Raw genomic sequence first — 49966 nt, 5'->3', positions numbered from 1 at the left:
TCCATAAGTAGTTCATCACTTACTTTACGAACTCGACCGCCCTCACTACGAAAAGTGCTGATCTTTTTCTTTAATACTTCTAAATCCATAACATACCTCCATGTATTGTTGTGATATCAATTTACTAAATTTAATTTACTTTTAAAATGTGGGGAGGTTTGTTGATGTACTAAATAATTATCAGGGGCTGACTTTGTTTTTAGAAGATGCGGAAGTGCCTATAGATAATAATGCTCAAGAAAGACTTTTAAGAAGTCATGTTGTTGGAAGAAAGACCTGGTACGGTACTCATTCTGAACGAGGAGCCAAGACAGCTGCCATTTTATTTTCATTAGTGGAGAGCTGTAAATTAAATCAAGTCAATCCTCGAGAGTATTTTGAGCAACTAACCAAAGATTTACTTCAAGGTAAAAAGGCTTACACACCTGATGACTTTAAGAAGCTAAGTATTCCAGGGCCTGAAGGGCCTGTTTAAAAATGTCTGGTTCAAGCTTAAAAAGCTCATGAACTTTGAATTTTCCTTGATCACACCAAAGATCTAAACAAAGCTTTACCAATAAATAATCTGTAGAAGAAAATCCCCTGGCTTCTTTTAAAAGCTCGTCAGCAGAGACCCAACACTTCATATGAAAACCTCCTACAGTTATGGACTGAAGTCAGGCTAACAATTTTTACCAAATACCAAAGTGTGGGGAGGTTTGTTGGTTTACATTGCAATGGCAGCGATTCATACCATTTGAATCCATGGACTTTAATTCGGCTCAATTCCTTAAAAACTTGAGGGTGTAAGCATAAGTACTTGCTACGCCTTCAATTTCTGAAATTAATCTTTGGTAAAAGTGGCTTGAAAATTCTCTTGGATCTGATTGTAGGTGGCCGCCATTTCAACATGAGCTTTAGAGATATCCATCTTACCAAGACATTCAAAATCAAAATTCTGCTCGCCGGGCTCCAAAATTCCGGAGTCCCCAGCGCAGATTGATTTTCCGGTATCATCCGTAATGGAAACGTTGTAAGATATCTCGCCGTTACTGCCATTGGCAGGAACCAGCATGCCTTGTATTCTGAACACAGCAAAATTTCCAATTTCGTTTTCTGAAGGGAAGATGAGTGCCAGGTTGGAGTAGAGGTTCGGTTTTTTTGTATATTTGTATTGAAAGAAATCAATAAGCCCTGAATCACTCGGAGACTTCAACGACTCTGAATTCATAATTTGCGAGCAATTCTGAAAAAATACAAGGGCGACGAGCGTGCCTAGAATGACGGAAATTACTCCTAGGGTATGTTTAGTTTGTTTGTTCATAAGTTGTCCTCTTCCCTATCAAGGGGCTTGCAAGTAAGAAGAAATTTGATCGATCTGAGACTTAGTCAAAGAAGAAGCCAGATAGGTCATAGCTGGAATGGCCACTCCTTGAACAGGGCTATTGATCGCAGCATCAATGGCCGTGCTGGATGAGGGGTATCGACTCAGAAAGCTAGATTTGTTGGTATGGCAGCTGATACAGTAAGTAGTGAAAAGTTGCCCGCCTGCCAATACGTCAGGGTTCCCACCTCCTCCTCCACCTGGATTGTCAGATCCTCCACCAGAAGAGGAATCGGGAGTTTTGAGACCATCGAGTTTTACAATGTTCAAAGGACCATAGTTAAGAATCATTCCAGAACCTGAGGCGGAACTGACCGTGAACCTCAACGAAACACTTCCTTCCTTAAGGCAGCGTAATAGAAAGTTTTCCGGAATAAATGGGTCTCTAAGGACTTTGCAATCACGAGAACTGAGAGTGCCAGGAACGACCTCAGCAAAGACACTAGGTTTGGCTGAAAAATCAATTCCGCTAACACGCAATGGAATATTAAGTCCTGCAATCCAGTTTGAACTTTTCAAGAGCGAAACAATACCCCTGAAATCTTCGGCCAAAGAGATTGATACTGTCATAAAGAAAAAGAGCGAGCTCCAGAACCATAGGGCGAATCCCTTAGATTTAAGACTTGTCGTTTCAATTTTCATATTAAAGCACCTGCCATTGAGAAGAAATGCAATAGCTATAAATAGCAGAGCGCCATTCTTCCTTTGTTGGACGCTCTTCTTGGAATAAGACTCTCAGTGCGTCTAAAACAGACCGCGGAGGCAATGGTCGCTCGCGATAGAATAATTTATGCAGACTCAAAAGATTGGCATCGTTTGGCTCAGGTAGGTTAGAGTCGCTGGATCCGTATTTAATTTTTCCAAGAGCATAGTTCAATTCAGATGTTGTATCCCCAGAGGTTCCAACTAAAGCAGCGCAGGCCTGAATTAACCATCCCTGACGGACTGCTTGGGCTGGGGCGACAAGGGGCTTGATGGATCGGTTGATGTTGCAAACCAGGTTGGGGTCTTTGTCCAAATAGGCTGTTCCTCTTTTGTACTTATAATGAGCATATTCAGAACAAGGACCTCCGAACTCATCTGGCTTCGAGTAAACCATTTCTGTCAGTTTAGTTTTCGCAGAAGGACCGAAAACATCTTCTAGAACTCCCGCGACGTAGTTCCTATCGGAAAGTTGTAAATCAAAGGTCGTCGACAATTTTTTAGTCTGGATGGAGTGTTCTTCTACCTGTTTCTCCATTGTCGACATCATTTCATAAGGAGAAGTCTCGAACCCCTGAGAACAATTCTGAAACAAGGCTCCTAGTCCCCAGAAGGCAACAAAGGCAATCAAAACTCGAAAAATTGATTTGGGTAAAGCAGCTCTAAACATTTTCGCCCCCAGAAGTTTTTGGAGTCCATTTTCCATTGGCAGCAGGCCTAACCAGCGAATACCCATTGGCAACAATCTCCGCCGAGTTAGTCATGCCAGTGATGGTCCTAGCAATGTCATTGACCTTAATTGGTCTCCTTGTTCCATCTTCGAAGGTCCAATCAGCTGCAAGGCCCCATGTCCCAGGAGAACCACTGAATCCGTTTTTTTGGATATTCCCAATATAGGAAACCTCATCAAACATTCCCGAAATAATAGTGCTGTTCCCGCCCCTAACTCCATGATCAGATCCGGAACCATCCACTCTTGGATTGCGATTAAACTCAGAAGAAATATGCAAAACAGTTTTATCAAATAGCTGCTGAGACTTAAGCGATGAAACAAGTTCTGTGAGGGATCCCAGGAGGGCACGATAGTACAGGGTGGTTGCAACGATACTGGTCACTGCTCCCACACCATGTTGATCTGCAATGATGGGGACACTGAGTCCGGTTCTAACTAAGGCTTTATCCAAGACATTTGTTCCTGCGGCCAAATCCACACAGGAGCTCATCCCTGTCGTTAAAAGAAATTCCGTTAAAGCAAATTGGCGAGACATCTGAGCGTGTGTGCTATCACTTTGAATCATGTCCCTAGCGTCGGAATGATCCATTAGGTTTGAATCTTGAATTCTAAACCGCAAGCGTAAATCTCCAGAAACACAAGGAATAATTTTGTCGTACACTCCAGGCAACTCTCCCTTTGAAGGTCGGATTCCCCTATTTACAATGTCGGTGTATTTGTTCAATAGACCGGGCCAAAGCGCGGCCAGGGAATCAATATTCAATCTAATCAACTGATCTGCCGAATCGAGCGCATTTCGAAGGGTTGAGCCCGGCATCTTATTTATCTTTGCGTACCTGTCGATACGATCCAAAAACTGAGTCACCACCGGCTTAGCTAATTCCTGTCTAAAAGGAATTGAGTTGGGCATATTTCTAAAGGGGGCAATGATAGCATCAATGGGATTCCCACTGGGATTGGCCGGTGTTGATCCCAGACCCTTTGCCGATTTGAATGCTGCTCCGGAAGGAAGAGTGGTCACAACGGCGGCGATGGGGCTTCCCATTTGGTCGGCGACAACGCCATGAAGTGAGTGGCCACCGGAAATCGGGGCCACTTGACGAGCGTTTGAAACAGGATGGCTGTTAATTTCCATATCTATCCCTCGAACAAAAAGGGCATGGGGCAAAATCGATGTGAAGTCTAAACCCGTCGGACTCATTCCCCAAACTGGGGGAAGAAAAAGGGATTTCCCCGATCCATAGTTGTAAGTAAAAGTTCGGTTTTGCAATTGGATCGTCTGACCAGAAATTTCAAAGGAGTTGCCAAATCCTCCACTAACGTAGTTGCTTGGACTTGAACCCATCGGTGTTGGCGGCATGTCAAACATCCAACGCGGCGGAGCCCCATATAGGTTCACAAAAACATAACGGAAACCCTTTTCATTTAATTTCAATTTTTGAGCCTCGGTTGCCAAAGCTCTTGAATAGATGGCCCCCATCAGTGAAGCAATTGTACCCTGTGAGAGTCCTATAGCGCCCAGTGATTGAATAGAACGCATCATAAAGTCACGTCGATTAGTCGTTGGCTTCATTGGGCATCTCCCTCTGTCTTATAGTTGCGACTTTGAAAGGTTTCGGACTTAAATATACTTTCGATAACCTTGCGTAGGCTTTTGTCCTCTTTCAATTGAAAGCCTAACTTCTTTACGAATTCCAAATGTTCCCGTTCCAATTCGTTGGCAGGTTCTGCCTCTAGAACAACATCGACTCCAGTAAAGTAACTGTAATATCTCTTAGCAGCGCAGGAGTAGAAGTCATCTTGGCTTGCCAAGGCATTACCCACTTCGGCAAAATTAGTGATCGGAAGATCAACAAGGGTTCCCGAGCGCGTGCGAAAATGGAGGCGACCCCTTGGCTCTTGCAGAGCAAAAGGGGCTCCGGCATCAGTACTTATGGGAAGTTGAAAACGCGTAAGAACTTGGGCACCTTTGGGCTCACGTGCAGGGTCTGGAGGACTTAGAATTTTGAAGTTTCCTGGAAGGGCACTGGACGTGGCCCAAATAAAATTCCTTTGAATCAGAGCCAATTCGTCCATGGTTGCATGGCATTGCATACAGCTTTTGCTTTGCTGAAATGGGAAGTTGGAATTAGGAACCACATCGACGTCGCTTGCATTCAAAACTGGCAATTGGTAGCACAAGAAGTCCTGAAAGACCCTCGAGGCAAATCGACGGTCAATGATGGTATAGTCCCTGGGAATATCATTTCGGACTAAGTTGGTATTCTTAAGACCATACATAACACTTCCCAAAACTCCACCGCCAAAGTGTCGATGAAGATCCACATTGAGGTTAGGCCCCTGGGTGGGATCGCGCAAAAGAGTGTTAGTGGGTGTATGTCCGACCGAGGGAATCACCAAGCGCCCAATCCTTAGTGGGGTCTGATCAGAAATTCCTATCATTTCTCCAAATTGTGAGAGCTGTGGATCTGGAATATCGAGAAAGGAATAATTGGCTCCATCGTCTGCAGCGAGTTTTATATCGTTCATAAATGCGACACGAAAGAGGAGATTCCGATTATCAACACCGGTGATTCTGCTATCATAAGAAAAAAATGAACGAGCCTGAAAATGCGTCAATGAAACATCTTCACTGTCGCGACGACGGACTGACTTCAAGCCATTTCCGTACTTCAATACGGAATCGGCAGTCTCCCCGGTCTTAAAAAGAGCCCGTGTCCAATACAAGCCCGGCTCATCCAGATCCGAAACCAATTTATTTTCAGAAACCGCCTCTAAAAGGATAATGGATTGGGACGTAAACCATGAGTTGTGTACCATTTGCATAGTCGTAAGGATATCTCTGGCCACATTGTCCCTGGGGTTTGCAAGGACTCCATTTGCACCCAGATTAGCCCTGTTTAGTAATAAAGAGCAGGCAGATTCGGCATCGCTATAGGACCCAGAACGAAGAGCAATGAGGGTTTCATCGTTACTCATCACCGGTTTGCGGACGAGCTTGGCATAGCATCGGGCGAAGATTTCAGCGGGACTCAGTTGGTCCTTAGGATTGTTGATTGTCATAGAGTGCTGGGAATAGCCTACAGCCCCCAGCACCAAGGCTTTGGCAACAATTGAAAATAGTTTGGACTTCATCATTCCCCCCAGAACGAATTACTGTTCTAATTGTAGAACTATTTTCGAGACATATTCCATAATAATTCGAGTTTCAGGGCTTTTTGATCTTATTGACGAAATTAAAGGCATTTAAATCTTTGGACCTGTTCCATAATAAGACGGGGTTGAACCATGGTCTATTCGGGACAGGTGTCACCTGCCAAGGGCAATTGATTGATCCCAGCGGTAATCCTGTCGTTGCCAGTAGCGTTCAGTTTAAAGTGCAGATTCGTAGTTCTTGCAGCGAAGAATGTCTGCTCTACGAAGAGCTTCAGACCAAGAACCTGTCTGAAACAAGCGGAATGTTTTCTTTGAGCCTTTTTGATGGTTCTGGATCCCGCGTGGATTCCAGCGGCTACACTCTTGAGCAAATCTTTGCTAACAAGGAAAGCTATATTTTTGGCGGCGGGCAATGCGCGAGTGGTAGCTCGTGGACTCCCAATTCTTCGGATGGTCGTCGCATTCAGCTTTCCTTCAATGATGGAACCTTTGCCTCAGGAACCTGGGAAGCCGCTCCGGCGCTCCCGATCAACTATGTCCCTATGGCCGTCGAGGTACTTCAAGTTGGTGGCTACAAGGCAAACCTAATCCTCAAGCTTGCCGACGGCGTATCGACAACGGGAACAGAACTCAATAATGCTCGCAGCAGGTCTTCCCAATGTGGGGACGGCGGGCACCTATACAAAAGTGACTACGGATAGCAAGGGCCGCGTGACAAGTGGAACTACCCTGGCTGAGAGCGATATCCCAACTCTTTCGACCGCGGGCAAGGTCAGTGGCGGTGCCCTTAACCCCCTGTTAACGCTGGGGACCATCGGTGGAAGTACTTCGATCAATTCAACGGGAAATCTGGTGACCACTGGAACAGGACAAGGAGCTGTTGTCGGAGCTACCAATCTTCGTATTTTTAATGGCGCTAATTATGTCGAACTCGCGGCCCCCGCACTGGGTGGCTATTATCAAGTCTCTATGAACTATTCCTACCTTCAGCAAAGGGTTAAAGTGAACGAATTAATCAACCAGCTTTGGAATAAAATTAGCCTTGAAAAAGTACGCCATCTTCGGTGGTTAGCGGTACAAACACAAGCTGGACTAATATATGGTTAACGGTGGCGGGCTGCGGTTTTAATCATCGAGAAGTTCAACAAACCAAGATCATAAACTCAAGCACAATAAATTGGTCCCCGGGACTGGACTTGAACCAGCACGCCCTTTCGAGCGCTACCACCTCAAGCTAGTGCGTGTACCAGTTTTTAGTATGGATATATTGAGGAGTCTAAAAAAGACAACTAAATGATTGAAATCACGCGAAATTTAATTAGGGTGTGACTTACCTAAACAAGTTTTATCGAGTTTTGAGTGTTAGGTAAACAAAGGGGGAAAAGAAAGTTGGATTTTGATTTAAACCGTTTTAAGCAGGGTACGAGTGGTATTTTAATAAATGTATTTACATTGTTGTAACAATGAATTAGGATGGATTCTGTGGATTTTGAATGGGACGACCTAAAGGCCGATAGCAATTACAAGAAGCACGGGGTTCGCTTTACTGAGGCGGCTACGGTGTGGAGTGATGATTCAGCCGTCGAGATGACGGACCCTGATCATAGTGAAAAGGAAGAGCGCTGGATTCGTTTAGGGCTATCGCAAAATATACGAGTTCTGGTTGTCGTCTACGTTGAAAAAGTCGAAGGCGAAAGAGTCAGGATTATTTCGGCCAGAAAAGCCAAACCACGGGAAATTGAACAATATAATTCGAGGTGATTTATGAGAGATGAATATGATTTTTCAAAAGCAAAGAAAGCAAAAAAATCTAAAGATTTAAAAGTCATTAAGACATTCCGGTTGGATCCGGAAATATTGAATTGGCTTGAGGTCGAGGGCGAAAAGCAAGGGATGGGTTATCAAACATTCTTGAACTGGTTTCTTCGTAAGTCTATGGATACTCATGACTCTGTTGAAGAGCGTTTGGAAAAGCTGGAGCAGACGGTTTTTAGAAAGAAGGCATAACATTGAGTCGTTTAACTTATTTATAAAAGCCTAAGCAACTCGGAGTCGAGTGACCCCAGGCAGTTTGAAGATCGGAGCCAGTCCAATGAAGCGAGGGTTCTGAAGAATAAACTAGATTAAGTTTTTTTAAAATTTCCACGGGAGTTATGGTTTCATAAATCGGAATGTCTTTATATTTTTCCATATTCGCTATTGATTTAACTCTTGATTGTATTTTTATTCTTTCAGATGGATCAAATTTAAGTGTAACTCCCAGCTCAGATAACGATTTAAGTACAAAATCAGTACATGACTTAAAGCTTTGATTTGAAAAATCGGCAGCATTAGCAAGGAACATTTTTATCCGTTCCAAATCTTTTTCACCAAGGTCTTTTTTGCCATAAGCTAAGGCGAAGTGGACTTGTCCATTCGAGTCTCTATAGTAATTCCAGCGATCGGATAGCTTAGATTTAACAATACCCTTTCCTAAAATAAATTCATAAATAAAAAGTAAGTCCTGCTCCCAGCTTAAAACTCCGACATGGTCAAACGGACTATCAGAGATAGCTTGAACGATTTTTGGGGTCATTCCGCGGCGTAAAGAAAACGAAATTATATCTCCCGTTTTAAAATAGGTACCGCCATTTGAATAAGCATTACTAAATAGAATTCTATCTAAGACGTTTTGGTGAATATTTAATTTAGCTGATTGAGAAGAATCTCTATCAGAAATAGCTAGAAGTTGTTTTTTTATGTGGCTTGACGACTCAGGATTGGAAAACTCAATTGGTTCAATTGGCCGGCCTAAATAATACTTTGGAATTTGGTCCCTGAAGTTTCTAGTAAAAACTAACCATTTTTTTAAATCACTCAATAAAAATCTGGTAGTAGTCAGCTTAAATGTGGACGACAAAATGTCATCCCCAAACGCACCCACAAATGAACAGTTTCTACAATTTTTTTTAATACCTCTAATTTGTGAAATAGACATGGGGACAGGAAAAGACTCCCTATATTCTTTAGGGACATATACTTTTTGATGTTGACCATAAATTAGTCGAAGATCATTGAGCCTAGTTTCATAAGCCGTTGCACCTGGTTTATGAAGTGGGCGATCATTTGGTATGACGACTACTCCATCGTATTTACCAGATCGAACAAGCCAATCTATAATCTCTTGGTGTCCTTCGTGTATTGGGTCAAAAGTTCCAATATAAACAACTAAACTTAAATTGCGTCCAGAAATGTCTTCAATCCAAGCGGAGAAAGCATTAGTTGATAACAATAAAAGAGTAATGCCAATTAGATTTTTAAGAGATTTCATGGTGTAAAAACCTCGTAGGATTGTACATCCAAATTAGAATCAGACGTCTTCAGTTTTTGAGCTATGATTTTCTTAAATGGAGTAAGAAGTCCAACTAAGTTTTTTTTAGTCCATGATGTGAGATCTTTTTTATTGTTTCCGACCAAGATATCTGACACCACCAGTACAGCATCAAAATCAGTCTCGTGATTATTCGAGAAAAATTTTAACAAGTGGCCGACTTCGACTTCAATCAAGTCAATTCGGTCAAGAATTTGCTTTCTCAACCAATCTTTTGTTTCAACATTTGGTGTTGAAACTCTCGTGTATCGACCTACTCTATCTACGCCTGAGAGTTTACTGTTCCACGTTATTGGATGTAAGATTTTGTTTTCATCTAGCCATTCTGTCGGTTGAACTATTCGTCCGACGGGAAAATTTTCATTAACTGAACCCGCAGTGCCAGCATAAAGAATATTTTTAACTCCAAATTGGTCAAGCGCTTTTGCGATATCCAGGACTAGGTCACCATAAACATTTTGGAAAAACCAAATTCTCTGCCCGTTCTTTAGTTTAACCACCTGTACTGGCAGTGTAGAAATGTCAGAGGTTCCACCTGTTCGTTTTTTCTGTCTAAGTGCGTTCAGGCGCTGCCATGCAAGTCTAGGATTTAGCAGAAATGAACTAATTGGGAGAAGACTTTGTGTAAAAGTATTAGAAAATCCAATGACAGCTAAATCGGGAGGAGGTCCTATTTTAGTAAATAGATTAAGATATTCCGCCTTCCATGATCGGTGCTGGCCTATAAATTCTATTTTTGGTTGTACATTTAGTAGATCAAAAAAAGAGACTATATGTTCAACTCTATCGACACCATTTACTCTGGTAACAACTAATACGGCCTCACCATTTTTTATAGCAGTCCAGGTCTGATGAAAGCCCACTCGCTTCTCAATGGATTGAATATTTGTGAATCCTTCAGATTGAAGTTTTTCACGAGCTTCAAACCCGTCTCCAAGAATAATAAAAACCTTTTTTCCTTGAGAGATATTTTTTATAAATAAAGCGCCCAAATTATCTTCCACATATATGGGTAAATTTTCAATTGTATGGTCAATCTGTGCATCAAAAGATTTCTTTAGATAAAATTGCCTACAAATGTCATTTGCGCTGACAAACGATATAAAGACAAATATAAATGTTAAAATTTTCTTAATCACCAGATGCTCCACTCAATGATCTTTGCAACGGTTCGATGGATTCTGAAAAAAGTAAATTTTGATATTCAAATAAATTGATTGAACTTTTAGGGAAGCGGCTTAAGTCCCTTTTCATGGAGGCCATCATTTCAAGGACTTGCGAGTCTTTATTCTGTGACCTATCTATAAATGCATAGATTTCAATGTCTCTTTGGGAAATTTTTGTTAGCATAGCGTGGGCATTCATTTTTTGTTTTGAGTCGTATCCTGGTGTCTCTATGACTTGGAGACTACGCTCTATAATTTTCTGTCTCTGATCAAATAAGGCTTTCAGTCCCATTTTGATTCCAATGACCTCGGCTCTGCTATTAAAGACCATAAAGTCCATCGACTCATCGAGCTCGCCGTAAAGTCCTTTAGTTCTAAATCTACCATCCTTTACCAATTCAGGGTTTGATTTCGCAGCGTCACCGACGGGGCTCCCTTCAAATGGCTTTAATTGAATAATATTTCGTTCCCTTGCGTCTACTGAGAATAAAGGGTTGGATGCCCAGAGTAATGTAAGATTGTAATAAGAATCAAGTCTGTCGAGATCGCTTACAAACGGATTATTGGTTAGAAGAAACCCGCGTGTTTTCATATTGCGGGTATTCATTTCATGAACCGCATTAAAAATTTCTTGATAACTATATATTGGGCGAAGATTAATACCTTTTTTGGCTAACACCTTACGATTTGATTTTAATGTGACTGATGAATTGTTATCATACGTATCTATTCCCATCATAACTTCGGTAATTCCTAATTTGCGGTAGGCATCAATTAGTTCGATATTTACTTTTTTATGGCCTTCCACCTGACCTGACAAAAACCCATTTAATGTGTTATGACGTACAAAAAATCTAAAGCGTCCACGCAGCTCGCCATTTTCTAAAAGGTTGGCAATTTCAATAATTCGATTTGGGTTATTGTTAAAGTTACTATCTACAAAGAAAATGTCAATTTGACGTTGATCGCGATGAAGATCTGCAATTTTTTTCAAATCTTGCAACACGCGGTCACCCGTAAAGAATTGAAAAGGGGAAAGTCCTCCAGAACAGCAAATTGCGCATCCCTGGGTGCATCCTCGAGACGTTGCTAATAGATAGCTAATTTTATTTCTTTTTACTTTTCCATCTTCAAAGAGTGTCGATAGAAACTGGTCATACTCTGTAGAGATTATTTTACGATAATCAACGGGATTAGTGACTAAATCACTGAAACCTGATTTAGTCAGCGACCAAGTATAATTCAGACCGTTTAAAATAACGTCATTTGCATTTGGTCTAAGTGCAATACCTTTAAGGTCATTAAGTGCTTTAAGATCTAATTTGTCGGTTTTTAAAATTTGCAATGCTTTTGCAAGCACTCCTTTCTGTTCATCACCGGAAATCATCATATCTGATTCCCGAAACCCACTAGAGGTTGGAGCGCTTTCTGGGCCAATGCCCGCAACAACTAAAAATTTATCATTGTATGCAAGATCAAATTCTCTTCCCTCGGCAGCAAAACTATATTTGAAAACTGTTTCGCTTCGTGAGTCAGGAGCTCGCACCACCCAAGTAGATGCTAGATTTGAGTGTGTGTTTTTGAAACCAAATTCTTTCATTTCCGTACGTGTTGACGAAGCAAAAAATGCTTCTGGAGGCTCCGCCGAGATCGAAATTAGACCGCTAACATAAATACTATCATCCACTTTTTTTGAAACCTTAAATTTTAAGTTTGGATTTGGTGTATTCGCAATCGTCAGAATTTTTGGAAATTTAATAGCGTTTCCCACTATTGGAATGTTTATCGAAATGATGACCGTCCGATTTTCTCCATCGTTAATAATTACATTGTTGGCTATTTTCGATGTCTGTGAGTCAAACAAGTTTATTACGGTCAGGGTATTGTCTGAAACGGTATTTTCGGGAAGAGATTTAATAACAATTTGGGCGATTTCAACGGATTCAGGTATTGATAAGACGCCAGCAAATTGCCTTCTGATTACAATCTGGCCTTTCAATTTGGTAGTAACCGGGTTCACACTTAATTTAGAGCTTGCCGGAAGTATCGAAATTACCCTAGTCCCTGGTTTTCCACTGTAAAATGTTAAACATTCAGGCGCGGCAAACGCAGGAACGCCCAGAGCTAAACTCAATACTAACAATAGATCGAAAAATGCAATATCAATATGATTCATTTTTTGTTTCCAGGTGTCTAGTTTATGGACAGCCCGAGCCCTTTCGTCAAAATAGAACTAAGTTAAGCTAAAAATGCTGTTCACAAAAGATATTTGCAGTAAGCGTGCCTGGATTTTGGAGAAAAATTCGTGCGCACAAATATCAGAATATATTTTGGATATGCATCAAATCGAAATGTCCATAAGTGTCCTCTGATTACCTGAATCAACCGGCCCAACTATACCAATCACTAATGTACACGACCAACCGACAGTTTAAAATCATATTATGTCGGAAAGGTGGTTACGTTTATCGGAAATCAGAATCAAACCCAGATTTTTACGAACAAACTTATATTTGTGAAAAAAGAAATCAAATTATCACAAGTATTACAGCGTGAACTAAAGGGCAAAGTCTTGTCTAGGATCGCCAAAGAGATCGGCGTCAGCGTTTCCATTCTCCACGACTGGTATAGCTCATCCAGAAAGCCGTCGGCTAAAAATATGTGGCAACTAAAAAAATTAGCTGACTATTTAGGATTAAGTTTAGTGCAGATTTTATTTGATGAAAAAGTTGAGCGTCAGATAATTAGCTCTACGACATTTACAGACCGTGGGGTTCAGTATCGAGTCAACATCGAAAAAGTAAAGGGGTAAAATGAAAAACACATTTTTAATCGTAATACTTTTGTTTCCAGTGTCCGCGTTTTGTCTTTATCAAAAAAATGATAAAAACGAATGCGTTGAGTTCACAGATTCGATCGCCAAGAGTCCAGACTATAAATTGGTCGGCTGTGAAAAGTCATCAGAAACTAATGATAAGACAACTCTGAAATGTAAGGCCGAGGCCCTTGTAGTAATTTATCCAGATATTGATAAATGCAAAAAAGATGGTGGAATTATAAAAGAGAAAATTGTGAACGAAAACAAGCACGAGGAAGTCGCCTATCGGCGGCTTCAGGCCTCGCCCGAAAAGTATCAAGGTAAATTGGTGGTGATGAAATGTGAAATTATAAAATATGTTGCCGATCGAGGAGTGCTCGATGGTTATTGTGGTTCGATGGGCGATTCAACATCGGGTCCTTGTATATATACAGATAATGATTGGATATGCCTAGCTGTTCCTAAAGAAAAAAAGGACATGATCGAATATTTAATTGATGGGCTAAAACCTGGTACGTCGACAACGGTCAAACTACTTGGAAGATTAAATAATAAAAAATATTTCAATATAGAAGAGATACGATTTTGCAGTTCTTCAGAAAAGTGCGAGCCGTACGCAAAAGTTTTAAAGTAGTATTATGAAAGTTAAACCGGTTGTGGTCATAGTGCCTATAATTTTTATCTTTGTTTCCACGGCAAATGCCCAGTGGCTTTGCCGTGAAGCATCCTCTACGCGAAGGGGGCAAGTTATTACTGCATGTGGTGTTGGACAGTCACGAAACCTGGGGGAGGCCAGAATCAAGTCGAGAGAAAGTGCCATAGAAGAGTTTAAAAGGTTGTGTCAACTATCATCTGATTGTACGGCATTTGACTACACTGTCGTTCCAAAACGGACCGAGTGTGAGTTTAAAAATGGAAATCATATTTGTTTTCGGGCTTTGGATTTTGAAATTAGCGATTTAAAAAGAAAGTCGGTATCCCTGGACATTGAGGAGCTTGAGCGTGAGTTCATTCACAGCAGCAAAGAAATTCAAAATATTCAGGAACGGATAGAAAAAATAAATCAGATAAAAAAGTCAGAACAAGAATCAATTGCCAAAAAGAACGAGCTTGCAGAATTAGAAGAAAGTCTAAATCAAAAAGAAGCTAAAGCCCTGAAGCTTCAGGATTTGAATTCGAGTGAAACAATAAAGTCGGGCGGATTCCGTTATCTTCACCAGGTTTATAGAAATAGTTTTAAATTTTCATTTCATTTTTGGGATTCTAAGTTCACAGCTAACTCTGAAAACGATATTATGTGGATAGCTGCGTATGAGAAGCGACCTTTCAGCTGGTTTGGAGTTCAATTTTATGGTGGATTTGGGCGCGGTCGTTTAAGTAATCAAAAAAATAGTGATGAAGATGTGCCAACGATGGGTACATCCAATTCAACACAGAATTTTAATGGACCCGTGATGTATTCAGATATCGGTGCTGCACTTGTTATCTATTCCGGTTGGCGAGGAACCTATTTTAAACTTGATTTTGGGTTCGTGAATGGTCGTAAAGAGTATTTTGATGTGACTTATAATAATTCAGGCGTTGGTGTTCCAACCAAAACCACAAATACTTTTTCATCAAACTATTATGGTGGACATCTTGGCTTTGATACCCGTGACGATAAAAAAGGATGGGGTATCTTTTTTGAGTTAGGAGCTCGAAAACATAGAGATCAAAATAGTCCAGGATTCATGGGCGGATTGGGGATCAACTATGGGTTCTAAAAAGTATTACTATTATTTGGTCTGGAAACATCTCGAAATCCCGCTTTTTGAAAGTCAGTTTAGATTCTTAAGCGAAGACCAATGTCTACGGCATTACGAAAAAGGCATAGCGGGCGGGATATTTGATTTTAACCGCGCCGGTATCGACCAGGTTTGGTCAGAATTGGCCCTTTGGGGTTTGATTGGCCGAGTTCAGCCGGTTGAATTGGTGCGCGTCCTGTGCGCATTTGGATGTAAAATTGGTTTGGGGTATAGTCGTAGACGGCCGTTCATGATTAAAAAGTCATTTTGGCCTGTGACCTATAAGATGAAACTCCCTGAGAAATGTTGATTTTCCAAACGCTTGTCTGTTTGTAAATAAGATTAACATGAAATGATACCGTGGTTCAAACCCCCACAGCTTCCTTTTAACTTGCCACATATAGTGCTTGATCGCATTTTTATGAATATTTTTAGAATCAGTTATTCTTAGAGCAGATAGTAATTCGTCAAAGTGATCAGAAGCGTGAGGATCAAAGGCAATTTTACGTTTAAGATCTTCTTTGCCGGAAATAGCCATGTCATCAATTATTACATCTAGGTGATCAGATAGACTTGCTGGCTTAATTTCTTTATCGCCGGTTTCCTTTACGTACCGACTGGCTAATACCCGAAGTCTTTCGATAAGTCGGGATTTGCCGTTTAATACCATCACGGAGCCCGACGCATTAACGTTAAAAAGCTGATGACGTTTATTCATATGCAAAATAAAAGCAGTTTCATCGTCATAATCTGTCCAACCATTTTGCTGGCGCTTTTTTTGTTCCTCATTTCGCGAAAGTTTTGCGTAGTTTCCCAACTCTATTTTTAGATCCTCAAGGGTGTAGGAATTGAAAACATCTGGAAAATGTTTTTCGATTAAATCACGGGCATTTTTTTCCGTTATCTCGCGATTGCCATTTTGATTTATTTTAAACCACTTGGATTCAAAGTATTCCAGTTTGTTTGTAATTTCTGGAAATGCATTTATAATTTTTTGCTCTATATTTTCTTTCATTTTATACCTCATTAAGTTAAAAGGGCTCAACGGCAAATCCGTGAGCCCTTGGTTAGCGATCATTAAATTTACCCTACAGATTCTTCAGAAATATCGATGATGCCGACAAAAGCTATCAAACAAGCGTTTGCGTGCTTTGTCGGTACCTCTTCCTTAAGACCAATTATTACTTGCGTGCCTATCGGGATTTTATTCATTTTTGAATTTAAGTCCGTAGTTCCTATAATTCTGAAAATTTGATTATCATTTTCAATTAGGAATGCAGGGCTGTATGCAAGCGGTTCGGTGCCGACATATTTGCCTTCTACGAAATTTTCTTCGCCTTTAAGGTCCTGTAGCTTCAAGTATTTTTTGGTTTCGATTTCTTTATATTTAAGTGTTTTCATTTAAATTCCTTTACTTTTGATGTTGTGATTTCAATTAATTTTGCCCATGAACTTAAATTTCTTTATGGTGGGTCCATTCATTCCTCCAGGTAAAACGGGCTTGATTGCCCTTACTGGTGAATACGAAACTACCCCGAATAAAAAATGAGTTGGAATTGCCTCAATTTGATAAAAATAAATATTTTTTTGGTTTAGGACTTAAGAATGTCATATTTTTAGACGATCCATGAGTGATTCAATCACGTAGGGGGGATATTCATGGCCGGTGGAAGACCAAAAAAGAAAGTCGATTTTAAAATGCACAGTCTTTCTGACGATCTTGAAAGTGTGGAACACGTTAGCGACGAGTATTATCGAATTTTTAATCAATTGGCTGAGATTGACAGCGTTAAAAGTCCTGATGAGTATTTTCGTATTGAAGCACTTGCTGAAGAAGAATGGGATCGATCTATTAGACTAAAAAAAGTATACGCACCGGTTTATGAACAAATTAAGTCTTTGGTATTTAATGCCTCAAATGGACTTAGTAATGAAGATAGAAGTACCTTAAAACTGATGATGGAAAATTACGTTAAAGACTCGGCTGAGTTCTTTTCAGAGGCGGATTGGGTTCTTAGAGTTGCCAAAATGTATTCCAAGAGGATACTACGTGCATTTAAAAATAAGATTGATCTTGAACAAGAGTATCAAGATATTGCTCAACAAGTTTTTATGTCAATTTTAACTTCTGGTAATTACGACTATATGAAGACTAAAAGAGAAAAGAGTGGCTACGTTAAGACATTTGTTGTTGCGCGGGTCGCAGACCATAGTAGAAGATCCAAAAAAAAATAAAATGAAAGAGGTTTGCACGACGGACCGTTTGACGACACTAAAAGTATAAGTGGTCAGTCAAAGGATTCTCATGGGAAAAAGAAAGCTGGCTAGTTACGGTACCGATTTTACAGAATAAATTCTGTTATAAAAAAATAATTTATTTTTTTCTTTGGTCTGACTTCTGTCTCTAGAAATTGGTACATAGTTTTCAAAATATATCTTTCACTTTGTCTCGACTTTCTTTTGTAAGATGTAAATATTGTGATGTGACGGCCACACTGGAATGCCGAAGGTTGTCTCTGACAAAAGTTAACGGTAGGCCCTTATCTAGACACATGGTTCCGTATGTATGGCGTAGGGAATGTATAGACAATCTTGACGGTAATCCAGTTTGGCTAGTCCAATATTTAAAACGAATGTGCATATAGCTTCGGCTTGGAATTTTTGTGTTGATACTGAAAAGGTAGTCGGTTGGTTTTCGGTTGCTTAGGTGAGATTTAAAATCCTTTAGTTCAGCTAATAAATTTTGAGATTTGATTCCATAATATACGGTACCACGTTTTTTATTTTTAGAAACTTCAGGGCGAATAATAAGAAAGTCATCATGGATGTCGGACCATTTAAGATTTAACGCCTCAGATATTCTTAAACCGGTATTTGCAATCAATGAAAATAAAAAATAGTCGAAAACAATTCTGACCTCTTTTGGGTTTTTCTTACTTGAATTAATTAGCGCTAGAATTGACTTATCTTTTTCCTGTTTAATTTTCTTGAAAAATTTGACGAGTTGGGATTCGCTAAGTATCTTATCAGCTGAAATCATGGTTCCTCCCATGGAAAGAGAACATTACATGATTAAACTATATGAAGTGTTTTTTAATTAAGACACAGTAAAGACTTGCGAGGAGCGGTCAGACTAGAGATTTATTTGTTATTTTAATATCATAAGCTACATTTCAAATCGATAAAGAACAGTTGTGCAATTTTGTTCAGTATTTAAAAGTTGCATCAAAACGATATGATTTTGTCTATTTATATGTGGACTGCGCGGCAATGACATTGGCTGATCCATATTGCCATTCTAAAATTAAATGCTGGTGGTCTGTTGGAAACAGACGGATGTTTCGCTTCCTCAATAGGTTGAGTGCAATGTCCACAAAGAGGTCTGTGTATCCGGTATAAAAGGTATCGCAGTCCTTCTGAGTACCGTTGGAGATTTCAAATCGATAGGCTTTATCAAGTTTCTCAACTTTAAAAGTTAAGTTAGTATTGGTCGAGATATTTAAACAGGGAATTTCAACTGAACTTGAAGTATCCAATGCTGATACTAAAATAAAACGGTTATTTTCATTAAGGGGCAGAATATTGGAATTGTCTGTTTTGGTTTCACCATGATAACTTTTGCGTCGTCGATAGTTCCGACATTCTTTACAGCAAGCATTGAACCCATCCTTGGATTTACGATTGATACCAAAGTAACTCAGGTGCAAGGTTCGCTTGCAGGAGTTACAGATTTTTAAATTTTGTGACTGTGTATTTGGCTGCACACAAAGATTATATCAAGAGATCACTGCGAATAGACCTATCCAGCGATCTTTTTCACCACTTCTGGCTTCCAGATTTGATTGTCGTAATCGGTGCTATCCCTTAAATATCCGTTTGTAACACGGAGATCTGCATGACCAGCGGCTAACCGAATATCATTTAGTTTTAGCTGACGAGAATCATTTACCGCATTTGTAATAAAAGAGTGACGGCAATCATGGACAAAATAGTCGAGTTTATTCTTTTTCAAAAATGCTCTGAATTTACGAGTATAGTCACACGGGCACATTGGAACGATATTTTGAACCAATTCATAAGCCTGTTCTGGAGTTGAATACCAATAAGGAACCTTACGAGCCATCCGCCCCTTTGTAGGTCCAGTTAATAATTTACCTTCGCGGGTGTGTCTTAGAAGCTGTTTGTCTATTTGTAAGAATCCTTTTTTCACACATTCAACGCGTCCAATAAGACCCATAGCCTCACTTCGACGCAATCCAAAATGATAGCAAAGAAGAAATACCGATTTTAAATTGGCCGGAATCTTCTTTTGAATTAAATTAAAGTCGAACTCGTTTATAAAGCTAGGTTGCCTGCCCAATTCTTCAATAGACCACTCGTCTTTGATTTTCCTGAAGCGTGCTCGTGAAATCGGAGTAAAAACCATCATTGGAATTTCATCAGGCCGTTTCTTATGCAGAAACTTCATAAACCGATTAGCTACCCCAATGATTTGCCGTAGCGTACTGGCGCTTCTTTTCTTTGCAAGGAGAGAATTACACCATTCCGCTTGATGATGACGGTGCCAATTGACGGGATTGGGATCCTTTTTTAAAAAGTAATCCAAGAACTCACGGCGAAGATGCGAGTAGCGTTGTTTAACTATACTTTTCGTAGGGATCTCAGCATCTAACTGTTCATAAAATTCTTCCAGCAAAGATTTAGAAATAAATGCCGATTCAATTTTGAACTTATCCCGCATTCGCTTTTCACGATCTTGGTTAAAGTTAAGCCGTGTGATGAGCTTTTCAAGTTCCTCTTTAGCTAGGTGGCCGTAGATTTTACGAGGAAGTCGCTGAAATGTTTTCTTTTTGGTGGCTGCGATCCACACATTGCGCTTTATATATAAGACGCCGCCTTCATCAAGCAGCATCCAGCGGTTCTTGCGATCAGCTTGAAGCCATCTGTTGTTTAAAATTCGAATCGTTTTTTCTAATTCTGAATCATCGATCATACCGTTACCCTTTCGGTGGTTAGCGGTACAAACACAAGCTGGACTAATATATGGTTATCAGTGGTGAGATAATAAGATTGCCGTAGAGGAAGGTCAGAAGAGCTAAAAAAACAAAGATCATAAACCAATCACAATTAAAATGGTCCCCGGGACTGGACTTGAACCAGCACGCCCTTTCGAGCGCTACCACCTCAAGGTAGTGCGTCTGCCAATTTCGCCACCCGGGGATTTATTAAAAGGTGAGCCTACCAAAAAATAGGCTTTCCTGTAAATGAATTTTTATAAATAACATAGAACTTTTTTAAAGAGACCGATAAATATTTTTCACTCTGATTAAAAAACCAAACTATCTGCTTCCTTTTTAATTTCCGCTAAGGATTCTGAATTTGCTGAAGAAATACTGTTTAATTTTTCTTTCAGCACTGTTGATTTAACTTCCGGCAAATCCTTAACTTGAGTTCGGGCGTAAGCGATGGACTCATCTATTGACATGGTTGCTGATTTCTCAGCGGCTAGATAGGCTCGCTGTGGATTAACCACGCCAGAACTGATGACTTTTGTTTTTAGCCATTCTTTTATATCCACGGTAGACATCAAAATAAGTTTTATCTGCGAAGGAGTTAGTTTAGGATTGAGATCCTTGATATTAGCGGCAACCCCAACCACATAGGGTGTTGCCATGGAGGTTCCAGACATAGGTAGGAGCTGGTTATGATCCTTGCTGGGCACAGAGCTTCGTATGGCCACTCCAGGAGCCGCAATATCGACAGAGTTGATGCCAAAATTAGAAAAACTAGCAAGACTGCTGTTTCCCTTGGAGGCAGCAACAGTGATGGCATTTTCGGCTCTAACCACCGCAGGGAAAACGGGAAGCTTATCGTTATCTGAGGAATCATTTCCTGCAGCGACAACAAATAAAGTGTTTGAAGCGCTCGCCATCCATTTTTTTCCCACGGGTTCGTATTGAGCCGCCACTCTTTTTGTTTCCTCGGAAACCTGCTCTGGGGTTGGAGCCTTGACTCCCCTGACCGATAAAGCTAAGCGCGCCATGGTTTGCAAGCTCATTCCCAAACTGTAATTAGCCACATCTATTTTTCTTTCGCCAATGTAATCTGCTACTTTTTGGAAGGTTCCATTGCTGATAGCGGCAAGAACCTTATAAAAAATATCGGCAACTCCCGTTTTCTTTTTTTCTATACCCTTTGAAAACAACTGTGCGCTTTCAGAAGAGGTATCCGGAGGAGTGTCAGGAAAAACTCTGTTAGACAGAATCTTTGAATTGGGTGAAATGGCAGTTATAATTCCCGAACAATGAGTGCTATGGGCATATTGTCCATAAAAATTTAATCTAGAAATGATTGCGGCTTTCTCGTCACCTTCTAGGTCTTTTATATTTTGTTTCCAATAAAGAAGATCTTCTTCAGTCGCCGTCTCTGCTTGAATTCGGGAAAGGACTTCGAAAATTTTGAACATTTGTTCATCCACTACATTTAAATGCTCGGGGAAGAATACTTTCCTGTAATCATCTACAAAATTCCAGCCCCAGATATCATCTACCTTTCCATTGCGATCATCATCCACCAGATTTCCTGAGATCTCTGATAAATTGATCAAGACCTTATCCTTTAGCCATTCATGGGAAAAATCTGTTCCCGAATCCGTAACAGCCACCCGAGCCGCTAAGGAGAACTGGGGAATTAAGAAAGAAATGGCTACAATCAAGACTTTAGAAATAAAGTAATTATATTTATTCCCTATTAAATTAATTTTGTGATTCATTTTTTTACCTTTCATCCTTGTTTAAAATACTAAAGATCTGTCAATCCAAGAAGTTGCTTATTTAGCTCAATAAGGTTATTTTCAGAAGTCAGTGTTTTTGGCAAAAATGGGTTTAAATTTTGTATAAACAGCCATTTCAAAAGAGATTCATTTTCCAAAGCAAGGCCTGATAATTGTTTTTTATGGGTCAAATTATTTTTTAACAAGGCCTCATCCATAAGGCCCGACTGCATATAATTTTTTAGAATTGAATCTAATTTATACGTCACCGTTCGAGAAAGAGGTAACCCAATAATTCTTAAGGCAATTGATAGAACCCAGGTTCCTCCACGCATCAAAGTCGTTTCGTAGGGACGACCATAGCGAAAAATCATGGGTGCCCCAAAGTTTTTTACAGCTAAAGATTGATCTGAAATCAAAGAGTAAAGAGCGTCCTTCTGACCATTTTTAAAACAGATGGCAAAATAATCTTGAAAAAACTCAACCTCACATTTTTTTTCCAATACCAGACGGGAGTTCATTTTTCCCATGGTGACTTCACGTTGTTTTTCAACACCATAGCGAGCCGCTTTTCCCATTTTGTCAAAAGATTGCCAATCAAACTCTTTTTTCTGAATCACCGACTGAATGTAGTTTGAAAACAAATCAGACCTTTGCCCGTAAAGAATATTCAAGGCTAAATTAGTTGAAAACAATTCGTCCTCACCTGATTTTTGATTCATCACCAAAGTTTTTAAAGAGTCTTCCAGCTGCAACATCTGATATTCATACATCAAATCGAGCTGTTCAAAGGTATCGTTAACCGCGACTTCGACAATTGTTGAAATCATCTTATTCGGAATCATTTTAGATAATTTAATCAAACCTGCCGACAAAATAGAACGTACCATCTTTTCAACAGCAAATTTGTAGGGCCTCTGATAATCTACCAAAGCCACAGGGCCTTTGATGGGTAAAAAGCTCGCATCTAATACCACGTCATAGACCTTGTCGAAGTCATTCCAATTAAATCTAATTCCCTGCAAAAACGTTTCTGGTTTCTTCATAACCTGTAAAAAATAATCAGGAACAAATTCTTCAGGTTCTGATTGAAATTCATTCTCCAACTGGTTATTAAAACTAAAATGATTCCCTAAATCTAAATCTGCCAAACTAAATGATTGAGGCAATCCTAAATCAAAAAAACTTTCTTTTGATCCAGGGACCGCTTCCGGTCGGTTTTTAAATTTTAATTTACCAACCCAGCTATATCTGGCAGCGATAAGAGGATTAAAATATTTTTTGTATTGTTCATTATTTTCATTATTTGCGTCGATATTTCCATCGAGCCAATTTAAGTATTCCTTGGAAGACATTCTTCGTACGGGCACTTGACTCGCTTTTTTTCGAGTCAACAAAGACTGCAAATGAGGAAAAGACAAATCATAAATTCTGCAGGGCTTTCCGGACTCATCCAAACTCAAAGCGTACTTGGAATCAAAAAGTATTTTTTTACTTTCAACGCATTTAAATGTTTTACCATCGGCAATTTGTTTAAATGCACGAAGTCTTGATAAGGATTCAGATAAGGTCATTGTCTTTGTCATCTCAAGAATTTGAGAACTCTTTTGAGATGAAATAGCTTCCTCTGATAAAGACATCACTCTTTGTTCCAGTAGATCATCATCTGCTGTTCGTTGCGTTTCTTGTGAAGTTTGTTGAATTTCTTGGGTCTCGCTTTTTAATTTTTCAGAAGTGAGCATCGTCACCGTAAAAAGTAACGGAAACACGGATAGCCATCTAAAAATCCAAATTCTTTGGTTCTTCATTCTTCCCCCCTTGGAAGATTTAGCTCCTTTTTAAAAATAATTTTTAAAAAAAGTACAGCTAAACTCGATAAACTAAAAATCCTTTGTCTACGATGTTATCTAATTTCCAAGAATACCCAAGTTAAAAAATAAAAAAACTAGAGTTTTTGCACGGCAAAACAGATTACTAAATCTTATTGAAGACACAATATTAATTTATGGATCTCTCCAAAAGAAATTAGAGCGATTCCTTTAAAACATGTTTTGCAATCATGAGCTCTTCATTTGTGGGAATAACATAGACTTTCACTTTGCTCTGAAGTGAATTTATAAGGAAACTGCCAAAACGGTCTTTGCGAGAAAGATCAGTTTTGTTTTCATTTGCTTCTTCATTTAATAAAACGCCCATCCAGGAAAGTTTTTCAACGATAATTTTTCTGACCCTGGGTGAATTTTCACCAATGCCAGCCGTAAAAACTAAGGCATCCATTCCTTGAATCGTGGCAGCAAGACTTCCAATCATTTGACAGACCTTCCAGGCAAAGGCTTCCATGGTTAACAAGGCCCTAGGGGAATCGCTTTCTTGAAGCTGGCGCATGTCATTGCTAATACCAGATAAGCCCAATAGACCCGATTTATAATAAAGTAGATTTTCAATTTGATCTGGAGTCATTTTCTTCTCCTTCATCAAATAAAGCACTACACCTGGATCCATCGCTCCAGGCCTCGTGCCCATTGGCAATCCATCCAGAGCCGTTAATCCCATAGATGTCGTGACACTCTGACCTTCCTTCATCGCACACATACTTGAACCACTTCCCAGGTGAGCGATCAAAACTCTTTTCTGAGCTAACTCTGGATCCATTTGTTTTAAAGTCTCGGCGATGTATTCATAAGAAAGTCCATGAAATCCATATCGTTTAATTCCCTCATTCTCTTCTAATTCTCTAGGAATAAAAAAATGTCTCAAAACATCAGGATTCGTTGTATGAAAAGAGGTATCAAAGCAAGCCACCTGAGGCAAATCAGGGTATACTTTTTTCAATGCCTTGATGGCAGCTAAATTATGAGTTTGATGTAATGGTGCCAAGGGAATGAGTTTTTCTAGCTTAATAAGAATATCCTCTGTGACCAGAACTGAGGACGTAAACTCTGTTCCACCATGCACCACTCTATGGCCAGCGGCTTTGACCTTGGCTCCTTGCAGATTTTGATCTAGCCATTCAATCAAATATTTTAATAGAAATTCATGATTAATATCTTTCGAATTTTCCCACTGATTTTTGGCCAGGATAACACCTTTGTCATCTTTAACTACAAAACTAGGATGGACACCAATTCCTTCAATCTGCCCCCTAGAAAGAAGGTCCAAGTTTTTAGTCACTTTATTTTTTTCACCTGCATCCGTTAGAAAAATTGAAAATTTTAAACTGGAGGACCCGGCATTGATAACGAGAATAGCTTCTTTCATTTGTTAATCCATTTTATCACTTTGACCGGATAGTTCTTTTCTTTTTCTTTCTCTACGTTGATAGGCTACTAACACCGCTAAAGCGGCAGATGTCGTCCTGGCTTTGGGGCTTTCCGCTCTGCTCGTTAAAACGATGGGAACCTTTGCACCCAAAACGATCCCTGCTGTGGAGGCCCCCGCCAGGTAATCCAACTGCTTGGCGATCATATTTCCAGCCTCAAGATCTGGAGCGACAAGGATATCAGCTTGTCCTGATACTTTAGAAACAATTTTTTTAATTCTTGCGGCTTCCATACTCACTGAATTATCAAAGGCCAAGGGACCATCTAACAAGCCCCCTTTAATCTGACCTCGGTCTGCCATCTTGCAAAGTGCTGCGGCATCCAGGGTTGATTGAATCTTTGGATTCACTGTTTCAATGGCAGAAAGAATTGCCACCTTAGGAAGGGTCACTCCTAAGATATGTGCTAGGTCGATGGCATTTTGTATAATAGCGACTTTATCTTCAAGACTTGGATAAATATTGATAGCCGCATCGGTTATCAATAGCAACCTGGGATAGGTGGGAACACTCATTGCATAGACATGGGAAATCCTTCGAGACGTTCGAAGTCCCGTTTCTTTTTGAACCACCGCGTGCAGCATCTCATCGGTATGCAAGCTTCCCTTCATCAATACTTCAGCCTTTCCAACACGACATAACTCCACAGATTTCATGGCAGACTCATGGGCATTCGCTGTATGAAGAAATTCAGCACCGGTTAAATCAATATTATTTTCCTTAGCGACTTTTTCGATAAGATGTCGAGGTCCCACCAAAATGGGTTTTATCAATCCTGCCTTGTAGGCGTCCATTGGTCCTTTGAGAGAAGTGAAATCGCAGGGATGACAAACTGAAAATACGACGGGCTCAAGAGTATCGCATTTAGCAATCACACTTTCAAAATAATCAACATTTGTTTTAATTGAAATTTCAGGCAATTTTAACCGCGGGCTAATTATTTTTTTCTTAGGTGCTCTAACTATTGATTTCCCTGTCAAAACCAACTCTTCACGCTGATTGACTGCTTTCACTTCAAAAACAATCAACTGCCCTTCTTCGATCTTTTCAATCACTTTTATCGAAAGGGTCAAGGTATCACTTATTTCAACTCGATGATGAAACTGACTTTCTTGGGAAACATACACGGTCCCCGATCCAGGAATATGGTTTCCTAATAAATTAGAAATTAATGAAATGACCCAAGCTCCATGCCCAACAATTTTATGGTTTTCAGAATGCTTTTCAGCATAGTCTTCATTTAAATGAATGGGATTTGCATTCCCCGTAATAATAGCAAAAAACTCTATATCACTTTTGGTTAAGACCTTATTAAAGGCCGCTGAATCCCCTATTTTTATCTCATCAAATGTTTTATTTTCTACGGTTTCTACTTCTTGAACTTTCATCGATACTCCTTAAAAAATCTCCTTGAGAATAACTTCTCAATACGTATTCTCAATACCTATTCTCTATTTTAATTCCACGCCCCTTTAAGGTTCTTTGCAACTTAAGTTGATACAGATGCTGAAGCCTCTGCTCGACATCCTTGCCTTCAAGAATTCCCATTGCTTTGGCAATGGCTTCAAGGGTTGACATTCCATAAATAGAATTTTCTTTCCTTAAATGAAATGCCGCTTCGTTCTTTTCTTTTATCATAACTTTAGGCAAATGAGATATCTCTTTTTGACGAATTTCCAACTTACTTGCTTGTCTCCAGTTTCCATCGGGAACGATCAGCTGGATAGGCCGACGAAATCTTTTTAAAACCTCGGGAGTCAACTCTTCTGCCTCCTTGGAAGGAAATAATAGCAATGATTCGTATTCGCCATTTAGAAAGGGGGATAAATTCAAGGGATTTCCCATTTCTCCCCTGACTAAAAGCTGACTGTTTCCCAGAGAATGAACCGCCAGCCTTCCTGTATTTGTTGTCCTTTTGAGCTCCTTAGAATGAACGACAAGTAACAATCGAGTATTTACTTCTATTTGTTCAACCTCGGAACAAAAGCAATTTTCCATGCTCATTCCACAAACATTGCAGGGGTTTTTCGTTTTTCTTTTTCGGGTCAAGTTTTTGTTCACGTAGGAATCTCACCTTCAAGGAAAAAAGAAGATAGCAGAAACCACAGTCGGCAACAGGGCTCCTAGAAAAAGTTGCATTGGACTGATTCCCTGCTCTCCAAACTCAGAATTTAAAATGGAATAGCCAGCTGGATTTGGAGCATTGGCAATCACCGTAAGACCACCACCCACGACACTTCCTGCTACCAATGCAAATTTTGAAATATCCTGTAGATTTTCAACCTGAGACCCAAGATAGGTTAATGCCGCATTGTCTGTAAATGCAGTTAAGACCGCCGCCCCCAGATACAAACTGTAACTGTTTAAACTAGAAATCAAAGGTTGCAACCACCATTTTTGCGGCCCCCCAAGAACCACCAGACCTGCGAGAAAAAAACCAACTAACAAGGACTCTTTCAATTTTAAGTTTTTTTGATATTCCATGGTAACCTTAACCAGACCAAGAAAGAACAAAAACAGACCGACAAAAATCACAGGGGACAAATGAGTTAAAACAATTAGAAATAAAGCGCCCAAATGAGCCATCATAATCCAAGAAGGAACTGTTGTTTTATTTCTAAACAAGTGTTCTGCATGAATTTTAACAAGATCCTTTTTTAAAAGAAGGATTACGATGAACGTAGATACGATCATCGCGCCTAGGGCCCTCCAAGCAAAATGAGTCAACATAAAATAGAGATCCCAATTCCATTTTGCAGCAACCATCAAAACAGGTGGGGCTGCATAAGGCGTCAGAACACCCCCTATTGAAACATTCACAAACAGCAAGCCCAGCGTTAAGTACTTCGCCTTAACTGATATCTTTTGCTGAAACAAAAATTTCAACAAAAACAAAGCTGTTACCGTCATGGCCGCTGGCTCTGTAATCAAACTTCCAAGCAATGGACCTACAACCAAACTAACAAAGTAAATTGAGTAACTGGAATGAACTTTCGTTATCTTAAAAATCCAATACGCTAATTTTAAAACCACGACCTCAACCATTTCAAGTACGGGTTTCGTTGAGCAAACCACCATTATTACAAAAACAAATAGGGGTTCAGTAAACTGACAATGATTCAGATATTCAAGGGTCTGATTCCTATCAAAGAAAACGAGACTCAGCGCTATAAAGACTCCGGCCCATAAACCAAATACCACTTCCACTTCCCCTAAAAGATGAAAAAAATTTTCTCCAAGGGATCCTGCTGGATATTCTAAAGCCTTTTTTTGAAATTGTTTTACTGAAAATGTATGCCCTAAAGCTAGGGCAAAACATAAACTCGCTATTTTTTCAAACAAAGATGGATTCATTTCAAACATAGGTTATCACTCTAATTCTTTATAAGTACAGGAATGCTTATTTGATAGCTTTGTTGGCTTACCAGATAGCTTTGTTGGCTTACCAACAAGTTTATTTTTACCTGCCATACCCCCATCATCACAAACCATGCATTGCTTATTTGGAAATGATTGTCAGATACTTTTTTGATAGTAACAGGAGCTGATCCATGGCCCACACTCCCTTCCATATTCATCCAAAGATCCACATTCAAATTCTCGATAGATTGATCTTCTGGAACCTTAAGATGAAGGAGGAAACTGGACTCTGAAAGCGAGTTAGGAGTCGATGAAAAATGAAGATGAGCACAAACTGCGACCTCACCCACCGCACAGATTTCTTCTGAAGATACTTTAGTTTGCGCAAACCCCACTTGGGTTAAAAATAGAATTAAAACAAGACAAGAACAGACCCATTGGCTCACGATTTCCCCCCTTTAAAAAAAGAACATCATTTCAAATATCATTGCAAGTTTGTTTTGTATAGATTATTAATTTCAACTATGAGGCGCCACATTCATTATCCTTTTTATTTTTTTCTGTTTTTAATTACGATTTCTATTTCGGTTTCATTTTCAGCTTCAATGGTTTCATTTTCAGCATCATTGAATAGCCATGCTTCGACATCCATCCCTGACCCTCTTACAGGCATTGATTTAAAAACAGGACTCAACTTAAATGTCCCCACCAAATTCACTGACAAAAAAGCTTTGGTCCTTGTTTTTATGTCAGCCAAATGTCCCTGCTCCCATAGCCATATCGATGAAATAGCTGCTCTCAGAAATCGGCATAAAGATTTTCAATTTTATATCGTTCATTCCAATGTCAATGAAGACCTAGAAAGCACTAAACGGTATTTCTCTAGCCTGGATATACCAATTACCGTGATTCAAGATACCGAGGCTAAAATAGCTGATCTATTCAGCGCCTACAAAACCCCACACGCTTTTATAATTAATCAAAAAGGTGAAATTATCTATAAAGGTGGGGTTACTAATAGCAACACGGCTCAAAAGGCAGACAAACATTATTTGGACCAGGCTCTTTTAGATTTAGAAAACAAGAACTCCATTGCCACCCCAGAGACTAAAGCCCTTGGGTGTTTTATTTCTCGAGAAAAAGATTAGCATGAACTACTTTCTAAGAATTTCTTTTTTGTTCTTTTCATTTTTTTCTCTTCTTATTTTTATTTCTTGTGCAAAACCAAATTATCAAGAGATTCCCTCTTCACCAGATGATTCAGATTATCAAGAGATTCCCTCTTCTCCAGATGATTCAAATTATCAAGAGATTCCCACCTCCCCAGAAAATTCAAAAAATCCTTCTGTGGATGATTCGCAAAAACCCATTACAGTTGAAAAACCGAAAGCTTGCTCCTTCTTGTTAAGAAAAGAGAATCTTTGTGTTTCACTTAAATGGATTCAAATTCCAACTCAAAAAGAATACGGGTCTTTTAATCTTTCATTTGAAAGTCTTAAACCAAATTCAGCGCCTGGAGAAGATATTTTAGGCCCTTTACTCCAAAAACTCTCCATTGTGCTTTGGATGCCAAGCATGGGACATGGCTCAGTACCGGTGGCGATTTCGCCTATCAATAAAACTTCCCTTTCGGTGACTCATGTTTTTTTTATCATGCCTGGCGACTGGGAGATCCGAGTACAAATCAAAGAAGGAGCACAACAAATAAATGAGCAAGTTATCTTTAAGCTTTCGATCTAGGAAGAAATACTTTTCCTTCTTTATGAGTGTGTTTATTTTGTTTTATTCTGATATGAATTTTGCAGCCTCTTGCTGTGGTGGTGGGTTCTCGGCCCCTGCGCTGATAACGGGGGACCATCAAAGTCAATTTACCACGAGCTACTCTCAATCTCGAGTTGATAGCGACGTCTCTACTTCAGGAATCTGGCAAAAACGACAAACTGATGATCAATCGCAAACTTTTAAATTAGATGCTGCCACCATTATTAACGACCGTTTTCAAATGGGTCTCTCACTTCCCATTCAACAACGAAGTGTTACAAGTCCTGAAGGAGGTCGCTCTGTAGGGTTAGGTGACATTTCCCTTCTTGGTGGGTTTGAATTTCTACCTGACTGGGATTACTCACCCTGGCGACCTAAGGGGATCGTGTACACTTCGATCCTGATTCCCTCTGGAAAATCCATCTATGACAATGATAATTTAAATGGGCTTAAAACCACGGGACGAGGTTTTTGGGCTCTTGGACTTGGCACTTTTTTGACGAAGTCTTTTCGCAAATGGGACGGATTCTTTAATCTTGAGTTACATCGATCTCTTGAGAAAGATGTCTCCAATTCTGAATTTCAAGGAAAAGTAATTCCCGGATACGGCCTCACCTACTCTGTGGGTTTGGGTTACAATTGGGGGAATTTCCGTTTTGGACATTCCATATCCTGGGCCCAGGAGGAACCTGTAAATTCATCTGGAACCTTAACTTCTGTGGCTAAAGAACAACGTGTGGCCACCGGCAGTCTCAGTCTTGGGTATTTAATTCAAGAGTATTTTTCCAGCAGTTTGACTTACTCAGACCAAGCTTGGTACGGAGACCCCTCCAATACGGCTCTCAACAAAATGGTTCTCCTCTCCTTTCAAAAAAGTTGGCCCCGGTAATTCATTTTGACGGTATTACTCCATTCTCCGACAGAACTTTAAGAATGGTGCTATCCGCATTGGAGTTTGGAGAGGCTAACCCTATCATGATCTTTTCAAGAAGTGGCCACTCTGAATCTGGGTCTTTGTAGAGGAGGCCTAGGAGGGAACCCTTTTCTTCAATCTCACCATGGGGACCTGAAAGAAAAACTTTACCCTTTCCATAATTAAAATAAATCAATGTTGGAAAATGGATTGGATCTATGGTTCCTAAAATTTTTATTTTTTTTGAAATTCCTTCGATGGGATCAAAATGAAAGGATGGTCCCCCCAACATTAAGATCTGATAGAAACTTGGAAACCCCGGGATATCCGTTTTGAATTTCATCATTCCGCCATGAAACGGCGACACCTTCAATGAGGTTCCATCAAGAGCAACTCCACGCAATAACCCAATGCCATAGGGCTCTGGTTGAGTGCTAGGCCCAAGACGATGAGAAACTGCATAGTAGGCTCCAGCACAGATTCCTAAATAGCCACCACCATGGGCAACAAATCTTTTAATCTCATCTGCCCCAAGAGTTCCTAATTCTTCAATGTATTTCCAAGATTTTCCACCCGGCATAATCAAAATACTATAGTTTATTACATTCAGTTTTCCTGAAAGAATATCTTTCGCCGTGATCACTTCATAGGAATGTCTGTAGTTCAATAAAAGTTTTTTAAAGTGAGCTTTACCAAAAGACCATGCTCCTTTGCCAACATACAATGCTATTTTTTTACTTTCCGTAAGATTCAAATATCTATCTGGAAGAGTGTCCTTAAATTCTTTTAACTCCGAAGGCCATTGCGCTTCAGGTAAACGATCCCTTTCTATTTCTGATTCAGGAAAAGCAAAAACAAGGCTTGAAAAGCCAACAGAAAGAGCCAAATAAACACTACAAAAAACTTGTAAATAATATTTTGATTTAATCATATGAATCTAAGGTGTTTTATCACCTGTTTCTCCTTTTAATACTGAGGGTATAAGTGATGTTTTCCCTAAAGTTAACTTTAAATTCAAAATCTTGGTCCTACCTAGTAAATATTCTCTCGATGCATCAAATTTGATTTTTTTGAGTGAATTTAGTCTATCCTTCAATGATTAAGGTAATTTTAATTCATTACAAAATTTAACAAATGGAATGACTCGAACGCCTTCCTTGGATAGATAGTCTGATGCCCCCAGATGCACTTGAAAAAATTGTGGAACGTTGGTCCTCTCCTTGAAGTACAAGATGGACTTTGAGACTTGACGATCACCCGTTTTACACTCTACTGCAAAAATGGGTTTCTTGTTTTTCAGAACCACAAAATCAACCTCACGATGATCGGTGTCACGTAAATATCTCAACTCCATTTTTTCACCCTCTGTATCTTCAAGAAAGTGGCAATATTTTAAAAGATGACCTGCAACTAAATTTTCAAAACGTGCTCCAGGGTTTTCCACCTCACTCCAATCCCACAAAAAAATTTTTGGTGTCTTTTTTAGCGCTCTTATCTTAGGGGCTCCAAAAGGATAAATTCGATAAAGATAGTAAACTCTTTCTAATATTTCTACCCAATGAATCACTGTCTTTTGGGATACTTGTAGGTCTTCCTCAAGGGATTTTGCAGAAAAAAGAGACCCCACTCTTTCTTTCAGAATTTCAGCCAATAATTCTAATCGAGAATAGTCTTTTAGATTTTCAAGATCAGAAATGTCGTCATTCACAACACGGTATATTCTTTCTGCACACCATAATTTATGATCCCTTGTCGATTGAGCAAAAAATGGTTCAGGGAACCCACCAAATCTTAAAAGGCTTTCTAGATTTGCAGAATTTTGAATTTTTAATTCGCTCACTGAAAAAGGATGAAGTCGAAGGTACCGGTAACGCCCAAGCAAAGAATCACCGCCCTTACGATAGTGATCCAGACGAGCCGAGCCTGTCACCAGATAGTCTTGATACCCTTTGTTGGCATCATAAAATCCTTTGATAAGTCCACGCCAAAGCTTATATTTGTGAATTTCATCAAGAACCAGAATTCGATCTGTCGGCAACTTGCCCTGACGCAAAAGACTCCTGGTTCCCACCTCATCCCAGTTGAGATAGGCTGGATTTCGTACATCAGGTGGCTCCAAAAAACTCAGACAAAGGGTGGTCTTTCCAACCTGCCGTGGTCCCCCCAAAAAAACCATCTTTTTTCTCAGAAATTCCTCGATAGTTCCCCTGAGATACCTTGTTTTAATCATGACAAAACCCCTCCTAACTTGAAAAACGACATCATGAATATTTTGGAGTCAACTCCATTATATTCATGAACATTTTGGAGTCAACTCCAATATTTTATCAAAATATTGAAACGCTGATAAATTAAACAAATTGCAAGGTGTTTAAAGAATAAAACCAAAGACCAGTTAAGAATTAAATTCAGAGAATTCAGTTCATTTTATTCGTCTTTCTGATTTTTTTCGCCTAAAAATCAGCTAATTCAAAAGGTATAGAAACTCGTTCTGAATATTCAATTACCGATGGAAAAACTTATCTTAAACAATGTGATGCTTACAGAAAATGTGAAATTGTCTCTATGGAGTTATGTCAGAGACTTTATGCCGATACGATAAAAATGACTGAGAAAGAACTCTCAAAATGTGAGACTCTTGTAAATAGCTTAGGAAGATTTCATTCCCAGGCTGTAAAAAAACATGATGAAGCAACAAATAAAGTCTTAGCAAAGAAATTTTCTGAGTTCAATTCCTTGAATTATAAAACAAACAGTCATCTAAATAGCCTGGCCACAATCGGCTCGTTGTGCCGAGACCTACGAGGAAGTGATAAAACTAACGAATTCTATTTCCCAACGGAAGATAACCAAATCAAATCAGCGGTGCCTGTTCTTGGAAGAGATGCTGTTAATGAGTAATTGGGAGTCGATTCTGTCGGAACCTAATGGGTTTTTTCTTTGATTCTACAGCAAAGATATGATTTCTCCGGTCTCGTCGACACCTTCGATACCAACACCTTCTTTGCCCTGTTCAAATTTAATGGCTATATTTCTTTTTGCGCCATTTCTTGCTGAAACAAAATTCCCTTTCTTGGCAATGGAAACGAGGGCAGCTCCAAGAACTCCCTGAAGACCTTGAATGAACTCACTTGGCTGAAAAACTACTTGATTTTCTGGTAACCAAATTAAATTTGGAAATACAGGATTAAATTTGAACATGGTTAAAGGAATTTGATAGGGCTTTTGTGTCAGGCTGTCACTCGTTTCTCCTGAAAATAGTTTTAAATAACTCACACCAAAAATCTGATTCGCCTTTAAATGCTCAAAATCAAATCTCATACATTTATCCGTCTCTTCCAAATCAAAGAATTTTCTCCAAACAATTAACAAAGGTTCCAGAGGGCAAATAACCCGAGTTTTTTTCATCAAAGAAAAAAAGGAAATTTCCGCCAATCTTGCATCAGGTAATTTATTTTGCCTTAACATCAATTCAACAAACCCTTCGGACATCAATACCCCCATAGTTCCTATATGGGGCAAGCCAAAAACATGTCCTAATTCATGAATTAAGGTAACGTATAACAAATTTCCATCATTCAGACTCCAGGCATTTCTAGCTACACCTTCAGAATTATAGGCCAAAGCTCCCTGAGAAGGCGACAGGTAGACAAAACCTTTAGCCTTTAAATTTATTGGATCGTAATCAGTTCTTACTGTAACCGCTGCATATTTCTTAGGACTTCTTAAGTAATTTTTTTGATCTTTTTCAAGGTAACCAAACTGAAAACGAATGTTAACTTTTTTTTCATGACATGGTACCTTAATAAAGGTTTGTGAAGCTATTTTTAGTTTTCCAAAATGTTTGAATTCAGGGGTTATTGCAAAATTAAATTCAGATTTCCAGTAATTAATCGCTAACTCAAGATTTCTTTCTATGGTTTCACTTGAAGCCCCAAAATTAGCTTCATCAATTATAACACAGTAAAAAACATCCGAAGTGTTGTTTATAAACCAAGGGTTATGTGAATCCTTTAATAGCTCCCCACCTCCACTGACCCATCCCCCTGCAGCGAATGACATTGAATGAAACAAGGTAAGCGAAAATAATAATTTTATAAAATTCATACATAACCCTTATTGATATAATTACTGTTTTACACAACTTAAAAGGGTAAATCCACTTTCATTTCTAGACACGAAAGAAAATACGGCCGTACCATCTTCAACAGAAGAAAACACTGAATTTTTTTCACTTCCATACGCACAACTTAAATATACTTTTGAAGCTCTTAATACCACACACCCCGCCTTAGTCTGTTGTTCGATGTCTATATCGATAAATTTACTATTTTCTTTTTCTGTATCAAAAATAAAACTCCATACATCTGGCGCTTTATTAGCACTGGATCTTGAAATATTACAGCTATAAACACTTGCCTGTGAAATTGCAGTAATCAGTGTTACAATTATTAATAATGCCTTTTTCATCTATTTCTCCTTTTATGAAATATATTGTTAAGCTTTGTTTCTAAGATAGTATTGCCATTTTCACTTCTGGTAGTATATTAATTAGTTAACTAATTAATAAGATTTTATTATACTAAAGGTAAACTTATGAATTTATATGATTTTGATAATTACAAAAAAGCTTTAAAAGCTTTCATGTCCTATAGGCGACAAATATTTGGTGGCAAATTTACATTTGAAAAAATGGCCATTCATTGCGGAGTCCAAAAAACATATCTTTCGAAAGTGATGAATAGTCATGTTCATCTAAATCCTGACCAACTTTTTTCAGCTTGTGAGTACTTAAAACTGTCTCTCGATGAAATTGAATTCCTTTTGCTTTTAAGAGAGTCAGAAATAGCTCTCAATGCCAAAAGAGGTGACTTATTAAATAAAAAAATCAATAGAATACGTATTGATAAGCTAAAAATAACATCGGAAATTCGAAGTCATTCTCTGGAATCTGTCGAGCCCCATAAATGGGAATATTTTACTAATATTGAATTACAACTTATTCATCTTTTTCTTACAATTCCTCAGTACTCAAAAAATCCAGAACTTATCTGTGATAAAATTGGTATTGAAAAAAATAGGCTTTTTCTCTTAATTAATAAGCTCAAAGACTGGAATCTTGTTCAAAGTAAAAACAATAAATATTTGACAACAGATCCCAATCTCCATCTTCCAGAAGATTCACCTGTCTTTCAAATATTCAGCATTTTAAACCGGATCAAAACCATTGAAAAAATTAAAAAAACTAAACTCGACTCTACTGAAGATTACTTCTTTTCTGTAATTTTTTCTTCAGAACTAAAATTCCAGAATATTTTAAAAAAGAAATTACTTGATCTCATTAAAGAAACACAAACCGAAGTCGTGAAACAAAAATCTGAACAGGTTTATCAACTCAATATTGATTTTTTTTGTTGGGGTTGATCGTTGGCTGAAAAATCAGTTTAAATTCATGAATTCCTACTAAATCTTGAGTGTAAAAAAATAAAAGCCCATTTTTACTTTCACCTGGATTTAGAACCGAAGAGGTTATTAAAAATGAATTATAGTTTACTTTTGTAACTGTAGTTATATCATTGAAAACCTTAATATCAGATGAGTTGCCATTGGGATGAAAATTGGGGAAGCTCAAGCTTCCTGCGGACGAAGCACTCGTAATAATTAACATTCCAGCTAGAACCGCAGCAAAACCCACAATAACTATACCCGTATTTATCACATTGGCCGCAGCGGCACTTGTATTAAATTTCGTAAATTCCCGGGGTAAAGTTTCAGAGTAGAACGCCTTGATTTCTTGTTTTCCGTTTGTTCCGCTTGTTCCATTTGTTCCATTTGCAAAATTTGTCAGAGCAAAGCTTTTTTCATCAATATGAATAGGTTTTTTCCCTTGATTTTTTATCTCAACATAAACTGGTATAAAACCACTGTCTATAATTTGCTCCAATACCTTATCATTGATAGTTGATTGTTTGTATTCAAGATCAATACGTTTAAAAGCATCAGTAAATTCTCCCTTTTTCAAACGACTAAAAAAATCAGTTAATGGAAACTTTGAAGGTAAATAAATGGCACTATCTACTTTTATTTCACCGAAATTTTGCTCGCTAAGTCCTTTACGAGAAGGAATCTCTATATTTCTATATTCATGAGATGAAGTGTGTATACAACCCGGATGAAACAGTTGAAATAGAATCAGAGAACTGGAGATGAACTTACGTTTTATTGATTTCCTTAAAAAAGTATTCATTGAATCATTTTCTCTACTTTCTCAAATTTTAATTTTTTCAATATTTTCAATATTTTCAATTTTTCAAATTTTCAAATTTTCTGCCAGAATTTCTAGGTTAGAATCAATTTCAATTTTATGAGAAGGCTTAGATAAAAGCGCTTGCAGGGTTAAGGGCACTTTTACTTTTTCTGGAATCAAAGGTTCCACAATACTTTCAAACTTTGCAGGATGGGCGGTAGCCACGATAATTTCATCATCAGCAATATCCAAATTACCTGCATGCAAAAGGTGATAACGAACATAGGCCGCAGTAGCAGTGTGCGGGCACCAAATTTGTCCCTTGCTGTACCCAAAACGGATGGTTTCTCTAATTTGCGAATCTGTCACTGAAAAGGCGGCACTGATTTTTGAGAGAGTTTCACGGTCAGGAAATAAATTTAAAATACGCTCAAAGTTTGAAGGATGCCCCACATCCATGGCATTTGCCAAAGTAGAAAGAGAAGCTCGAGGTCGATATTGACCCGTTTTAAAATAATCAGGAATAGTGCTATTGGCATTATGAGCAAAAATTACTTTTGCTATGGGAAATCCCAGCTTTTGAGCCCATAGAGCGGCAGCTGCATTGCCCATATTTCCCGAAGGAATAATAAATCGCGCTCCTTTGGCCTCTCCTGAACGGCTTTGATGCTTTAAGCTGGCATGCTTTAAGCTGTTATGCTTTAAACTTGTATAGGCAAAGTAGGCCATTTGAGGTAACAAACGTGCCAGGTTAATGCTATTAGCAGAAATTAAATGATGGTGATCTCGAAAATATTCCGATAAAAAAGCTTCCTTTGCCAAGCGCTGGCAATCATCAAAAGTTCCCACAACTGAAAAGGCTCTGACCTGTTCTCCCCAACAAGTGAGCTGTTGTTCCTGTCGTTGTGACACTTGACCTTTGGGATAAAGAATACAAACGGGAATATCCGTAAATTCGCTAAAAGCCGCGGCCACCGCCCCGCCGGTGTCTCCACTTGTCGCGACAAGAACCATTGGCTGGCGCTTTGAATTTTGCTTCCTGGGATCCGGTTCAAGATGATTAAAACATAAGGCTAAGAACCTTGCTCCGAAGTCCTTAAAAGCGCTGGTGGGACCGTGGAAAAGTTCTAAAACTTGAGTGTGATCATCAATTCTTACACAGGGTAGAGGAAAATTAAACGCTCTCGCACAAATTTTTTCAAGGTGCTCAGCTAAAGGGTCTTCCTGAAAAAAAGGTTCCAAAAATTTTGCTGCAAATTGAGAAAATGAGAGCTCTTTCCATTTTGAATCATGGAGTATTTGAGAAAAAGTTTGAGGGGATGGCCACTGGCTAGGAACAAACAGGCCACCATCAGGAGCTAATCCTTGCCTGATGGCTTCCGATAAATGGCAGGGCAATGCAAGACCTCGCGTGGAAAAAAATTTCATCCTCGGCCTCGAATCACTCGGGCACCGCGATTGGAAATTCGAGAAACCCATGAACCTTTTATAGGAAGATTTTTTTGCGCAGCCATCGCCAACATCGCTTTGTGAATTTTGACGGCTTTACTTGGTCCTTTGCCTAAAGCAAACATCGCAGGACCGGAGCCAGAAAGAGAACAACCTAAGGCCCCCGCAGCGAGGGCTGATTTTTGAATATCGCTAAAAAAAGGAACCAAATGTGAGCGTTGAGTTTCAATAATTGCATCTTTCAAACTGAGTCCCATTAAATCAAAATCACTTTTTTCACAGCCTAAGATAAATCCTGCCAAATTGCGAGTTTGCTCAATGACCGACGCCAAGGGAACCTGAGGACTTAATATTTTGCGTGCCTCACTCGTTTTAATGGAAATTTCAGGTAAAACAATCACACAATATAAGTCCTTGGGAGATTTGATCTTAATCGGAAAAAAGGAGTTTGATGTTTTCGCAGAAATCTTTTTCCCTTGATTTTGATGTATTAAAACCATTCCACCAACCAAACAAGGAGCTACATTATCGGCATGTCGTGACTGACTGGCAATTTGTTCGCCAATAAGAGCGTAATGAAGGAGTTGTTCCATGGATAATTTCTTTTTTAGTAAGGCGTTCGCTGCCACCAGCGCTGCCACGGCTGAGGTCGAAGAACCTCCAAGCCCTGACCCCATGGGAATATTTTTTTTCAGGGTGACACGAAAACCAAAATTCAAATTTTGATCTTTTATGAGTTCTAACAAACCAGCGGTGGCCGTATTTAAATGAGGTTCCAGAGGAATCTCAGGATACCCTTCAATGGGATTCAGAATGACTTTTGCAGACGGAATCTTCTCGACACAGGCAGTTTCACCAAGCCCATTAATAGCAAAGCCAAGAATATCAAATCCAACAGCGACATTGGCCACCGTTGCAGGAGCAAAAGCTGTTGCGCTATTCAAAGATTTTTTCACAGAATGCTTCCCAGGTTTCTTCGCAGCTTTCCTGACAAGGGCGCGGGTCATAAGGGAGCTCCCAAATATTGTGAAAGTCTCAAGAGATCAGCAAAAACGCCGGCAGCAGTCACCTCAGGGCCAGCTCCAGGTCCCTGAACCACCAGGGGTTGATGGAAATAGCGTCGAGTTTTAAAAAGCACGATGTTATCGGTTCCCGTCACTTTTGAAAATACATGATGATAAGGCAAATTTTTAAGCCCAACCTTAGCTTTTCCAGAAGAATCAATACTCGCAACAAATCTGAGAATTTCATTTTTTTCCTTTGCTGCCATCCACCGCTTTTCCATCTGGTCATCGAGCTCTTGAATTTGTGCCATAAATTCGTCTTTGGTTAGACTTTGCATTTTTTCAGGAACAAGGCCCATCACTTCAACCTCATTCACTTCTAAAGGAATTTGAATTTCCCGTGCCAGAATCACCAATTTTCTAACCACATCCTGACCTGAAAGATCTTCCCTGGGATCAGGCTCCGTGTAACCTTTCTCTTTGGCTTGACAGACAATTTTCGAAAAAAAAGAACCAGAAAACTCATTGAAAATATAGGAGAGCGTCCCGCTTAAGATCCCTTCTATTTCGACGATTTCATCACCTGTGGCTCTCAAATCCCTCAGAGTTTGAATGATGGGAAGACCTGCTCCTACGTTCGTCGAGTATAAAAAATGTCTCTGGCTACTTTGCATGGCGAGACGGATATTTTTGTAATCTTGAAAAGAGCCCGTATTTGCTTTTTTGTTTGGAGAAATCAGATGCAGCCCCTGGTTCAACCAGTTTACATAATGAGTTGTCAAAGAACTACTTGCTGTCGCTTCGATAAGCACTGAATGGGGAATATAATGAGATTGAAGGTGATGACTTAATTTTTTTAAATCCAATGCTTGAGAGTATTTTTCGAATCCTTCTTTCCAATTCTGTAAGGGAATTTCATTTTCAGAAAGCCACATTTTTTTAGAATCGGCGATGGCTCGAACCTGGATATTTATTTTTTTGCTTGTTTTGAGTCTTTCGGTTTGCTCCGAAAGTTGTTTTAAAAAAGTACTTCCAATCAATCCCGTTCCAATAAGTCCAAGGGAAATATTCAGATGTGGGAGTACAAATGAGGAATGAACTGTACGCAAAGCCTTCACGGCATCTTTGGTATCAATAACCGCAGAGATATTTCGTTCCGAGGACCCTTGAGCGATGGCTCGAACGCTGATTCCACTCTGTCCAAGGGCCGTAAAGAAACGACCTGCAATCCCTGGTGTGTGTTGCATGTTATCTCCGACAGCGGCAAGAATGCTTATGTCGTTTGTTATCTGAAGGGGCTGAATTAAGTTTTTTTGAAATTCTAAGGCAAAGGCTTGCTCTATGGCCTGCCTTGCCAGAGGCCCTTGGGATTCCTCAATTGCCAAACAAATCGATTGCTCTGAACTGGCTTGGGAAATCAAAACCACATTCACACCTGCAGATCTTAAAGCTCCAAATAGGCGCTCTGCCACTCCAGGAACGCCCACCATTCCCGTTCCTTCTAAATTAATTAAGGACATTTTATCGATAGTCGAAAATCCCTTTACTTGTCGATCTGATTTAGCATCCTTATGGATACAGGTCCCACGTCCCTCCGGTTTTAGTGAATTTTTAATCCAAATGGGAATAGACAACTCAATAGCTGGAGCCATGGTTGCTGGGTGAACCACCTTGGCTCCGAAATAGGCTAACTCCGTGACTTCAGAATACGACATTTCATCAAGAAGCACGGCTTCTGGCACCCATCGGGGATCTGCAGATAGCACCCCGTCGACATCAGTCCAAATAATTATTTCTTGAGAGTGAAAAAGAGCGCCAAAAATTGAGGCCGAGTAGTCGCTACCATTTCTCCCCAGAGTGGTCACAGCTCCCGATTCTTCCCGAGCGACAAAGCCAGTGATCACCAAAAATTCAAGCTCCTCCTCGGAATTTAATTTTTCTAGTTGAGACTCTAATTGTGTTTTGGATTTTTCCCAATTCACAATGACCCGGACTCCCGAAGAACTGACGCTTAAAACGTCTCTGGCATCGAGCCATTGAGATTTTCTTCCTTCAGACTTTAGGTAAGCATTTAAAATCTGAGCTGACCAAACTTCACCCATTCCGGAAACTTGATCAAGAATTGTTTTTGAAGCGCTTTGAACCAGCCAAACGCCCCTTAAAATTTCATGAAGCTCGGTAAAATCTTTTCTTAAAACTTCTAATAACGACTCACGATAATCAACCGCTGTGATGAGAGATGTGATTTCACTTTGATGCCTGTTCCAAATTTTCTGCAATAAAGATTTATACCCCTCATCCCGTTTCTCGGCACCGAAAACGGCTTGAATTAAGTCATCAGTGACGCCTTTCATTGCTGAAACTACAAGCGCTTTAGGCCCATCATTACAATAAAGTTCTTTGTGCTGAGAGTGACTCTGAGTCAGAATTTTGTAGACATTGCGAAAACGATCCGCATTTAAAACACTGGTTCCACCAAATTTATGAACATTCCAAATTTTATTTATCATGTTTATATTTCATTCATTCTCAGCGAACTAGGTCTTCTTATTTTCTTCAGAAATAACTTCAACTTCAATTTCATCTTTAGCTTGTTTGAAGTTTTTAATTGATTTTCCCACAGAACTTCCCAGATCTTTCAGTCTTTTTGGTTTTAAAAAAATGAGAAGAACCACCGCCAAAATTAATAAATGAGTTAAACTAAATGCGCCCATGGTTCATCCTACCTCTACTTTTTCCAAATTGCCATGACAATTTCATAGGTAATCAAAAAGATAATAATGATTTCCAAGAGATGACTCCGACGCATATTCATTTCACCCTGCAAGAGATTACTCACTTGAGCCAGAATGTTCATTTTTCGAGTCACGCTATTTTGCCAATCTTTTAGACGAAACTGATTCGTTGCCCCTCTATAAATGGTGGCAAGATAAAAATCCCCAACCACTTTTAGTGAATTTTCCACTCTCTCTAAAAACTCAATAAACTCGATATACCTTGAACTCGCTTCTTCATAAACTCGATCATATTTAGGTGTCCAAATGGAACTTCTTTTTTTTTCAATATCTTCATACAAAACACTCAGCTTTAAATCTAATAAATCATCATAATAGCGCATCTCCATCAGATGCGTAACAGAAAATTCTAAAATATCTGGAATATCTCTGGATCCTCCAGGCTCTATCACCAGGGCGGAATTCCACTCTACGATGGTGACATCATTTTCACTGTACTGATAAATAGAATCGGCGAGGGAATTTTTAGTGGACTCAGAAAGTTTGACTTGATTTTCAGCACTTATCAAAGAAGGAAAATCCGCTTTTTCTAAAAATTCTTTTACTGTTAAATTATTTTCAAACTCTTCAATAAAGTAAACAATATAATCTTCAAAACCACTCCAGTGACTTTCCTTTTTTAAGGTATTGCTGATAGCATTGGTAATTTCTTTTGCCTGCTGCTTGGCTAAATTGTCAATTTCTGAACCTTCTTCTAAACCGACAGCCAGATCAATCAGCTGCTTCCAAGTTGTCGAAGGCTCTATGTGAATTTGATAAATCATGGAGAGCACGCCAAAGTCCCTCAATTTAACCAAGACCTCCGCCTTTAAGCTCTTTCCTTGAATCCATATCGTTTCATCGCCTAATCCAAAAGTAATAGGAGGTTTTTTCATTTCAATAGCACGATCAATGTACTTAGGAACTTTGAATCTATCGGGGCCTCGATTATCACGAAGAATAGCCTCCACCTGTGATATATTAATCTCTTCAGCAATATCAAAGATACGGTAAATCAGAACCGTTCCTTTTTTGATTTTAATTTCATTTTGATCCATAAGCCCTCGATCTCTAGGAAAATTTAATTCCTACATCTTCTATAGATAGCCCTAATTGTTGTAAAGATTCCAAAACTGTGGATCTTACAAATAAGCCTGTTTTAGAAGTGTATTCTAAAAATTCAAATACTTTTTGCCAGTGGTCTTTATCCGCTTTTCCTTCTCTGATCATGCGGCAAAACTCATTTTCAAAACTGCTGTACCCATTCTGATGAACATCCACCACCCCACACAGGGGTATCAGCTGATGGTTCGTTACAATGGGACTGTAATTTTTGGGACTGGTCAGTCCCCACTCTTGAACCTTAGCTAAAATTTCTGCTTCTTCCAAATCCCAACAATAAAGGGGAAACAGCAATCGAGCCACACTTGCCTTTGGCCACAGCGAACCCTGCCACCTATATTTCAACTCTTCTGGGTTAAAAATATTCTTTAAAGGAATTTTCGCGGTTTCAGTGCGATCAGAGAATTCACGTTCACGGGGGGACTCAAAATTCTGCAATTTTAAGCCATTTTGTACTTGGTATTTGGAGTATCCACAAAGAATCAAGGGTATCCCTTTTTCTGCCGCTATATTTCGGGCCAAATCCAACATCAGCTCCCCATCACTGAAATCCACTGTCCCATAACTTCCCTCTTCATTAAGATGAGTCAGAGCATATTTAAACAGCTTGATATATAATTCTTTTTTTGGCTTAAGAAAAAGATGATCCACTTTTAATTTAGGAATCAAAAACTCGATATTTTCCTTGGCCACAGGACTCATAAAACCATTATCAACGGTAAAGGCTAACACTCTTAATTGTGGGAATTCCTCTTGAATCCTTCGAATCAAATAAGAACTATCCTTACCCCCACTGTACATCACAAGGGCATCATACTGTCCTTTTCCAGCCCCTTGATAGGTCCTTAATAACTCCTGAAAAAGTGTTTTGTCCTGTAATTCCTTGGATTTTCTAGAGCTTGTTACCGTTACGGACTCTCGATCTGAGGACTTTGAAAAATCAAGACATTTTTTACAAAGCCCCGAGCTATCCAAGGGAATCATTCTTTCGGAAGCCGCACATCTCTGACATCTTTTGTTGATTTTATTGAGGGCAAAATAGCGATGGAAAGGCCAAACCGCGCGAACATAGAATTCAAAAGCCTTCGCAGCTTTGATTGCTTTTGTTTTTCCATCTTCCCCAGCTGAATTCATGACTAACCCCAAAAATAATTTAGATTTAGGACCTGTATCTTCATTATACTAATGCCGATCTCTAGAGAGTCAAAAATTTACTGAGCACTTTGTTGATTGTCTAGATGAGGCCTTCGTCTAGTTAAGTTCTCTTGCAATTGACCGATCCTATTTTTGGAGAAGAAATGATTAATTCTTATTTTACAAAATATAAGAAAAGTTTCTACAATGAGATTGTTTTTCGATTTGCTTTCGTACAACTTGTGGGTTTGATCATCTTCACCTTGGTGTTTTTGATGCTTCTTCGTGTAGAAAATCAACTTAGAAACATGAATGAGTCTTTCGAACATATTCGCGACGGATTTATGAATCAAAAAATAAATGGCAGAGAATTTCTTGCTAGCGAAGTTCATAATGAAAAATTTTTTCAATCTGGAAAATCCCTCTACCTAGATAAAGTTCGACAATCACATTTTGAAATCATGAGAAATCAAGAGATTCTCTTTGATCAGGTATCCATTGATTTTCAGAAAGAAATTATTGAGTTTAGAAAAATTGAAGATGACTACTATCAGACGCTAAATAAAATTTGGGAGATTTTTTTTAAGCTTGGTTATAAAGATTGGGGACTTGAAGGAAGCTGGAGGTCCAGCATTCATGAACTAGAATCTTATATAAACAAACTGGAAGGGAAAAATAAAGATCTCTATTTAATTCAATATTTGCAATTGCGAAGACATGAAAAAGACTTCCTAGCCCGCCAAGAAGATCAGTATATTGATAGAATATATAAAGTCATTTATCAGCTCAAAGATAATATGAGTCAAGACAGGCGAATTGGCCATCGAGAACTCACACTCCTTGACAACTATTCCAACTCTATGACTTTATATTTTAAACTCTTAAACGACCGAAAACTTCTCCAAATTCAAGCCTTAGAAATTGAAAACAAATCAAACGAGTTAGTCACTAAATTCGAAATTAAATTCGATGAAAAAATTAGAGACCTTAGATCTTATTTATGGTTATTTTTAATGACACTTAGTGTGTTTCTATTTGGTGTTTTATCTGTCCTCATGGCAAAGCAAGCAAAATCGTTATTACAACCCATTGAAATATTGAAAAATATGTTCTCAAGAGTGAGCCGGGGTGATTTGGAACATAACTTAGAACTCTCGCGAGTGGATGAATTCAAACAATTACAGGATGAGTTCAACATCATGATTGAAAATTTGAGAGTAGCAAAAAATCAATTTCAATTGGCTACAATTGGAGCGGTATCTGCTGATATTGCTCACGATATTTCAAACCCCTTAACTATTATCGTTTTTCATGTAGATAGGCTCATTAAATCTTACCAAGATCTTCAGTTTCAATTTCAAAGAGAAGACTTTTTGAAAACAATGGACAAAGTAAAAAAATCAGTCAATCGCGTCGAAAAAATCGTGGCCAGTATCAAAACATTAGCCAGAAAAAGTAGCCCTACCGATTTTCAAAAAATAAATGTGTTTCAGTTAATAGAAGAAAGTTATTTCTTTGTTGAGTTAAAGGTAAAGCAGAAGGGGGTCACCTTTCAATTAGAAAGTCTAGATAAAAATTTACACACCAACGGAAATCCAACTCAGCTTTCTCAGGTTTTGGTTAATTTAATCTCTAATGCTGTCGATGCCATTGAGAATCTAGATGAAAAATGGATTCATGTTCAGGTAAAAGATGTCAACCAAACGATAGAGATTTCAATTACTGATAGTGGCAAAGGCATTCCTGATAAAATCCGACAAACTCTTTTTAAAGTAGGTCTGACCACCAAAGAACTAGGAAAGGGAACAGGTTTGGGACTGATGATGGCAAAACAAATCATCGAGACCCATTTAGGTGAAATTTATGTCGAGAATTTTCACCACACAAGATTTGTGATCCATTTACCACATTTCATAGCTTCGGAAAAAACGGGTTCGGACAATAAGGCAGCCTAAAGAGATTTCAGTCGCTACCAAACTTCGACCCTTAGGTTTTGAACTCGAATGAATTCATTTTGATTTCTGGTCACAACGGTAAGATCGTGAGCTAAGGCAATGCCTGCAATTAGAAGGTCGGCATTGCCAATCGTTGTGCCAGCTTTTTCCAGAATGGATCTTTGTGTTCCGTAATAATCAGTTGCAGAGTCATCAAATGGAAGGCTTTCAAGTTGGTTAAAAAATTTAGACAATAGGGATAGGTTTTTCTCAACAGATTGGCTTTTTCGAGCTCCATAAAGGAGCTCTGCTTTAACAATACTACAAATAACAACTTGGTCAGGAGTTAGCGATTTAAGTTTTTTAACTATTGTTAAATCGGAGTTCTTTAATAAGGCGATACAAATATTTGTATCCAACAGATATTTCATAAGTTGTCGCGCCCTTGTGGTTTAGGTCGATCTATTTCTGGGGCATCGCCATCCCAACCGCCAGCGAGCTCAGAAAAAAAACTATCGGACCAAGTTTTTGGTTTAAATTTAGCTTTAACAAGCTCAGATAAGAAGGCAGAGATAGATTTCCCCTCTTTTTTTGCAGCTTTTTTAATTTGTTCTTCAATTTCATCAGGAACGTAGAAATTTAATTGAGACATGCCAACCTCCAACTATAACAAGTATACTTATGGTACTTTAATAAGTCAAGCTCTTGTCATAAATGCGCGTTTGTGGAGCTTTTAAAAAGTCAAAACCTCGTAACATATTCCTTTATGTTATGGGGATTTACTAGTCTCAAAACCCGTCCTATAACCCCTATCTGCAAGAATTGCTAATTGCTCTATGGTTACCTTTTTAAAACTCTTTGGCTGATAGCCACGGGAGTTTTATGTTTATCGGCTACGCCAGAATCTCAACACTAGCGCAGAGTCTTGATCTTCAAATTGATTCTTTAAAAAAAGCAGGCTGCGAAGATCGCAATATTTTGTGATTAATGAACCAATTATGGCAATTCTGAAATAACTCATGGCAAAAGTAATTTTAGTCACGTTTTTTTCAGAAAGATAATTAGTTAGCTTTAATTTTTCTTCCTTGGAACTACTGTTATTATTAGTTCCTAAAAATTGAAAGATTGTCCACCAGAACTAGATTTAATTTCTTCAAAATTACAATCAACTCCTTTATTTGTTGGTGTCTTTGAACCATTTTTGTAGATTTTGAATGTATCTAATTGAACTAACATTTCAGTTATATCACTACCACTAGGCATACCAATTAGTTGTATAACATATCCATCCCTATGGTTCCAATATACGTTAACAGGCACACTTCTAATCATTTCTTTACCTTTTATTACTAAAGAAGTTGCCTTCAGTTCAGAGACGTCATTAAATGCTACGAAAAAGGTAGCGGTTGTATTATCTGCATTAACAAATTCGCACATAGCTTTAAATTGTTTACCTTGTGCATACGACATTGCTGACAATAATATTGTTAATAAAAAAACTGCTTTCATTGTTTTTCTCTCCTTTTGTTGTTATTAAATTACCGTTGCAAAGTGGTTGGGATTTATTTCCCATGGTTTCCAACCAACGGTACCTTAGATTCAATAATATAAAGTAATACTTCAAATTTGTCGCATGTAGAGAAATGTACACTTGGGCAATAAACGTCACTTACTGAAAACAACAAGAATTTTCAGGTACTTATTTTATGAATTTGAAAGAAAATATTTTATTTTCTTCTGTTTTTGTACTCTAATTTCTATAAATTGGTGGTCTTCTTGTTTTGATTTTCCATTGTTTTGGATTTGATGGCAAAGAGACCCAACCATTACTGACTGGGTCATCTGTGATCAGTCCGTCATTTTCAAGAATAATACAAAAATCACTCAAAAGGCTTTGGCAAAAAAAGTCGGCACAGAAGAAGCCATCATTAGCAAAATCCTTCGTTATAATGTTGATGAGTTTACGATTGATAGACTTGTTAAATTTCTGGCTGCCCTTTACCCCGGCGCCGAAGTGAAAATCGAAGTCGCTTCATGATTTTTTTTGGCAATACGAACGTAGTAGTTATTTTTACTTTGCTTTTTGTTTTCTACTTTTCGGCTAAAGTTGTGCCATCAGAATGGCGCGTTTACTTGCGCAAGCTAACTTGAAGTAAAAGATATAGCCGAAGCAAAAAAAACCGGTGGCATGAACCAAGAATACTTCTGCACGTCTTTTTGCCTTCAAAGAAGGCTGCGCGACTTATCACTTTCTTCATCGTTCTATGGGTATTGGCTCTCAAACTTCCAACACAAAAGTTCGCTCCCGCTCCAGACTTCTGGGATTCGTATTTAAACTGGAAAAATCATGCCATCGCTCACCGTCGCACGCAGCGAACATAGTAGGAGAGATCCTTTGACGTAATCGAAGTACTGCCTGTGTGCATGTAAACCATCATGGCCATATTGGCACTATTTTCGGTCGATGACCAGTATCGAACGCCACTCACATCAAAATTTCTAATGACAGTTCGGTTTGAATAGAGCACTTGAAGCTCATTAGTGGCAGGTAAGTACCAGTCAGTATTGCCGTTGACGTTTAGATTTTCACAGTTTTGTGCCGCAATATACGGAGCAGGCCCACCAACCAGGGCCGCTAGGCTGGCAGTGTTTGATTTGCCAGTGGAGGAACTTGTATAGCCTGTGGTAATTGCAGCATAGACTCCGTTATTCCAACTCAAGGTGGATCGGGCTCCTGTGCAATTTGAACCGTCCCAGGATTGGCCAAAGTCACAACGGGTCGTAAACATTTTGACTCCGCCAGCATCGGGACTGAGGCCCGCATAAATTGTGCCGTCAGCGCACACAGTTCCCGGACTAGGAGAGCCCGTGCAATCGCCACCAGCATTGGTCACGGTCCAAACACTCGCCCCAGATCCGATAATAAGCGTGGCCTGAAATGGCGCACCACCAGTACTATCGATGGCGTCCCGTTTCTGGTAGAAACTTTTTAGAAATACTCCAGAATGATTTTTTATTTTTATTTTCTAAGCTGCATACAAGTCAAGTTCTAGTTGTTGAATCATGTCTACTTTTTCAAGTTTAA

Annotated in this window: 52 protein-coding genes and 1 tRNA gene; 16 read left to right on the top strand and 37 right to left on the bottom strand. The window is 39.0% G+C overall.

All coding sequences use genetic code 11. The annotated features are described in order from the left end of the window. Positions 1–193: 193 nt before the first annotated feature. Complete coding sequence (locus J0M15_15060) at positions 194–475, top strand: transposase (GenBank protein MBN8538371.1); 282 nt, start codon at positions 194–196, stop codon at positions 473–475. On the opposite strand, the gene J0M15_15055 is transcribed toward J0M15_15060, so the two are convergent. From J0M15_15055 to J0M15_15030, 6 genes are all read right to left on the bottom strand, one after another. Continuing rightward, entirely contained in the window at positions 435–626 is a 192-nt protein-coding gene (locus J0M15_15055) for a hypothetical protein (GenBank protein ID MBN8538370.1), read from the bottom strand. The two genes, J0M15_15060 and J0M15_15055, sit on opposite strands and share 41 nt — an antisense overlap. Before the next feature lie 197 nt (positions 627–823). Beyond that, entirely contained in the window at positions 824–1303 is a 480-nt protein-coding gene (locus tag J0M15_15050) for a hypothetical protein (GenBank protein ID MBN8538369.1), read from the bottom strand. A gap of 18 nt (positions 1304–1321) precedes the next feature. Next, positions 1322–2005, bottom strand: coding sequence for a hypothetical protein (locus J0M15_15045; GenBank protein MBN8538368.1), 684 nt, complete (start codon positions 2003–2005; stop codon positions 1322–1324). A gap of 1 nt (position 2006) precedes the next feature. Continuing rightward, positions 2007–2735, bottom strand: coding sequence for a hypothetical protein (locus J0M15_15040; protein MBN8538367.1), 729 nt, complete (start codon positions 2733–2735; stop codon positions 2007–2009). Continuing rightward, on the bottom strand, positions 2728–4371 hold the full coding sequence (locus J0M15_15035; GenBank protein ID MBN8538366.1) for a DUF1501 domain-containing protein: 1644 nt from the start codon (positions 4369–4371) through the stop codon (positions 2728–2730). The genes J0M15_15040 and J0M15_15035 overlap by 8 nt, the downstream gene beginning before the upstream one ends. Beyond that, positions 4368–5933 carry a hypothetical protein gene (locus J0M15_15030; protein ID MBN8538365.1) on the bottom strand — a complete coding sequence of 522 codons (1566 nt, stop codon included), beginning with the start codon at positions 5931–5933 and terminating at the stop codon, positions 4368–4370. Before J0M15_15030 ends, J0M15_15035 begins: the two co-directional genes overlap by 4 nt. A gap of 83 nt (positions 5934–6016) precedes the next feature. Here J0M15_15030 and J0M15_15025 point away from each other — a divergent pair, with 83 nt between their 5' ends. From J0M15_15025 to J0M15_15010, 4 genes are all read left to right on the top strand, one after another. Next, a complete protein-coding gene (locus tag J0M15_15025; protein MBN8538364.1) occupies positions 6017–6655 on the top strand; it encodes a hypothetical protein in 639 nt (212 codons plus the stop codon). Further along, positions 6591–7061, top strand: coding sequence for a hypothetical protein (locus J0M15_15020; GenBank protein ID MBN8538363.1), 471 nt, complete (start codon positions 6591–6593; stop codon positions 7059–7061). Before J0M15_15025 ends, J0M15_15020 begins: the two co-directional genes overlap by 65 nt. A 366-nt stretch (positions 7062–7427) precedes the next feature. Next, positions 7428–7715, top strand: a complete 288-nt coding sequence (locus J0M15_15015; protein MBN8538362.1) for a BrnT family toxin — start codon at positions 7428–7430, stop codon at positions 7713–7715. A 3-nt stretch (positions 7716–7718) separates the two neighbouring features. Then, positions 7719–7961, top strand: a complete 243-nt coding sequence (locus J0M15_15010) for an antitoxin (protein MBN8538361.1) — start codon at positions 7719–7721, stop codon at positions 7959–7961. A 16-nt stretch (positions 7962–7977) separates the two neighbouring features. On the opposite strand, the gene J0M15_15005 is transcribed toward J0M15_15010, so the two are convergent. The 3 genes from J0M15_15005 to J0M15_14995 are packed head-to-tail and all read right to left on the bottom strand — an operon-like array spanning position 7978 to position 12666. After that, positions 7978–9264 carry an adenylyltransferase/cytidyltransferase family protein gene (locus J0M15_15005; GenBank protein MBN8538360.1) on the bottom strand — a complete coding sequence of 429 codons (1287 nt, stop codon included), beginning with the start codon at positions 9262–9264 and terminating at the stop codon, positions 7978–7980. Beyond that, positions 9261–10463, bottom strand: coding sequence for a hypothetical protein (locus J0M15_15000; GenBank protein MBN8538359.1), 1203 nt, complete (start codon positions 10461–10463; stop codon positions 9261–9263). The genes J0M15_15005 and J0M15_15000 overlap by 4 nt, the downstream gene beginning before the upstream one ends. Beyond that, positions 10456–12666 carry a hypothetical protein gene (locus J0M15_14995; protein MBN8538358.1) on the bottom strand — a complete coding sequence of 737 codons (2211 nt, stop codon included), beginning with the start codon at positions 12664–12666 and terminating at the stop codon, positions 10456–10458. Before J0M15_14995 ends, J0M15_15000 begins: the two co-directional genes overlap by 8 nt. 279 nt (positions 12667–12945) lie before the next feature. Between J0M15_14995 and J0M15_14990 the strand changes: the two genes are divergently transcribed. Genes J0M15_14990 through J0M15_14980 form a run of 3 tightly spaced genes read left to right on the top strand, consistent with a single transcriptional unit; the run spans position 12946 to position 15071 of the window. Continuing rightward, on the top strand, positions 12946–13302 hold the full coding sequence (locus J0M15_14990) for a helix-turn-helix transcriptional regulator (GenBank protein ID MBN8538357.1): 357 nt from the start codon (positions 12946–12948) through the stop codon (positions 13300–13302). 1 nt (position 13303) lies between these two features. After that, positions 13304–13942, top strand: coding sequence for a hypothetical protein (locus J0M15_14985; GenBank protein MBN8538356.1), 639 nt, complete (start codon positions 13304–13306; stop codon positions 13940–13942). A gap of 4 nt (positions 13943–13946) precedes the next feature. Continuing rightward, on the top strand, positions 13947–15071 hold the full coding sequence (locus J0M15_14980) for a hypothetical protein (protein ID MBN8538355.1): 1125 nt from the start codon (positions 13947–13949) through the stop codon (positions 15069–15071). A 283-nt stretch (positions 15072–15354) separates the two neighbouring features. Here the strand turns inward: J0M15_14980 and J0M15_14975 are convergent, their stop codons facing one another. Both J0M15_14975 and J0M15_14970 read right to left on the bottom strand, forming a co-directional pair. After that, a complete protein-coding gene (locus J0M15_14975; GenBank protein MBN8538354.1) occupies positions 15355–16107 on the bottom strand; it encodes a hypothetical protein in 753 nt (250 codons plus the stop codon). Positions 16108–16175: 68 nt separating this feature from the next. Further along, on the bottom strand, positions 16176–16493 hold the full coding sequence (locus J0M15_14970) for a hypothetical protein (GenBank protein ID MBN8538353.1): 318 nt from the start codon (positions 16491–16493) through the stop codon (positions 16176–16178). 258 nt (positions 16494–16751) lie between these two features. Here J0M15_14970 and J0M15_14965 point away from each other — a divergent pair, with 258 nt between their 5' ends. After that, a complete protein-coding gene (locus J0M15_14965) occupies positions 16752–17327 on the top strand; it encodes a hypothetical protein (protein ID MBN8538352.1) in 576 nt (191 codons plus the stop codon). A 190-nt stretch (positions 17328–17517) separates the two neighbouring features. Here J0M15_14965 and J0M15_14960 read toward each other — a convergent pair whose 3' ends face one another. From J0M15_14960 to J0M15_14910, 11 genes are all read right to left on the bottom strand, one after another. Beyond that, positions 17518–18132: a site-specific integrase gene (locus tag J0M15_14960; protein ID MBN8538351.1), complete on the bottom strand. Its 615-nt coding sequence runs from the start codon at positions 18130–18132 to the stop codon at positions 17518–17520. 205 nt (positions 18133–18337) lie between these two features. Then, positions 18338–18856: a hypothetical protein gene (locus tag J0M15_14955; GenBank protein MBN8538350.1), complete on the bottom strand. Its 519-nt coding sequence runs from the start codon at positions 18854–18856 to the stop codon at positions 18338–18340. A 35-nt stretch (positions 18857–18891) separates the two neighbouring features. Further along, complete coding sequence (locus J0M15_14950) at positions 18892–20085, bottom strand: hypothetical protein (GenBank protein ID MBN8538349.1); 1194 nt, start codon at positions 20083–20085, stop codon at positions 18892–18894. 140 nt (positions 20086–20225) lie between these two features. Continuing rightward, positions 20226–20312: transfer RNA gene (locus J0M15_14945), tRNA-Leu, on the bottom strand. Positions 20313–20418: 106 nt separating this feature from the next. Continuing rightward, positions 20419–21864: a S8 family serine peptidase gene (locus J0M15_14940; GenBank protein MBN8538348.1), complete on the bottom strand. Its 1446-nt coding sequence runs from the start codon at positions 21862–21864 to the stop codon at positions 20419–20421. A 29-nt stretch (positions 21865–21893) separates the two neighbouring features. Further along, positions 21894–23672, bottom strand: a complete 1779-nt coding sequence (locus J0M15_14935) for a hypothetical protein (GenBank protein MBN8538347.1) — start codon at positions 23670–23672, stop codon at positions 21894–21896. A gap of 217 nt (positions 23673–23889) precedes the next feature. Continuing rightward, complete coding sequence (locus tag J0M15_14930) at positions 23890–25122, bottom strand: acetate/propionate family kinase (protein ID MBN8538346.1); 1233 nt, start codon at positions 25120–25122, stop codon at positions 23890–23892. Between the two features lie 3 nt (positions 25123–25125). Beyond that, complete coding sequence (locus J0M15_14925; protein ID MBN8538345.1) at positions 25126–26571, bottom strand: bifunctional enoyl-CoA hydratase/phosphate acetyltransferase; 1446 nt, start codon at positions 26569–26571, stop codon at positions 25126–25128. Between the two features lie 49 nt (positions 26572–26620). Beyond that, positions 26621–27187: a DTW domain-containing protein gene (locus J0M15_14920; GenBank protein ID MBN8538344.1), complete on the bottom strand. Its 567-nt coding sequence runs from the start codon at positions 27185–27187 to the stop codon at positions 26621–26623. Positions 27188–27259: 72 nt separating this feature from the next. Beyond that, positions 27260–28537, bottom strand: a complete 1278-nt coding sequence (locus J0M15_14915; GenBank protein ID MBN8538343.1) for a putative Na+/H+ antiporter — start codon at positions 28535–28537, stop codon at positions 27260–27262. Positions 28538–28557: 20 nt separating this feature from the next. Continuing rightward, positions 28558–28989, bottom strand: a complete 432-nt coding sequence (locus J0M15_14910; protein ID MBN8538342.1) for a hypothetical protein — start codon at positions 28987–28989, stop codon at positions 28558–28560. 54 nt (positions 28990–29043) lie between these two features. On the opposite strand from J0M15_14910, the gene J0M15_14905 reads away from it, so the two are divergent. The 3 genes from J0M15_14905 to J0M15_14895 are packed head-to-tail and all read left to right on the top strand — an operon-like array spanning position 29044 to position 31193. Continuing rightward, entirely contained in the window at positions 29044–29691 is a 648-nt protein-coding gene (locus J0M15_14905) for a redoxin family protein (protein ID MBN8538341.1), read from the top strand. Between the two features lies 1 nt (position 29692). Next, positions 29693–30283, top strand: coding sequence for a hypothetical protein (locus J0M15_14900; protein MBN8538340.1), 591 nt, complete (start codon positions 29693–29695; stop codon positions 30281–30283). Beyond that, positions 30252–31193, top strand: a complete 942-nt coding sequence (locus J0M15_14895) for a serine protease spb1 (protein ID MBN8538339.1) — start codon at positions 30252–30254, stop codon at positions 31191–31193. The genes J0M15_14900 and J0M15_14895 overlap by 32 nt, the downstream gene beginning before the upstream one ends. A gap of 1 nt (position 31194) precedes the next feature. On the opposite strand, the gene J0M15_14890 is transcribed toward J0M15_14895, so the two are convergent. Both J0M15_14890 and J0M15_14885 read right to left on the bottom strand, forming a co-directional pair. Beyond that, positions 31195–32148: a hypothetical protein gene (locus tag J0M15_14890; GenBank protein MBN8538338.1), complete on the bottom strand. Its 954-nt coding sequence runs from the start codon at positions 32146–32148 to the stop codon at positions 31195–31197. A 168-nt stretch (positions 32149–32316) separates the two neighbouring features. Further along, the gene (locus tag J0M15_14885; GenBank protein MBN8538337.1) at positions 32317–33393 is read right to left on the bottom strand and encodes an ATP-binding protein; all 1077 of its coding nucleotides are present in this window, start codon (positions 33391–33393) and stop codon (positions 32317–32319) included. A 389-nt stretch (positions 33394–33782) separates the two neighbouring features. On the opposite strand from J0M15_14885, the gene J0M15_14880 reads away from it, so the two are divergent. Then, positions 33783–34118: a hypothetical protein gene (locus tag J0M15_14880; protein ID MBN8538336.1), complete on the top strand. Its 336-nt coding sequence runs from the start codon at positions 33783–33785 to the stop codon at positions 34116–34118. 45 nt (positions 34119–34163) lie between these two features. Here J0M15_14880 and J0M15_14875 read toward each other — a convergent pair whose 3' ends face one another. After that, complete coding sequence (locus tag J0M15_14875; protein ID MBN8538335.1) at positions 34164–35324, bottom strand: hypothetical protein; 1161 nt, start codon at positions 35322–35324, stop codon at positions 34164–34166. Positions 35325–35345: 21 nt separating this feature from the next. After that, positions 35346–35687: a hypothetical protein gene (locus J0M15_14870; GenBank protein MBN8538334.1), complete on the bottom strand. Its 342-nt coding sequence runs from the start codon at positions 35685–35687 to the stop codon at positions 35346–35348. 126 nt (positions 35688–35813) lie between these two features. On the opposite strand from J0M15_14870, the gene J0M15_14865 reads away from it, so the two are divergent. Then, the gene (locus J0M15_14865; protein MBN8538333.1) at positions 35814–36641 is read left to right on the top strand and encodes a DUF4423 domain-containing protein; all 828 of its coding nucleotides are present in this window, start codon (positions 35814–35816) and stop codon (positions 36639–36641) included. On the opposite strand, the gene J0M15_14860 is transcribed toward J0M15_14865, so the two are convergent. The 7 genes from J0M15_14860 to J0M15_14830 form a co-directional block, all read right to left on the bottom strand. Next, complete coding sequence (locus tag J0M15_14860) at positions 36613–37464, bottom strand: hypothetical protein (protein MBN8538332.1); 852 nt, start codon at positions 37462–37464, stop codon at positions 36613–36615. The genes J0M15_14865 and J0M15_14860 overlap by 29 nt on opposite strands. Before the next feature lie 63 nt (positions 37465–37527). Then, positions 37528–38892, bottom strand: a complete 1365-nt coding sequence (gene thrC, locus J0M15_14855; GenBank protein ID MBN8538331.1) for a threonine synthase — start codon at positions 38890–38892, stop codon at positions 37528–37530. After that, complete coding sequence (locus tag J0M15_14850) at positions 38889–39920, bottom strand: homoserine kinase (GenBank protein ID MBN8538330.1); 1032 nt, start codon at positions 39918–39920, stop codon at positions 38889–38891. The genes thrC and J0M15_14850 overlap by 4 nt, the downstream gene beginning before the upstream one ends. After that, a complete protein-coding gene (thrA, locus tag J0M15_14845; protein ID MBN8538329.1) occupies positions 39917–42427 on the bottom strand; it encodes a bifunctional aspartate kinase/homoserine dehydrogenase I in 2511 nt (836 codons plus the stop codon). Before thrA ends, J0M15_14850 begins: the two co-directional genes overlap by 4 nt. Before the next feature lie 27 nt (positions 42428–42454). Then, positions 42455–42631, bottom strand: a complete 177-nt coding sequence (locus J0M15_14840; GenBank protein MBN8538328.1) for a twin-arginine translocase TatA/TatE family subunit — start codon at positions 42629–42631, stop codon at positions 42455–42457. Positions 42632–42645: 14 nt separating this feature from the next. After that, complete coding sequence (locus tag J0M15_14835) at positions 42646–43749, bottom strand: hypothetical protein (GenBank protein ID MBN8538327.1); 1104 nt, start codon at positions 43747–43749, stop codon at positions 42646–42648. A gap of 13 nt (positions 43750–43762) precedes the next feature. After that, a complete protein-coding gene (locus tag J0M15_14830) occupies positions 43763–44947 on the bottom strand; it encodes a hypothetical protein (GenBank protein MBN8538326.1) in 1185 nt (394 codons plus the stop codon). Between the two features lie 164 nt (positions 44948–45111). On the opposite strand from J0M15_14830, the gene J0M15_14825 reads away from it, so the two are divergent. Next, positions 45112–46902: a HAMP domain-containing histidine kinase gene (locus J0M15_14825; GenBank protein ID MBN8538325.1), complete on the top strand. Its 1791-nt coding sequence runs from the start codon at positions 45112–45114 to the stop codon at positions 46900–46902. Between the two features lie 14 nt (positions 46903–46916). Here the strand turns inward: J0M15_14825 and J0M15_14820 are convergent, their stop codons facing one another. The 3 genes from J0M15_14820 to J0M15_14810 form a co-directional block, all read right to left on the bottom strand. Next, a complete protein-coding gene (locus J0M15_14820) occupies positions 46917–47312 on the bottom strand; it encodes a type II toxin-antitoxin system VapC family toxin (protein MBN8538324.1) in 396 nt (131 codons plus the stop codon). Then, on the bottom strand, positions 47309–47533 hold the full coding sequence (locus J0M15_14815) for a ribbon-helix-helix protein, CopG family (protein ID MBN8538323.1): 225 nt from the start codon (positions 47531–47533) through the stop codon (positions 47309–47311). Before J0M15_14815 ends, J0M15_14820 begins: the two co-directional genes overlap by 4 nt. A 458-nt stretch (positions 47534–47991) precedes the next feature. Continuing rightward, on the bottom strand, positions 47992–48390 hold the full coding sequence (locus tag J0M15_14810; GenBank protein ID MBN8538322.1) for a hypothetical protein: 399 nt from the start codon (positions 48388–48390) through the stop codon (positions 47992–47994). A gap of 385 nt (positions 48391–48775) precedes the next feature. Between J0M15_14810 and J0M15_14805 the strand changes: the two genes are divergently transcribed. Then, a complete protein-coding gene (locus tag J0M15_14805; GenBank protein ID MBN8538321.1) occupies positions 48776–48919 on the top strand; it encodes an XRE family transcriptional regulator in 144 nt (47 codons plus the stop codon). A 319-nt stretch (positions 48920–49238) separates the two neighbouring features. Here the strand turns inward: J0M15_14805 and J0M15_14800 are convergent, their stop codons facing one another. Beyond that, on the bottom strand, positions 49239–49670 hold the full coding sequence (locus tag J0M15_14800) for a DUF1566 domain-containing protein (protein ID MBN8538320.1): 432 nt from the start codon (positions 49668–49670) through the stop codon (positions 49239–49241). Positions 49671–49966: the final 296 nt, after the last annotated feature.

The sequence above is a fragment of the Deltaproteobacteria bacterium genome (genome assembly GCA_017302835.1).
Taxonomy (GTDB): Bacteria; Bdellovibrionota; Bdellovibrionia; order Bdellovibrionales; family Bdellovibrionaceae; genus UBA2316.
Note: the sequence above shows the minus strand (reverse complement) of the source record. Positions and strands in the feature narration are given on the sequence as shown.

Coding starts and splice junctions, on each gene's coding strand:
- J0M15_15055 (MBN8538370.1), bottom strand. CDS start 626: ATGAAGTGTTGGGTCTCTGCTGACGAGCTTTTAAAAGAAGCCAGGGGA.
- J0M15_15050 (MBN8538369.1), bottom strand. CDS start 1,303: ATGAACAAACAAACTAAACATACCCTAGGAGTAATTTCCGTCATTCTA.
- J0M15_15045 (MBN8538368.1), bottom strand. CDS start 2,005: ATGAAAATTGAAACGACAAGTCTTAAATCTAAGGGATTCGCCCTATGG.
- J0M15_15040 (MBN8538367.1), bottom strand. CDS start 2,735: ATGTTTAGAGCTGCTTTACCCAAATCAATTTTTCGAGTTTTGATTGCC.
- J0M15_15035 (MBN8538366.1), bottom strand. CDS start 4,371: ATGAAGCCAACGACTAATCGACGTGACTTTATGATGCGTTCTATTCAA.
- J0M15_15030 (MBN8538365.1), bottom strand. CDS start 5,933: ATGAAGTCCAAACTATTTTCAATTGTTGCCAAAGCCTTGGTGCTGGGG.
- J0M15_15020 (MBN8538363.1), top strand. CDS start 6,591: ATGCTCGCAGCAGGTCTTCCCAATGTGGGGACGGCGGGCACCTATACA.
- J0M15_15015 (MBN8538362.1), top strand. CDS start 7,428: ATGGATTCTGTGGATTTTGAATGGGACGACCTAAAGGCCGATAGCAAT.
- J0M15_15010 (MBN8538361.1), top strand. CDS start 7,719: ATGAGAGATGAATATGATTTTTCAAAAGCAAAGAAAGCAAAAAAATCT.
- J0M15_15005 (MBN8538360.1), bottom strand. CDS start 9,264: ATGAAATCTCTTAAAAATCTAATTGGCATTACTCTTTTATTGTTATCA.
- J0M15_14995 (MBN8538358.1), bottom strand. CDS start 12,666: ATGAATCATATTGATATTGCATTTTTCGATCTATTGTTAGTATTGAGT.
- J0M15_14985 (MBN8538356.1), top strand. CDS start 13,304: ATGAAAAACACATTTTTAATCGTAATACTTTTGTTTCCAGTGTCCGCG.
- J0M15_14980 (MBN8538355.1), top strand. CDS start 13,947: ATGAAAGTTAAACCGGTTGTGGTCATAGTGCCTATAATTTTTATCTTT.
- J0M15_14975 (MBN8538354.1), bottom strand. CDS start 16,107: ATGAAAGAAAATATAGAGCAAAAAATTATAAATGCATTTCCAGAAATT.
- J0M15_14970 (MBN8538353.1), bottom strand. CDS start 16,493: ATGAAAACACTTAAATATAAAGAAATCGAAACCAAAAAATACTTGAAG.
- J0M15_14965 (MBN8538352.1), top strand. CDS start 16,752: ATGGCCGGTGGAAGACCAAAAAAGAAAGTCGATTTTAAAATGCACAGT.
- J0M15_14960 (MBN8538351.1), bottom strand. CDS start 18,132: ATGATTTCAGCTGATAAGATACTTAGCGAATCCCAACTCGTCAAATTT.
- J0M15_14950 (MBN8538349.1), bottom strand. CDS start 20,085: ATGATCGATGATTCAGAATTAGAAAAAACGATTCGAATTTTAAACAAC.
- J0M15_14940 (MBN8538348.1), bottom strand. CDS start 21,864: ATGAATCACAAAATTAATTTAATAGGGAATAAATATAATTACTTTATT.
- J0M15_14935 (MBN8538347.1), bottom strand. CDS start 23,672: ATGAAGAACCAAAGAATTTGGATTTTTAGATGGCTATCCGTGTTTCCG.
- J0M15_14930 (MBN8538346.1), bottom strand. CDS start 25,122: ATGAAAGAAGCTATTCTCGTTATCAATGCCGGGTCCTCCAGTTTAAAA.
- J0M15_14925 (MBN8538345.1), bottom strand. CDS start 26,571: ATGAAAGTTCAAGAAGTAGAAACCGTAGAAAATAAAACATTTGATGAG.
- J0M15_14920 (MBN8538344.1), bottom strand. CDS start 27,187: ATGAGCATGGAAAATTGCTTTTGTTCCGAGGTTGAACAAATAGAAGTA.
- J0M15_14915 (MBN8538343.1), bottom strand. CDS start 28,537: ATGAATCCATCTTTGTTTGAAAAAATAGCGAGTTTATGTTTTGCCCTA.
- J0M15_14900 (MBN8538340.1), top strand. CDS start 29,693: ATGAACTACTTTCTAAGAATTTCTTTTTTGTTCTTTTCATTTTTTTCT.
- J0M15_14895 (MBN8538339.1), top strand. CDS start 30,252: ATGAGCAAGTTATCTTTAAGCTTTCGATCTAGGAAGAAATACTTTTCC.
- J0M15_14890 (MBN8538338.1), bottom strand. CDS start 32,148: ATGATTAAATCAAAATATTATTTACAAGTTTTTTGTAGTGTTTATTTG.
- J0M15_14885 (MBN8538337.1), bottom strand. CDS start 33,393: ATGGTTTTTTTGGGGGGACCACGGCAGGTTGGAAAGACCACCCTTTGT.
- J0M15_14880 (MBN8538336.1), top strand. CDS start 33,783: ATGGAGTTATGTCAGAGACTTTATGCCGATACGATAAAAATGACTGAG.
- J0M15_14875 (MBN8538335.1), bottom strand. CDS start 35,324: ATGAATTTTATAAAATTATTATTTTCGCTTACCTTGTTTCATTCAATG.
- J0M15_14870 (MBN8538334.1), bottom strand. CDS start 35,687: ATGAAAAAGGCATTATTAATAATTGTAACACTGATTACTGCAATTTCA.
- J0M15_14865 (MBN8538333.1), top strand. CDS start 35,814: ATGAATTTATATGATTTTGATAATTACAAAAAAGCTTTAAAAGCTTTC.
- J0M15_14860 (MBN8538332.1), bottom strand. CDS start 37,464: ATGAATACTTTTTTAAGGAAATCAATAAAACGTAAGTTCATCTCCAGT.
- thrC (MBN8538331.1), bottom strand. CDS start 38,892: ATGAAATTTTTTTCCACGCGAGGTCTTGCATTGCCCTGCCATTTATCG.
- J0M15_14850 (MBN8538330.1), bottom strand. CDS start 39,920: ATGACCCGCGCCCTTGTCAGGAAAGCTGCGAAGAAACCTGGGAAGCAT.
- thrA (MBN8538329.1), bottom strand. CDS start 42,427: ATGATAAATAAAATTTGGAATGTTCATAAATTTGGTGGAACCAGTGTT.
- J0M15_14840 (MBN8538328.1), bottom strand. CDS start 42,631: ATGGGCGCATTTAGTTTAACTCATTTATTAATTTTGGCGGTGGTTCTT.
- J0M15_14835 (MBN8538327.1), bottom strand. CDS start 43,749: ATGGATCAAAATGAAATTAAAATCAAAAAAGGAACGGTTCTGATTTAC.
- J0M15_14830 (MBN8538326.1), bottom strand. CDS start 44,947: ATGAATTCAGCTGGGGAAGATGGAAAAACAAAAGCAATCAAAGCTGCG.
- J0M15_14825 (MBN8538325.1), top strand. CDS start 45,112: ATGATTAATTCTTATTTTACAAAATATAAGAAAAGTTTCTACAATGAG.
- J0M15_14820 (MBN8538324.1), bottom strand. CDS start 47,312: ATGAAATATCTGTTGGATACAAATATTTGTATCGCCTTATTAAAGAAC.
- J0M15_14815 (MBN8538323.1), bottom strand. CDS start 47,533: ATGTCTCAATTAAATTTCTACGTTCCTGATGAAATTGAAGAACAAATT.
- J0M15_14810 (MBN8538322.1), bottom strand. CDS start 48,390: ATGAAAGCAGTTTTTTTATTAACAATATTATTGTCAGCAATGTCGTAT.
- J0M15_14800 (MBN8538320.1), bottom strand. CDS start 49,670: ATGTTTACGACCCGTTGTGACTTTGGCCAATCCTGGGACGGTTCAAAT.